The organism is Sphingobium sp. B10D7B, from assembly GCF_025961955.1.
Lineage (GTDB): Bacteria > Pseudomonadota > Alphaproteobacteria > Sphingomonadales > Sphingomonadaceae > Sphingobium.
Map to the genome: position 1 here is coordinate 52,501 of NZ_JAOQOQ010000001.1, position 57,362 is coordinate 109,862.

The following is a 57,362-nucleotide window of genomic DNA, read 5'->3' on the forward strand; positions in this document are numbered from 1 at the left end:
CCATTCACAGATTCAGAAATGCCCTCGCGACGAAAGTCGCGGGGGCATTTTGTTTATCTGCTATCCGGCGGGATCGCCGTGCTGGCCATAGCGGTCACGCGATCGCGACATGATCGGGTCTCGCTGGCACCGCTGGTGCAGTAAGCTCGCTCAAGCTATCGCCAAAGGCAATCTGCATTATCTGGGCGTAGCGTGTCTCGCAGGTCAATCCAGGGCTCTACAGCGATCTCCGGTCGGCGAACATTCCGGTCAGCGGGACAACATCGGTAGGGTTGGTCCGTTGGACTGGCATGCTGTCCTTTTCACGGATGAGTTCATCGACCATGTGGGTATCCGGGACGAATACCGCTGGACGCATCGTCGCCACCGGCGCTTGCAACCGCAGCTCGCTCAATCGGCTTGGCACTCCCGTTGCGATTGTGAACCCAGAGAGCAGTGCTTGCACCCGCGACGGGCCGTGACTGCCACCAGACCGAACTTCCGCCCAGAAGCGCAGCGTGAGAGGGCAGGAGGCTATCTAATAGCCGAGGACCATGTCGGACGGTCGATGGTGCCCTGTTGGGCTTTATAGCGCCATGCGTCGCGACATGGTTTGGACCGCATAGGGCTATGCCACGACCTCAAATGAGCTAGACGCGCGCAGGGGCGGCCGTGGTCGCGACCGAGTGCCTTTTCAAATCTCGATGTCCGATCGCCCTAGACAAAGCGCTCCCGAGCGCCGAGCGACCAGATCGCCCCGCCGTGAAGACAGGCCGGCCCGAAGGCCGTTAGATCATCGAATTCTTGAAAAAACTGGAGCGGGCGAAGGGATTCGAACCCTCGACCCCAACCTTGGCAAGGTTGTGCTCTACCCCTGAGCTACGCCCGCTCTGGCGGACCGGGGCAGTGCCTTCCGGTCGGGTGAGGCGGGCAACTAGCATCGCCTTTGGAAGGCGGCAAGCCCCTTTTGCGCTTTCTCCAAAGATTCCCTGTCACCCTTGCGGAGCATCGGCGTTCCACCCCATATGGTCTGATCGAACGGACAGGCAGCAGGAGATATGACGTGGCCACCCTCGGGTTGAGCGAGCAGGACAAGCAGGCCGTCGAGGCGTTCCGTCGCGACGTTGTCGAGCCTTCGCAAACGAAGCTCGTCATGGTCGACTTCTGGGCGGAATGGTGCGGACCATGCAAGCAGCTGTCGCCGATCATCGAGAAGATCGCGGCCGAATATGCCGACCGGGGCGTGCTGCTCGTCAAGATCAATGTCGATGAGAACCGGTTCATCGCCAGCCAGTTCCGCGTGCAGTCTATCCCCACCGTCTACGCGGTGTTCCAGGGGCAACCGGTGGCGGACCTGACCCAGGCGCGCACCGAGAGCCAGTATCGCCAGATGCTCGACCAGATCCTCGCGCAATTGCCGGTCGAGAGCGAGGCAGGCCAGCGCGCGCAGGATATCGCGCCGTTGCTGGCCATGGCGGAAGACGTGCTTGCGGGCGGCGACGCGGAGCGGGCGATCGCCATCTTCGCCCAGATCAGCGAGATGGCGCCGGACAATGCCGAGGCGCTGGGCGGGCAGATCCGCGCCCTGGTGGCGGCCGGTCATCTCGATGAGGCGGACGGGCTCGTGGCCAGCCTGCCCGAGGCACTGGCGCACGACAAGGCCATCGAGCGCGGGCGCTCGGCCATCGCGCTGGCGCGGTCCGCCACGCCGGGCGTGGACGTGGCACCGCTGCAGGCCCGCATCCAGGCCAATCCGGATGATCATGACGCGCTGTTCGAGCTGTCGGCCGCCCATATGGCCAATGGCGACCGGGATGCCGCCGCCGAGGCGCTGCTGACCAGCATCGCGCGCGACCGCAGCTGGGAGGATGGCAAGGCGCGGACGCAGCTGCTTCAGCTCTTCGAGGTGGTCGGGCTGGAAGATCCCTGGGTTGCCGGCCAGCGCCGTCGCCTCTCGCAAATTCTCTTCGCCTGAGGCTGTGATGCAGCGCAGGCTGGCCATCTTCCCGCTGGGCGGGGCGCTGCTGTTCCCGCGCATGCACCTGCCCCTGCACATCTTCGAACCGCGCTATCGGGCGATGGTCTCGGAGGCGATGGCCAAGGACCAGCGCATCGGGATGATCCAGCCGAGTGGACCGGGCGAGCCGGCGCCGCTCTTCTCCATCGGCTGCATGGGGCGAATCACCGAGATCGAGGCGCTGGATGACGGGCGCTTCAACATCATCCTGGCCGGGGAGGCGCGCTTTCGCGTGCAGCGAGAACTGGATGTCCCCACCGCCTTCCGTCAGGTGGAAGTCGAAATCATCGAAGGCGTTGAGGATGAACCCGGCGTGCTGGCGCCCAGCGAGCGCGCCGCGCTGGAGGATGAGGCCCGGGCGTTCGCCGCGTCGCTTGGCTATGAGGTCGAGTGGGACGCGGTCGAGACACTGGACGACGAGATGCTGGTGAATGCCATCGCGCAGATCGCACCCTTCGATCCGGCGGCCAAACAGGCCCTGCTCGAAGCCGATGCGCTGCGCGACCGCAACGAACTGATAATCCAGCTCATGCAATTCGCGCGGCGGGGCGACGGGCAGGGCAGCCAGCGCCTGCACTGATCGTCAGGCAGGCGCGGGAGCCGAATAGGCTCAGGCGGCCAGTGGAAGGGGCTGTGGCGCGTGAGTGCCCTGATCGATGGGCTCTGCAGCCAGCTCGGCGTGCGCGGCGTCTGTGTCGACCACCACGACATCCGCGATTGGGCGCGAGGGCGCAGGGAACAGCCAGCGGCTGACGGCCACGACAAGCCCGAGGCCGAGATAGATGGCCACCGTCGCAGCGAGATTGAAGAAGACACCACAGGCAAGCGCCGCCCGGACCCAGGTCGGGTTGATGCCGAGATCCTCGCCAATGGCCTGGCAGATTCCCAGCAGCGTGTCGGGGCGTGCGAGCATCGAGGGGTGTGAGGCGGACATCGGTTGGCTCCTTGAAGGCGGGCCGATCCGTTCGACCCGCTGTCCTCCCCAAAGCATGTGTCGTGCCAATTTGTGGCTGGGGCCGCTTTTACGCCGTTTCGCTGAACGTCAGCGGAACGGACATGGCAGAAAGGTGTGAAAATTTTCCCGACGTGTGGGAGATTTCACTAACCTTGCTCACGTCCCGAGGCCATCCTTTGATGGCGGCGCTAGACCGCGATATCCATGGCGGGGCTGGGTGCGAGCAGGGATCGTGCGGCCCGGAGCAATTCCTCCGCGCTGAACGGCTTGGTCACGATCGGTTGGCGCGCGAGCAGGTCCGGCAATTGCGCCGCACCATAGCCGCTGACCATCAGGAACGGGATGGCGCGGGCCTGCAGCAGCGCTGCGATGTCCTCGACTGTCTCGCCCTGCAGATTGCCATCCAGCAGCACGAGGTCGAACTGGCCGGTGCGGGCCTGCTCCAGCGCTTGGTCATGCGTGGTGACTGGCCCGATGACCTGCGCGCCGCTCTCGCCGAGCACCGTTAGGATATCCAGCGCGACCAGAGGCTCGTCCTCCACGACGAGCACGGACTTGCCGTCCAGCGAGCCTTCGGTGGCAACCTGGAGGACGGGCTGGGGCGCCGTCCGTGGGATCGCGGCGGGGGCGGACTTCCTCACGACGGCACAGGGCAGGGTCAGGGTCCAGCGCAGCCCCTCCGCCTCGTACGTGGCGGTGGAAGCCCCCCCCTCGCTGCGCAGGCTGCGCTCGATCAACATGCTGCCGAAACCGGTGCGCGATGGCGGCGAAACGGGCGGCCCGCCACGCTCCACCCATTCCAGATGCAGTTGCTCATCCTCCAGCGTCCAGTTCAGCGCGACATGGCCTTCTGCGGTGGATAGCGCGCCATATTTGAGGGCGTTGGTCACCAGTTCGTGCAGGACCATGGAGAGATGCAGGGACGGCTCGGGCTCCAGGTCCACGTCGGGCCCGGACGCGGAGAGGCGGTCGGGACCGACCACGCCCATATCGAACTGGCCGTGGATCAGCTCGCGCAGGCTCGCGGCCTTCCATGTCGCTTCGCTCAGCAGCGAATGCGCCTTGCTCAGCGCATGGATGCGACCAATGAAGGTCGGCGCGAAATCGGCGGGATCGGCCGAATGGCGCAATGTCTGCGAGGCGATGGCCTGCACGGAGGCCATGGTGTTCTTCACCCGGTGGTTGAGCTCGCCCACCAGAAGCCGCTGGGTCTTTTCGGCCCGGCGCCGCTCGGTCACGTCGAGAATCTGTACTTCCACCGAGAGCAGCCGCCCGCCGGCGCCATGGACCGCGGAACAATAGCATTCCGTGTCGATGTCCGTCCCCTGGCGGCTGTGCAGCACGAGGCTCAGCATGTCGCGCTGTTTCACGCCGGCGCGGAAGTCCGCGAACAGGCTGTGCAGGGGGGCAGTGCCATCGGCATCGCTCCAGGCTGTCGTGGCGAGGTCGCCGCCCAGCATTTCCCGCTCGCTCCAGCCGAACATGCGCTCGGCGCCCTTCGACCAGCCGACGATCCGCTCGCTGTCATCGAACTCCACGATGGCGAGCGGGCTATTGTCGCGGTGCGCCTGCAGCCGGCCCAGTGCGCGGCTCAATTCATCGCCATGGCGCGCCAGTGCCTGCCGATGCCGGTGAAGCTCGACGAACACCTCCACCTTGCTGCGCAGCACGAGCGAATCGATCGGCTTGAGCAGATAGTCGACGGCGCCGGCCTCGTAGCCACGAAAACGCCGCGTCTCATCCGTGGCGACGGCGGTGAGGAAGATGATGGGTATTCGGCGGGTCCGCTCGGTGCCGCGCATCAGCTCGGCCAGTTCGAACCCGTCCATCCCCGGCATCTGCACATCGAGCAGGGCAAGGGCGAACTCGTTCACCAGCAACAGCTCCAGCGCCTCGGCGCCCGAACCGGCGCGGGCCGTTTCCACGCCGTCATGAGCCAGCAGCGCTTCGAGCGCTTCGAGATTTTCCACCACGTCATCGACGATGAGGATGCGGACCGGATCAGGCGACATGGCCGGGCTCCTGTGACGGGACGAGGTTGCGGCGATAGATTTTTTCCTGAGGCACGAAGTCATCAAAGCAGCCTGACGTCCTCGAGAAGCGCAGCGTCTCACGCGAGCCTAGGCCGAGATACCCGCCGCGCACCAGCGAATTGGCGAAGAGATCGATCGCGCGGTCCTGCAGATCGCGGTCGAAATAGATGAGCACGTTGCGGCTGGAAATCAGATGCGCCTCGGCAAACACCTGATCCGTCGCGAGGCTGTGCTCGGCGAACACCGCGCGCGACCGCAGCGACTTGTCGAACACCACGCCGCCATAAGCTGCAGTATAATAATCGGAGAGGGATGTGTGTCCGCCGGACAGCCGGTGGTTCTCGGTGAACTTCGCGATGCGGCTCTGCTCGTAGACGCCGCTCTGCGCGTTGTTGAGCGCGCCGGGGCTGATGTCCGTGCAGTAGAAGATCGTGCGCTCCTCCAGCCCTTCTTCCCGAAACAGGATGGCCATGGAGTAAAATTCCTCGCCATTGGCGCAGCCGGCGATCCAGACCTTGATCGAGGGGTAGGTCCGCAAATGCGGGATCACCTGATCGCGCAGGGCCCGAAAATAATCGGGGTCGCGGAACATCTCGCTCACCTGGATGGTCAGGTAGCGCATCAGCTCGCCAAAGGCGGCGGGGCTGCGCAGCACGATATGCTGCATCTGGGAGAAGCTCTCGCAGCCAAGGTGCGGTTGGGCGCGCAGCAGGCGGCGGTGGAGCGAATTGCGCGAGTAGCCGCGGAAGTCATAATGATAATGCCGCCAGATCGCCTCGATCAGCAGATCGGCTTCCAGCACGTCCAGCGGGGCAAGCTCGGCTTCGGGGGTCATCGCGGCATCCACACGCGCACCAGCGACAGCAGCTTGTCCACGTCGAGCGGCTTGGAGAGATAATCATTGGCGCCCGCTGCCAGACATTCCTGCTGGTCGCGGTCCATGGCCTTGGCGGTCAGGGCGATGATCGGCAGGTTGCGCCATTGGCTCTGCCCGCGGATGTGGCGGGTGGCGGTCAGGCCATCCATCTCCGGCATCATCACGTCCATCAGCACCAGATCGACCATCGGCGCCTCGCCCTTTGCGGACTGGTCCAGCGCGTCGAGCGCTTCCCGGCCGTTGCGGGCGATGCGGATGGTGGTGCCATGCGGCTCGAAAATACTGGTCAGCGCGTAAACATTGCGAATGTCATCCTCGACCACGAGGATGGTCTTGCCGTCCAGCGCGACATCCCGGTTGAGCGAGCGGACGACCATCTCCTTCTGCGCCTCGGGCAGTTCGGAAACGACCTGGTGCAGGAACAAGGTCACCTCATCGAGCAGCCGCTCGGGTGACTTTGCGCCCTTGACGATGATCGACTTGGAGTAGCGGCGCAGGCGCAGCTCTTCCTCGGGGGAGATGTCGCGGCCGGTGTAGACGATCACCGGCGGGAAGCCGATCGTCTCATCCTCGCTCAGCCGTTCGAGCAGATCGAGGCCCGGCGTATCGGGGAGATTGAGGTCCAGCACCATGCAGTCGAAGCTGGTCGTGCCCAACCGGTCGAGGCATTCGGCCGCACTGTGCGCCGCCACAGTCTCGACATCGCGCGAGCCCAAGAGCAGGCCGATGCTCTCAGCCTGACGGGCATCATCCTCCACCACCAGCACCCGGCGCACCCGCTGCGAAATGCGCGTCTCCAGCGCTTCGAGCATGTCGACCAGCTGCTCGCGCCGCACTGGCTTCAGCAGATAGCCCACGGCACCATTGGCCAGCGCCGCCTGCGCATCCTCGCTCACCGAAACGATATGCACCGGGATGTGCCGCGTGCGCACGTCGCGCTTCAACCGGTCGAGCACGGAGAGGCCAGTGTGGTCGGGCAGGTTCATGTCGAGGATGATGGCGTGGGGCAGATATTGCCGGGCCAGCAAGACGCCTTCGTCCGCCGTTCCCGCGACGAGGCACTGGAAACCGAGTTCGTGCGAGAGGTCGGCGAGGATTTCCGCAAAACGCGCATCATCCTCAACCACCAGGATCAGGCGGGAATCGCCGGAAAGCACCTCGCGATCATCCGCCACCGGCGACTGGCGCGGCAAGGCTGGCATCGCCGGCCCACGCGCGGGTTCGGGCAGGGCAGGGCGAGATTGCGAGCGGCCCTGATCGAGCGCGGATGGCTCCAGCTCGAGCGGTAGCGTCAGCGTGAACACGCTGCCTTCGCCGGCGGCGCTCTCGACGCCGACCGAGCCGCCGAGCAGCCCGGCCAGTTCGCGAGAAATCGACAGGCCAAGGCCGGTGCCGCCATATTTGCGGCTGACCGTCCCGTCCGCCTGCCGGAAGGCATCGAAGATGATGCCCAGCTTCTCCGCCGGGATGCCGATGCCGGTATCCCGCACGCTCAGCGCGACCCCGCCGGCCGGCGCGGCCGATGCGCGCAGCGTTATCTCACCGGCGGCGGTGAACTTGATCGCGTTGGAGAGGAAGTTCTTGAGCACTTGCTCGACGCGCTGGGCGTCGGTGCGGATGTCGGCTGGCAGGCCGGGGTCGATTTCCGTCCGCAGCGCCAGCCCCTTCGAGGTCGCGCCTGCGGAAAAGGTCGCGCTCAGCCGCTCGAACATGGTCGAGAGCTTGGCCGGGCGGATGTCCAGCTCCACCTTGCCCGCCTCGATCTTCGAAATGTCGAGAATGTCGTTGATCAGCGCCAGCAGATCATTGCCGGAGGATTCGATCGTGCGGGCGTGCTTGACCTGATCGGCCGAGAGATTGCCCGCCCGGTTCTCCCCGAGCAGCCGCGCCATGATGAGCAGCGAATTGAGCGGCGTGCGCAGCTCGTGAGACATGTTGGCGAGGAATTCGGACTTGTAGCGGCTGGCCTTCTCAAGCTCGGCGGTCTGCTCCTCAAGCGAGGCCTGGGCCTGTTCCAGCTCATCGCGCTGGGCCTCAAGCTCATGGGCCTGATTTTCCAGCGAGGCGTTGCTTTCCTCCAGCTCGGCCTGCTGCGCTTCCAGCCGCGCCTGCGATTCCAGCAGCCGCTGGCTCTGCGCTTCCAGCTCCTCATTATTGGCTTGCAGCTCTTCGCCCTGCGCCTGCAGTTCTTCGGCCTGATGCTGGGTTTCCTCCAACAGCGCCTGAAGCTGCGACCGATAGGCTGCCGAGCGGATCGAGACGCCAAGCTGCGCGGCGATCCGCGTCATGAAGGCTTCGGCATCATGGGCGGCCTTGCCGGTCAATCCCAGTTCGATCACGGCGTTGACTTCGCCATCGGCGCGCGCGGGCGCGACCAGAATCTGCTGCGGGACCGCCCGGCCGAAGGCCGAGCCGTAATAGAGATAATTTTCCGGCACCTCGGTCAGCAGAAAGCTGCGCTTGTCGCGTACGGCCTGACCGAGCAACCCATCATCGGGCGTGATCTCCAGCGGAATGGGGGCGTCCTGCGGAACGCCATAGACGGCACGGCGCTGAAAGGTCGCTTGCTCGCGGACGAACAGGGCAGCCGCTTGCGCGCCCAGATATTCGGCCAGATAGCGCAAGGCCCGCTGCGACACCTCTTCAATCGACAGGTCGCCAGCAACGGCGTTTCCAAGCCCGACCTGCCCGGCCTGCAGCCAATCCTGCCGGGCGATTTCCAGCTTGCTGCGGATGAACATGACGCCAACAGCGGCCAGCAGCCAGTTCACGGAGGCGCCGATGACGCGGTTGACAATAGCGATGTTCGGATCGACCCCATCGCGCGCGAAGAAGAAGCCCATGATCGTCAACAGCGTCGCCAGCGAGGCCGTGACGAGCGGCGCGAGCGGCGCAGACGCGAGGAAGGCAAGAACGGTGGGGAGGAGGTAGATGACCCAGACAGCGGTGCCGAGCGGAAAGATCAGGTCTCCGGCGAACGGGATCGCCAGAAGGAAGGCGATGGCGGCATAGAGAAACACTTCGCGATTATTATGAAGCACTTAATGCCCGCCCTTTCAGATGCCAAAAGGGCAGATAGCTCAGACCCCCGAGGGGAACGCCAATCAGGCATTTTGGTTCCCGCACCGTTTAAATGCGTGAAGAAATTTCTCGGCGGGGCTGTTCGGCGCCCGATAACCGGGGAATCCGGACAGGCAGGATGATGCGCATGGCCGGGCCTGGCTGACCCGGCCATGCGCGTTGTGCGTTTAAAGCCGCCTCATGCGGGCGCGTTTTCCGCCGCTGCGGCGATGGCGTCGTCGAGATCCTTGGCGCTGTGTCGCTCGGCGATGCCGCCGCCGGGGCGTCCTGCAGCATTGACGAGCAGGCCGCGGCTCACACCCTTGCGGGCATGGAGCTGCGTCACCCAGCGGTCGACATTGCGATACTCATGGACCGAGAGGAACTCCTGCGCATCATAGGCACTGCGCATCATCGATCCATACCAGGGTAGGATCGCGAAATCGGCGATGGTGATCTCGTCGCCGATGATGAATTCCTTGTCGGCCAGCTGCTTGTCGAGCACGTCGAGCTGGCGCTTGGTTTCCATGGCGTAGCGGTCGATGGCATATTCGATCTTGATCGGCGCATAGGCATAGAAGTGCCCGAAGCCGCCGCCGACGAACGGCGCGGAGCCCATCTGCCACATCAGCCAGTTGAACGTCTCGGTGCGCTTGCGCACGTCGGTCGGCAGGAAGGCGCCGAACTTCTCGGCCAGATAGACCAGCATCGATCCGCTCTCGAACAGGCGCAGCGGCGGGTTCTGGCTGTAATCCATCATCGCCGGAATCTTGCTGTTCGGGTTGATCTTCACGAAATCGCTGCCGAACTGCTCGCCGGTGTAGATCTTGATCAGCCAGGCATCATATTCCGCGTCATAGCCCGCGGCCAGCAGCTCCTCGAGCATCACCGTGACCTTCTGGCCATTGGGTGTGCCCAGCGAATAGAGCTGGAGCGGATGTTCGCCGATGGGCAGGGTGATGTCCTGCCGCGCGCCCGCCGTCGGCGCATTGATGCTGGCGAACTGCCCGCCATTCTCCGTCTCGTTGCGCCACACCTTGGGCGGAACATATCCGGCGGGCAGATTGTTGGCGGGGTCGCTGTCGGCCATGGTCTTGTCTCCTGTGCGCGGTGTTATGCCGCCAATCTAGCGCCTGCGCGCGCACAGACCAGCGCTGCGTGGGATGAGTTTGTCTCTGCCCGCGCGAAGCGGCGCTTTACCCGATTGGTCGAGCGCCGCTCACGCGAAGGCTCAGAAGGGCACCCAGTTGCGCTTTTCGGTGAACTTCATGTAGCCGGCATTGACGCCGAGCCGATAGCCGACGCCCAGCCGGATGGGGATGAGCACGATATCCCCCCAGCGCATGTAGCTCGCGTTGAAACCGCCGACGAGATAAGCGGCGCCCTCACCGGCCGGGAAGCGCTTATAGAGCTCCTGGCTGTCATAGAGATTGTAGACGAGCACGAAGGTCTTCGCGGCATTGCCGCCGAGGTCGAAGCCGATGGACGGGCCGGTCCAGTAGACGTCGCGCTGGCCCTCGATCTTGTGGAACAACGTCCCCGATCCGTAACGCAGGCCGATACCGATGGCGCCCGAGGCCTCGCGCCCGGCGATGTAGGCGATCGGCTCGCCCTGATCCTTGAGGATGTTCTCGATGATGCCGGCGAGCCCTTCAGCGCCCTTGCCGAAGACGCCCTCGGCCGCGCCGATCAGATCGTCCTTCTTGTAGGTGTTCGCGGCGGCGTTCTCCGGCACGCCGGCGGCCTCGGTCGGTGTGGTTGCGGTCTGGGCCGTGGTGCTCGCTGGGGGCGCGGGCGGCGGGCTGGTGGCCGGATCGTTATAGACCGGATCGGCTGGCGGGTAGGAGGGCGCAGGCTCGGATGGCGGCAGCGTCTGGTTCGCCGGTGCGCCGGGCGCGAGATCTGCATCGATCTGCGTGTTGGGATCGACCGTGTTGATCTGGGCCGCGGCAGGCGCCGCCACCAGTGCCGCGCTGGCCACCAGCCCGATCGCCCAAGTGATGAGAGGCTGGATCGGTGCTCTCGTCCGGTTCATTCAAATGTCTCCCGCAATCGCAGATCGGCCAGCGGTCGTGCCGCAATATCGCTGGCACGATCAGACCCCCGCTCGAGCTTAGCTATCCGTTCGCCCGGATGAAACGACAATGAACGAACGGTGAGTCGAATCGATTTCGCGTCAAACCGAATCGATTTCCCGCTCGGCCGCTGGTCCATTGAGGCTGTTGATCGCCTCGAACACTTGGCGTTCCGCTTCTGCACGAGGCAGGCCGGGCGGAATGAGCGGCGCCAGTCGATAGGTGATGACGCCGGAGCGCTTCAGGAAACTGTTGCGGGGCGATAGCCGGCCCGTATCCAGCGCCACCGGCAGCACGGGCACGCCGAGCATGGTATAGAGCCCGGCAAAGCCAGCCTTGAGCCGGGCACGCTCACCATGCGGCACGCGCGTCCCTTCCGGGTAGAGCAGCACGGGGCGGCCCTCGGCAAAGGCGGCGCGCGCTTCGGCACGGATGCCGCGCAGCGCGCTGGCACCGCCTGCCCGGTCGACGATCATCAGCCCATAAGCCCGCGCCACCGCGCCCCAGACCGGGATGTCCCCCAGCTCGCGCTTGGCGGCGATCACCGGGCGATGGAAGAGGATCACGGCATCCAGCGTCTCGAACATCGATTCATGCTTGGAGACAATGAACACCGGTTCGTCAGGGAACGCGCCCTCCACGACGATCTTCTGGCCCAGCACCCAGCGCGCCAGGAACCGGTGAATGCGCGACCACACCGCCGCGAGCGGCACGACCTTGCGCGCCCCGAACGGCATCACGCTCAGGCAGGCGAGCAGCAGGAAGACGGTCATGCCGTAGAACAGCACCGAGAACAGTGCCGAGCGCAGCGCCGTGACCAGCGTGCCGAGCGGGGACAGGGGCGGCATGGGCTTTCCGTTCCCGCTCAAATGCCGAGCAGACCGGCAATCCGCCGCAGGGCGAACTTGTGATATTCGCGGAACAGCACCGTCAGGCTGGGGTGAGACCGCACCGCGTCCGGCACGATGCGGACCGAAGGGTCGATCTGGCGCGAGAGTTCATACTGCGCGCGACGCATGTGCCAGTCGGTGGTGATGATCCGCACGGAGGTGTAACGGTTGCGGCGCAGCCATTGCGCCGTCTCGATGGCATTGGAGCGCGTGTCGATCGCCTCGCGGCCCAAGGTGATGCAGCAACTCATCAGCGTGGGCGACACCCTGTAGAGCGCGGCAAATTCGCCGCGCCGCACGTCCCGGTCCACGCCCGAGACCAGCAGATGGCGGCTCTGGTCGCGGCGGAGGAGGGCCAGCCCGCGCTCGATGCGTCCTGCCGAACCGGTGAGCACGACGATGGCGTCGGTCTTTTCATCGTCCTGCGGCTGGGGCAGCAGCAGCGCGAACCAGGCAAAGCCGAACGCCCAGACCAGCAGGATGATCGAGAGAAATCGCCGGATCACAAGGAGCGCTCCAGCGCCCGCCGCAAGGTGAGGCGCGCCGACAGCGAGGCGACGCCCACACCCGCCACCGGCAGCAGCGGGAAGATGATCCACGCGATGCCGGGCAGCGAGGCGCTGCTCATGAGATCGGACGCCACCGCCGCCATCGAGCGACCGACAAGGATGATGACGAGCGTCGCCGCCGCATAGCCCACCACGCCGCCGAACAGCGCATCGAGCATCATCCGCCGCTGGAACAGGCGCACCACCTGCGCATCGGTGGCGCCCAGCATGTGCATGATGTCGATGGTACCGCGATGGGTGGCGTGCGCGCCTCGTGCGGCCAGCACGACCACGGCGCCGGTCGCAAAGGCCATCAGCGCGACGACGGCGAAGGCGACGAGGCCGATGGACCATACAAGCTGCGCCAGCGGCGAGAGATAATCGCCGTGCGGCTCGACGCGAGCATGGGGATTGATCTCTTTCACTGCCTTGTCGAGCACAGCGAGCCGCTCGGTCCGGGCGCTCTCCGGGGCCAGCAGCTCGGCATCGATCAGCGCCGGCAGCGGCACATCGGCCAGCTTGAGGTCGTTGCCGAGCCAGGGCGCGAGTTGCGCCGCCAGTTCACTTTCCGGCACGACATGCACGGTGCCGACATCCTCGGCCTGATCGAGCAGGCTGACGATGCGGCGCACCGCTTGCCCGCGCGCCTGCGGATCGGCCTCGGCCACCTGCACGGTCACGCGGCCGGAGACCTCATCCACCAGCGCCCGCGCGCCCTGATTGAGGGCGAGGCCGGCGGCGGTTGCCAGCACGGTCAGGAACATCATGATCGCGATCACCCACGGCATCGGCCCGGTCAGCCGGCCCTGCGGCAGCAGCGGGCCAGGGCGATAAGGGCGGCTCATGCCTTCGAGCGGATTGCGCGCCATGGCTCAGGCTTGTCCCGGCTGGTGGGGCGCGGGGCGATAGGGTGAGGAGAGCGCGCTGACGCCATCCTGCCCCTCGATCGGCGCCATACGCCCACCCTCGAGCCGCATGGTCCGCGCGCCGGAGACCTTCCCCAGCAGGGCGGTATCATGCGTGGCGACGACGATGGTGGTGCCGAGCTTGTTCAGCGCCTCGAACAGGGTGATGAGCCGGGTCGCCATGTCCCGGTCCACGTTTCCGGTTGGCTCATCGGCCACGAGCAGTTCGGGCCGGCCGATGACTGCCCGGGCGATGGCGACGCGCTGCTGCTCCCCGCCCGAGAGGGTGGCGGGCAAGGCATGGGCGCGGTCGGACAGGCCGACCCAGTGCAGCATCTCCTCCACCGGCGGGCGGATCTGATCTTCGTTCACACCGGCGATGCGCAGCGGCAGCGCCACATTATCGAAGGCCGAGAGGTGCGCGACCAGTCGGAAATCCTGAAACACCACGCCAATGCGGCGGCGGAAGCTGGGCAGGCGGGCGCGGGGCAGGGTAACGATATCGGCATCGAACAGGCGGATTGCGCCGCGGCTGGGGCGCTGGGCAAGATACAGCAGCTTGAGCAGCGAGGTCTTGCCCGCGCCGGACGCGCCGGTGAGGAAATAGAAGGCCCCTTCGTCGAGCGAAAAGCTGAGATCGGACAGCGTCTCCGGGCCGGGCCCGTACCGCAGCCCGACATTCTCGAACTGGACTATTCTAGCCATCGCCGCGATTGCATGTCCCCATTAATGGCGCGCGGCCACGCCCGCCGATGATCTGCCGCGCCGTGCATGGCACAGGCCCCCATTGCGGGCAAGGTGGCGGATGGTGCGCCGGCCTCGCGCGCGTCCCACAGGCCCTGCCGTCCGTCGCTGTGGGGATATCCCCGGCCACGTTCAAACGCCCGCTTGCCCTCTGCGGGAAACCGGTGTTTATGGAGCGCGATGATCCTCGTCTGCCCTCAATGCGCCACACGCTATGTTGTGCCTGATAGCGCGATTGGTGCTGCGGGCCGTCAGGTCCGGTGCGCGTCTTGCCGCCACAGCTGGTTTCAGGAGGGCGCGCCGGTGGAGCGCCCCGAGCCGGCGATGGCCGATGCTGCGGCGGACGCCGGCCTTGCGCCCAATGAGGTCCCCGCATTCGCACCCGTCGAGAGTGCAGAAGCGCAGGCGCCTGTGGCGCCGGTCTCGGTCGGCACTGAGGAAACCGCCGCCGCAGCGCCCCCGGCTGAACCGCGTCACGACCCGATCGATCCGCCGCCTGCTGCCGCGCCGTCGCAGGAGTTCGTCCATTATCCCGACGAGCCAGCCGAGGCGCCCACCCGTCCGCGTCGCAATCCCGCCAGGCTCTGGACGGCTGCGGCGCTCGCCTTCTTCGTTGCGGTGAGCCTCGCCGGTGGCGCGCTGGCCTATTTCGGCCCGCCCAACTGGGCCGTTGCGCTCGGCTTTGGCGGAGCGCCTGCCACCTCCGGTCTCAATTTCTACCTGCCTAAGCCGCCTGAGCGCCGCAACTTGCCGACCGGCGAGGAATATTTCGCGTTCAGCGCCCGCATCCTCAACGATAGCGACCAGGAACAGACCGTTCCGCCGGTAGTGGTCGAACTGCGCGACGATCAGGGTCGCCTTGTGTTCAGCTGGATGACCAAGGCGGACAAGTCGACGCTCAAGCCCAATGAGGAAGCGCGCGTGTCCGAGAGCCGGCTGGACATCCCCAAGAACGCGCGCAACCTTGAGCTCAGGTTCGCCGATAACGCAGGCTGACCTGCCAGAAGCGCGCTGCCTGCAGCACCATCGCCGCCGCCATGCCGAGCGCCGCGGCGAACGCCAGCCCCGCCGATCCCCAGCCCTGCGCATGGCCATACCAGCCCATGACGCCCATCACGCCAAAGAAGGCGATGATGCCATTGACGCTGGCGACCACCTGATCCCCCAATGAGCGCAGCGCTGCGACGAAGATCGCCTGGATGCCATCGCACAGGATGAAGGGAGCCAGAATGAGCAGCATGATAAGCGCTTCCCGCGCCACGGCCGGTTGCGCGGTGAGTCCGGCGACAATCGGCCGGCCGAAGAGCAGATAGGCGAGCACCACCGCACCCATGAACAGGATGGAGAGGCCGCACGCGATCATGGTGCGGCTGCGCGCCTCCCATGGCTCGCCCGCGCCCACCGCATTGCCGACCCGCACGCCGGCTGCGGAGCCGAGCCCCAGCGCCAACGCAAAGCCCAGATTATGCAGCGAGAGCATCACCTGAAAGCCGCCGGCCACGATCTCACCCATCTGGGTCGAGAGGATCATGAGATAGGAGAAGCCGAGCACTTCCATGGCGGCGCCAATGCCGGGCATCGCGCCGAAGCGGACGATCGCGCCGATGCCGCTCAAGGCGCTGCGCCAGGCCGCCAGGTCGAGCCGGCGCAATCCGCGCTCGCGCGCGCTTGGCAGCGTCCACGCCATATAGGCCATGGCAAGGCCGCCGCCCAGCGAGGTCAGCGATGTCGCCAGCGCGGCGCCGAACGCGCCCATCGCCGGGAAACCGAGATGCCCGAGCGCCATGGCCCAGGTCAGCACGGCATTGACCGGCAGGGTGGCGAGGTTGACGATCAACACGCGGCGCGGCGCGCTCACCCCTTCCAGAAAATAAGCACAGCCGATCGAGAGCATCTGCCCCGGCAGGCCCAGCATCATCGCGGCGAGCACATGCGCGCCGGGATCGACCAGCGCATCGGCGACGCCGGTCAGCGCCAGCAGGGGGCGGGCGAACAGCGCGATGACGATGGCGCTGGGCACGCCGAGCAACAGGCCGGTCAGCACCGCTTCCCGCCAAAGCGCCCCGGTGCGTGCCAGATCCCCGCCGCCATCCGCGCGGCTGGTGAAGACGATCACGCCGGACATGCCGGCCAGCAGCAGCATCAGGATGACGAACATCACCACCCGGCCGGCTGCCAATGCCCCGAGTTCGCTCGTGCCCGCATAGCCCACCACCGTCACATCGACGAGGTGCATGATCGTCCAGTTGAGATTGGTGAGGACGATCGGCCAGGCCAGCCACGCGATGCGGCGGGCCTCGCTCAGCAGGCCGGTGTGGCGGGGTGGCAGGATGGTGTCAGTGTTGGACATGAAGCTGCTTGATCAGGAGAGGAGGGGAAAGAGGGAGCGGGACCGGAAGTTATGCACTCCGCGCACGCGTCGGGCATACTGATTCGCGCGGCGCAGGCTGCGGAGTATCGAAGTGACGAAACGGATAGTCAGCACAGCCGCGTGGCATCGGATCGGTCCTTCCGGCGCAGCCATGGTCGGGCTTTTAGCGCCCGCGACACAAGGACTGCAAAAATCGTGATAAAAGCGCGTGCATTGGGCACGTCAGCGCCCTGCTGGATCGCCTGCAGGGGCGTGCAAGTCAAGCCAACAGCCCGATCCCACGCTGCGTTTCACGCTATATCACGATGAAGTGCGAAGGATGGTTGCATGCCCCGAATCCCTTTGCTAAAGGCCGCCGCCTACCCGGGGGCCATCGGCTCCCACCTCCCTGATGTGCGGTCGTGGCGGAACTGGTAGACGCGCAACGTTGAGGTCGTTGTGGGCGAAAGCCCGTGGAAGTTCGAGTCTTCTCGACCGCACCATACAGTCCATGAAAAACCAGTAGAATCGGGCAGGCTAGCAGCCTGGCCCCATTTGTCGCGCAGTTCTGCGACTCTGAGTGCGATGATCACGCAAAGGTGCGGTCAGAGACGCGCAAACTCTGCATTTTCCGGGTGCAACAAATCAGGGCCGTCTCTGGCCCTGACTTTCTGACTACAGTGGGGTGTGGGTTCAGGTGAACCCGAGCGCGCGGCGCTGATCAGCCCAGTCGAGTGGAAGATCGGTGCTGGTGAGCGAACGCACGGTGAAGTTGGCCGGCTGCCGACCTTCGAGAACAGCCGTGACGATATTAGGTGCTAGGCAGGAGAGGGCGACCAGCTTTCCGAGCCGCGTGCGACAGCGTCCCTGCTCGGACGCGATGGCAGCGATGGATCGATCCGGACTACCGAGGATGAGCTGGCGTGCCCAATGTGCTTCAGCCAGCAGCGTGACCAGCTTCTCGTCTCGATTGGCTTTGGTGGGGCGGAGCATTTCCGGGCCTGGAATAATGAGACGCAGCTGATGTCCTCGCCGCACCTTCAGCACCGGGAGGATCAGCTCTAATGCTTCTCGTTCGCTCGACTGATCGAGGCCGAGCAGCGCCGCGAAGCGGTTTTGATGGATCAACAGCTCGATGCGGTCTTCGCGCATCATGATCCGATCGATCGCGGCGAGGATCGGTAGCTTGTCGGCGTTGGACCCACTGGTGATCGCGCTCGCTTTAAGCGCTGCGGTCTTTAGCGCGCGATCAAGCACGTCCGCTGAGACCTCGCCAGCCAACGCCATGACCGCGTGACGGTCCATGAGATGCGTCGATAGCTGACCCAGGATCAACTTCTCAAGATCGTGGGCGCCGACCCGCCAGGCCGGTGTCCCGTCGATCAGGTCCGGCCGGGTAACATAATAGCGATAACGCTTGCCCGGCTTGGTCGCGTGGCTGCTGGTCATAGCGCGACCTTCACCATCGAATAGGAGGCCAATGAGCAGGCTCGGCTGGATCGCCCTGATTCGTCGCGAGCTGCCCGAAGCGTTGGCCTTCAGCTTCTCCTGAACGGCTTCCCAGAGCGAGGTCGGGACAATCGCCTCATGCTCACCATCGAACCATGCTCCCTTGTGCGAGAGCTCTCCTATATAAATGCGGTTGGAGAGCATGTGGAACAAGGTGCCACGGCGGAAGATGCAGCCGCCGCGATGAGGACCGCTAGTGCGGCGCTGGACCTTGGTGCGATATCCTTGCGCATTCAACTCTTCTGCAAGTTGGACAACCGAGCTCAGCTCGAGATAGCGTTGCATGATATGCCCGACTAACTCTGCCTCCCCCAGGTGAGGAACGAGCTTGCGATCATCGACCGCATATCCCATCGGTACTGGGCCACCCATCCAAAGCCCTTTGCGCTTCGACGCTGCGATCTTGTCACGAATGCGTTCGCCGGTGACCTCGCGCTCAAACTGCGCGAACGAGAGCAGCATGTTGAGCGTAAGCCGCCCCATGCTGGTCGTGGTGTTGAACGACTGGGTGATCGAGACAAAGCTGGCCTTTGCGGTATCGAGCACATCCACGATCTTGGCAAAGTCGGCAAGGCTGCGGGTCAAACGATCGATCTTGTACACCAGGATGATGTCGGCCTTACCAGCCGCGATGTCGGCCAGCAGCCGCTTGAGGCCGGGGCGCTGCATATTGCCACCCGAGAACCCGCCATCGTCATACCGGTCCGGAACCAGCGTCCAGCCTTCGTGACGCTGACTCAGCGCATAGGCAGCGCATGCTTCATATTGCGCGTCGAGGCTGTTGAACTCCTGATCGAGCCCGTCCTCGGTCGACTTGCGGGTATAGACCGCGCAGCGCAGGCGCTTCTCAGCCACCCCGCTTCAATCCGAAGAAGCGTGGGCCGGACCAGTGTGCACCGGTCACCAATTTGGCGATCTCGCTGAGCGAGCGATAGGGGCGCTCCTGCCAGACGAATGCCTTCTCTTGGACCTCGACCACGATGGTCTGGCCGTTCCACTCACGGATCAAGCGTGTACCCGGCGCCAGCACAGGGGCAGGGGGCTTTGAACGAGTAGCAGCACCGGAAGAGGCCGCTGCTCTCGTCAGCTCCCGTGCAACCAACACTGGCAAACCACCCAGGCGTCGTTCCTGGGCGACCTGTGCCACCAGCCGCCTGAGCAGAGCGACTGGCACGTTAGGCGGGTCCATCTTGGACAGCTGTTGCCATCGTTCGCGCAGTTGAGCGGCGTCGAGCGAGGGCAGGGCAGCAAGCTCCTTGTCGAGCTTGCTCATTGCTCCTCGGGCTCCGAGCGACCGATGATTGTGTAACGAGTGATACCATCGACCGACGTGCGAGCGATTTCATATCGTTTCTTACGCAGGCCGGTCAGCGCAGCCCGGGTGGTGTTGGGCTGCCAGCTCGTCAGCTGGATCATCTCTTCGAGGCTGGCGCCTTGAGTGCGCTGCAGAATCGAAATGACCTGCGCTATCTTAGAGGCGAGCGGAATAAGCTTATCAGTATTAGCCTCGGTCATGTGTGGTCTCCTGGTTGTGAGCAGCGACGTGCTGCTCCCACCACCCAAGGCCCCGGGAATCACATCCTCCAGGGCTAGGCCGCAGGCTTTTCCGGCTCTGCGAATAGCAATGCTCGGTTCGTGGGCGAAGTCGACTGGAAAGTGCACGCCTGGCAAAGCTGGATATCGAGGGGGTTAAGGTCAGACAGTTTCGACACGCGTCTTCTACGTAGGAAAACCGGGAAGCGGCCGTTCATTTATAGCTCCGCGAACACGGCTGGCGATTTCCGTATTGGGGACGGTCTGGAAAGGCAGATGCAGGGCGCCAGTGGCCGCAAGCTGCCCTTCCTTCACGCGCGCTGCTGAACGTCGGCTAATGCGGACAATCCGAACGGTCCGCTTTTGGCCCGGTAGGCCAGCAATTAGCCCTTCGTTCGCCTTGGTATCGGCCGTCATCTACGACGGATCCGAACAGTTGGGCACTAGCAAAGGTGGATGCGCGAAGTTGAAGTCATGCCTTTCAGTAATTCCCGGATTTGAACGCAATCCACAAAACTCTTCCGAGTTTAAAATGCGCCGGTTCGGTCCGAATCAAATAGGATTGGTCTGTGCTTGACAATTGATGCATGGTGCAGACGATTGTGCATGGCGAATTTAATGAGAAGATCAGTGGCAGATGGGTTTTCCAGCTGGGAGTGGGTCGCTCAATCGTCGCGGAGCGGTCGATGAGTGGGGCGGGTCGCAATCTCGTCCTGCTGTGCGACGGCACAAGCAACGAGGTGAAGCAGGACCTTACCAATGTCCTCAAATTATATCGCTTCGCCGAGAAGAATGACGAGCAAATGGTCTTTTACGATCCCGGCGTGGGTACGGTCGGGCTCGCCAACGACTGGGGTCGGCTCCGTCAGGGTTGGAACGTCTTCTTCGGGCTGACGACAGGCTGGGGGCTCGACGACAACATCCTCGATGCCTATGAATTCCTTTGCCGAAATTACCGGGACGGTGACCGCATATTCCTCTTCGGGTTCAGTCGCGGCGCCTACACCGCTCGGGCGGTAGCGGGGCTAGTCCAGATGATTGGACTGTTGCGTGTCGAACAGCTCAATCTCGCGCGTTACGCCCTGACGGCCTACAAACGCGCTTCGAGCGAGAATGACCTCGGTATTCCTCGGCAGTTTCGGCGGGTGGTTGGCGGCCAGAGCGCGACAGTCCATTTCCTCGGCGTTTGGGACACGGTCGCTTCGGTCATCGTGCCCCGCCGCAACCGCTTTTATATGCCCGGTCTCTCCTACCTTCCCTATACGAAGAACAATCCCGGCGTCCGTGCCTTTCGACAGGCAGCGGCCATCGACGAGCGCAGAAGCATGTTCCGGCTCTATGCTTGGGGGAAGAGGCAAGATTATCGGCCGCTGGCCCCCGAGGAGTCGATCGTACTCCAGGACCAGCAGACCGTCTGGTTCTCTGGGAACCATTCCGACGTCGGCGGAGGATATCCCGAGTCAGAAAGTCACGCCGCAAAGTTCGCGCTAACGTGGATGGCGCGCGAGGCGGAAGCGCATGGGCTGCGGATCGATCAAGCCATGTTCGATCACTTGGCGTTGGGGAAAGACATTGCCGATGGAGAAAGGGATTACGTCGCGCCCAACGCGCACGCGCCGATCCACAACTCGATGAAAGGCTTCTGGAAACTGCTGGAGCTCGTCCCCAAGAACAAAAAGTGGCGTCGGTGGCCCGAAAAGACCGACCGACAGGGCTATTATCTTCCCTTGTCAGAGCCTCGAAAAATCGAGGAGGGCGCCTTCCTTCACGAGTCCGTGATCGATCGGTTGAGCACCGGCTATCATCCGGTCAATCTGCCGAGAGAATACAAGGTCGCTCGCACGCGCGATCCTGCAGCCGAGAATGGGACGCCCCATGGCTGACACTGATTTGATTTTTGTCGACGAGAACGTTGAGGGCCCGGGCACGCACGTCCTGCTCGTCGGGGTCGGCACCTACGACTATCTTGTCGATGGATCTTCCGAAAATCTCGACGTCGCCGATGCCATGGAACAGCTCGATGCGCCAGCCAAGTCGGTGAAGGCAATCGCCGACTGGCTGCTCGACGGCAATTTTCACAATGGAGACAGGCCGCTCGCCAGCGTCGCGATGGTCGTGTCGGCACCCGATCCGTTCATCTATGCTCACGAGGCGGCGACAAACGCTGGGGCTCCGCTGCCATCCGGCACCGCAGAAGAAGTTGTCGCTGCCATTCGCTCTTGGCTGGCCCGCGCATCGACGCATCGGGAATCGATGACGATCTTCTATTTTTGTGGACATGGTATCTTTGCGGGCAACAGCGTCCTGCTTTGCCGCGATTATGGCGAGGAGCCGGACGACCGCTTCGCAGGGACCATCAACTTCGACAACCTCTGCTCGGCGATGCAGACGAAGATACCCGAGTATCAGATCTTCCTGGCTGATGCATGCCGCACGCCCGATGACACAATCGACCTTCTGGCGACCTTCAACGGTGCGGGCCTTTCGGCACTGTCTCCATCGAAGCTGATCACTCGGGGCGGCATGCCCGCCAAGCAGAGCGTGCACCTTGCAACCTCTACCCTCGCGCCAAGCTATGGCCGTATTGATGGGGTCAGCGTGTATGCCGACGCGCTACTAAGGGCCTTGGCCGGTGGTGGCGCGCAGATTGAATATGGCATGTGGGTTGGCACCGACGGGCTACAGAACGCGCTGGGAACCTACACGCCGCGCTTGGCGAAAGCCGAGGGCGTAGAGCAAGAGCCGGATCGTATTCGATCGGGCCGGTTTAAGATTCACAAACCCGCGCGGATCGAGGTGCCGGTCTATCTTACCTGCAATCCGGAGGAGGCGTGGCACAGCAAGTTCAAGTTGACCGGATTGAGAGGCATCGATGTTGCGGTTGATTTGGACCACGATCCCGACGAACATCCGGAGCGGAATGAACTCGAGTTCTTGCTCGAGAACGACAAATACAGCTTCTCTGCGGTGTTCGGCGAGACCAGCCCCTATATGAGCGGTGAAGGAACGCTGATCGTGCATCCGCCGGAGGCGCCCTTATGCCTGCCCATCGAACGGAGGCCCAATGGCTGACGGAGCGATCAACCTGAGAATGCTCGGATCGGATCGAAGCGCTGGCACCTATGACGTTGTGGCGCGTATCGAAGCGCTCGATCATGAGGCGGCTGGCAACGACGGTAGCATAGACTTGATCGTTGCCGCGCAAAACGCCGCGGGAACCGACGTGTCCGTTCAACCCGGTCTCTATAATGTGCAGGTATTCTTGCCAAACGGCCGCATTCTGCAACAGGCCTGCGAAGTCGAGACCGGCGCGACCGTTCCCATGACCTTCCTCACGCCTAGTGGCGATGCAGCTGGGTTCAGCCTGCAAGCGGCCTTGGGTAGCGCAAGCCCACTCGATCTTCTCACCAGCGCAATCGGCGCACGAACGACGGCGGCAACACAAGCACCTCGCGTGACCGCTACACGCACGCCACCCAAGGCCCCCCGCAAGCCGCAGGGCGCAACGCCGAAGACGGAGAGGTCTAGGAGCGATGCGGCGCGCATGAAGCGCGGTGGTAATGCGGTAGGATCGAGCCGGGCAAAGGCAAATCCGACCGTCCGCCCCCGCGCCGTATCTCAACCGCCAAGGGCGTTTGCCAACAGCGGACCACCCGCCGCCATCGGTGTGCCGGAGATGTGTCTGACCGGCCCCGGCGCATTTGAAGGCCAATCGAGCTGGACGCGGCTCGCGGCCGGCCCACGATCGTGGAACGGCCAAAAAGAAGCTTGGACGCAACCCCATCCCATGAACAGTCGCGACCAAGCGTCAATCTGGCGGCTTGCGCCGGACATCGCGGGCGAGGTTCCAGGGAATGGGCGCGTCTGGGCTTTGGTCCGGACCCGGTCGTCTACCGAAGCAGTGTCGCTTCCGGCACCGTGGCGATGCGCACAGTCGCTGCGACTTTCCCCGATCGATTTGCTCGTCGACGCCACGCTCGGTGGCCGCGCCGCGTCATCGGTGGCTGTCAACGACGCCGGCCTCGACGGGCTGCTCTCCTATCTGGACAGCGGCCGGCTGACATCCCTCAGGCCACTGGTCAGCCAGCTGGAACGCTCGGGTCTTATCGAGCGCACAATCGACGAGAAGGCATCAAACCCGTTGGGTGCCTGCGCCGCCGCCTATGTGGGGCTGGCCATCTTCGACCCGTATGAGCAAGAACGCTGGGATTCCTGGTTGCCCAACATCATGAACCGCTTTCCGTGGCTACCGGATGGCGGGATCGTCCACGCTCGCCGCATCATGCTGCGCCCGAAGAATAGCGACGAGAGCGTTGAGGCATTATCTGCGCTTAAACGCTCATACAATGCCGGTGTGCCCTATTACAGCGCCGGGGTACAATTGATGCGCGATATGCTAGGGCTATTCGCGGAGGAGCATCCAGAGGCGGCCGAAATGTTGGCTGCGGTCGCTCCTATCGCGGCCCGCTGCGACCCAAAACAGATGTTCACTGTGTTGCGCTTCCCAGAGGCGAAATCCTGATGTTGCGGTTGACCGTCTTTCCGGCCGACGATGGCGACTGCTTGCTTCTGAGCTATGGTGAAGCAGCACCGTTCCGGCATATCATCATCGATGGCGGCCGCGCATCATCTTATCCGCATTTGCGAGCCCGGCTGACCGAGATCCGCGACGCAGGCGAGGAGATCGAGCTGCTCGTGCTTACGCATGTCGACGCCGATCATATCGAAGGCGTGCTCAAGATCGCCAAAGATCCGGATCTGCCGCTCGCTCCCAAGCACGTTTGGTTCAACGGCTTTGACCAGTTAGGACGCATACAGGCTTTCAGCCCCGGCGAAGGAGATGAATATTCCGAACTGCTGGGTAAGTTGGGGTGGCCTTTAAACGAGGCGTTCAATGGCAACGCCGCCTCGATCGAGGCAAAGCCTCAGCCATTCGAAATGGCCGGTCTCACCATTACACTTCTCTCCCCAGACGCTGAGAAACTGGCCAAGATGCGCAAAGCCTGGACCGCCTGGCGGACCGCCGACGCCGCCAAGGCAGCGGCGAAAGCTTTGCGGGCGGCCTCCGGAGTCCAGAGGATGGGCCGTAAGGCTATGCCCACGGTGCTCGACATCGAGACGCTGTCTGCGCCGACCCCGACCGATCCCGAACCACCCAATGGGTCGAGCATCGCGTTTCTGGCCGAGTGGAATGGCAAATCCGTTCTTTTGGCGGGAGACGCTCATCCCGACCTCCTGGCAAAATCGCTCTGCGCGCTCTTGGCTCCCGGCAAACGATTGACCGTCGACCTCTTCAAGGTTTCGCATCATGGAAGTCATGGCAACACGTCGCGCGAAGTCGTCGAGGCGCTAGACTGCCGTCGCTTTCTGATCTCCACCAACGGGAAGCGTCACGGACATCCCGATCCAGAGGCTATCGCACGATTGCTGCGCTTCGCGCCCGACGGCATGAAGACGCTCTATTTCAACTATCGGACACCACGCACCGATCCCTGGGACGATGCACCGTTAAGTGCGAAATATGGCTATGCGACTGAATTTGCCGGCCCAGACGGGATTTTGCTGATCGATATCTGATAGCCAACGGCTCAGACCGCACCCACTGCCTTCAGTCAAACGATCTAAATAATGGGAGCATGAACTCGGCCCTATTTCGTGGTGTGACGCCGGGAAGATCTCGGGTGGCTGAATTGCATCGGTTAACGCGGAAGCGCGCCTCGTCCACGGCGGCCACCGCCACTGGCCACAAGGAAGCCGATTGCGCGGCGCACCACAGCATCGATCTCGTCTGGTAACGTGCCACGCCACTGCTCTTCCAAATAATAGCGAACCAAGGCCGTGGTCATCTTGGAAGCTGCACTCACAACCTTACCATCGGTCGTCGTGACAGCGGCGAACCAGTTCATCTCGCCATAATAGGCGTAATAGCTGTCCAGCCAGATTTCCCCGTCCACGGGCTGGCTCTCAATGATCCAGCTGCGAGCTGACTCTAAGCCGTTTCCTTGATCCCGGACGGACTCATCGTCCGTGAAGAAGACGGTCTGCCGTGCAGCCACTGGAGCCCCGGCGATACCAAATTGGACCTCAGGCATCTCGGGCCTGAACTTTGTGTCCGGCTTTTGCAGCGAATGATCGAGCCACTTCTCTACCATGGGAAAACACGCGACAATCCGAAACGGGTCCACTAGGCACACATGCTCGGCGCCCTCGGGCGCGACCATGGCGTGTAGAGAGGCGTTGGTCGCGCCCCCACTGATCACGTGAAGATTGGCACAGGCAACACGAAAAGCCTGCGCGATCGACGCTGCGTTGGCCAATTGCTGGTAAAGCGTGGTTACCATCGCCCGAGCTGCCGCGTTCATAATGGGGGCATCCGTACCAATGACAAAATCCGCCCCTCCAGCTGCCGCCAAGCTGGCCGCCATCTGGTTTGACGAACAGGCATTCAGCACGATTAGCTTGGGTTTCTTGGGACACCCGCTGAGCAAGCCTGCCAAACGGGGGCCATCGACTTCGACGACATCAAGTTCGGCATGCCCGAGTACTAGGGCCCCTTCCTCGCCATGCGCCGAGAAATGGAGGATGTCGGGCTGCTCGCGCCGTACAGTCTCGGCGAGACGTTCGACCGGCAATGCGCTGAAGACACGAAACACGATGGGCTCGCTATCCGCGTTCCGCTCCAGGCTTTCCTGAAGCTCTTGCACTTCCTGCTCAATCTGGAGCGGGTCCGCCTGCTCCGGATTGTTCGAGACGTACATGATCTTCATCGCCAGAATCCCACTGCTAGTCATTTATACTCACCGGAGACGAACCTCACTTAACATTCCTAAGGCGGGAACGGACCTTGCGTGAGGCGATTATCTCGCGAATGGCGTCGACCGCTTGGGTCAAGGCGATTTGGAGTGGAACGTCGCCGCTCGGCAGACGATAGGTCATAGGTTGCACGCCCTTGAACAACTGCGGTGTGCCATTGCCCCCATCGGGAATCATCAGCAGCGTGCGGTACCGCGTTAGTTCCGACATGAGATAGCCCAGCTCAAACCGAATGGTGTCCCACTCCTCGTCTGTCATATGGGCGCGTCTCTCACCAAGATCGTCCGGGTGCGCGAGCACGATGCCAAAGTCGGCCTCGCGGGCCTTCTCGTGCAGGGTATCGAGCACGTGACCGCCCGGCGGCACCAGATCTACCTCACTCCACAGTTCAACATCATAGTCGCGCGACAGGGCGAGCTTAAGCTCGTCGGCGATCTCTCGACGGCTTTCGGCCGCGATCATGAAGATTTTCGGCCGCTCGTTGGTCACCGTGATCAATTGGTTGCGTTGCTCGACCTTATGGGTCAGCTCGACCGCAAGCAGACGCCAAAGATCGGGGGCTTCCTTGCCAGCTGCCTTGAGAGTGGCTGCATCGCATCGAAGAGCGACGACTTCCTCCCGCGCTGTCAAGGTTGCAGTGCGTTGTATCTTCGGATTGATCGCGGTGAATTCGCCGACCAGATCGCCCGCCCCACGTCCGTAGGGGAGGATCTCGCCTTTGACCGTCATCGAAACCTCACCCGCCAGGATGAAGTAACAATGGGTGTCGTTTCCGCCCTGCCGGATCAATTCTTCACCTGGTGCGAAGCTGATCAGTTCTCCAGCGCGAGCCAAGGCTGTCGCGACATCGCGATCACGGATGACCTTCTGTCCCAGAAGCGCATCAATCAAGTCGTCTTCGTTGCGGAAGTTTTCGATCCTATCCGTCATTGCTTCGTCCTCGCGTGCGCTAACGGGCAGCCATCGATGCGCCCGCAGCAGCTTATGCCGCGGCCCCGGAGTGCTTGGAAGAAGCTGCGCTCCCCAGCACGCCGTGCCAGCTCTAGCTTCAAAATCCGCTGCAGCACTGCTCGTCTGTCGCATTTCCGAAACGGCACCGGCTCTCCGTCGCCGTCCACGCATCCCCTGGGACACTCCTGACCCATCGTTATGCGTCCGCCGGCGCGCACCTTCTCAGCGATCCAGCCCTCATCATTCTCCATGCAAGCGGCGTACTCAGCGTCAAGGCCGTGCGCAGCGGCGAGGGCCTCCACCTCCGCCTGACGGTCGGCAGCATCCGGACCATGGGACAACCAACGGCCAGCGGGCCAACGCCGACGCCGAGCGGCGTGATGCTGGTTGACAAGATACTCGCCGAGAGCCTGCCAGAACGCTTCAACCTCGGCGGGGCGATCGACGTGATAGCTGGCCCGCCCCAAGCAGAACCGAGAGTTTGGATTGATATGCAGTTCGGGGCAACGCTGTGGGAGCTTCTCTCCAGGAGTGCGCTCGGACACAAAGAGAAACCACTTATCTGCTCCAACGCGAACTATGATGGCGGGAGTGGCGCTGCCGCTCGGCAGCGGGGGCGCTACTATCCAATCAACACCGTCCGGCCCGACGGCCAGAAGGGCCGCCCAACTCGGTGCCGCATTCCGCAGTTGGGCTTCGATGCTCACTCCTCAAAATACGCACGCGCTGGCGTTGCGACGGCCGCGGCAGCGGTGCCAGCGAGGATTCCGGCACCTCCGCGCGCCGCCGGGGCGCCGGCGACGGTTGCAGCGACCCGCTTTCCTTCAATACCGGTTGCCACATCGTCATAGACCAGATCATCAGCAGTGCGCCCTGGACCGAACAAAGAGCGCACAGCCGGATTAGCGTTGGCATAGGCGTTCGGCCCGATGCGCGTCTGATGCCCATCACAGTCGCGCTGGCAGGCCTCAGACTCGCGAATGGCAAGGCTCGAAGCGACCCGCACTGCCCGATCGCCACGAATGCCGATCCGTGACACCGGCGTCCAACCTGTCTCGAAGCCGATCGCAAGGCCCAGGTTTCGCGCTTCGGGCATGATCTCTCCACAAAGGTCGAAAGAGGAACGTAGGGCGCCCGCGCACAACGCCGCTTGGCTGACGGTTGCGCAGACGTCGACTTCTCGCGCGTCGCCCTCGGCGAGGATCGCCAGGATGCAGTCTCCGATAAACCGCACTTTCCTCCCTTCGAAGTCGGATTGGACGACGGCGTTCATTTCCGAGCGCAGGACATGCAGCAGTCGAACCGCTTCACCGAGCCGATTTGTCGCCATGCAACGGTCGACATAGGCCGTATATTTGTCGAGGTCAGCGAAGATGGCTGCAAGAGGCATGCGGATCGAACGGCTTGGCGAAAGCGCACCGTAATCGATTGAGCGCAGGGGCGGCGTGTGCTGGTGGAAGGTGAAGTCAGTCGGCGAGAGCGAAGTCCAGCGACGTTCCGTAGAGTCTCCGACCCACTCGTCGAAGCGGACAGATGCTGCCACGATACGGCCGCTGTCCACCGCGGCAGCACGGAGCGACATCAGGTCCAGCGGCGTCGCCGCGACCGAGCGTTCCTCGGGAAGCGTCGGAGTGCGGCGCAGTCCAAACAGACCGCGGATACGATCCGACAGATAAATACCTTCGGTATCGCCCATCGCGAGCTTTGCCGCGTGGTTCGCGGCACCTCCGATGAACATAGGCTCGCGTTCATCCCGCCGACCGCTATTGATGGCCACGCAAGGGCCAATATCGATACCGACGCGGAACCGCAGTTGGGGCGCCAGATCACCCAGGAACTGGCGGCCACCAAGGCGAGCCAGTTCGACCATCTGTTCGGCAAGGTCCAAGGCAGCGGCGACGCGCTCTCCAACGGACGCCTCTCCCCGCGGTTCGATCACCACAGCGTGGAGGCGGGCGCCGTGATAGTCGACACGGTGGGCTCCGGCGCCTTCGACCATGCGATCGGCGGCGCCGTACAAGGTGTGGAGCACTGCCAGGCCCCGCGCATGGCTTGCCGGTGTCTCACGCCCCTGATCCAGACGGAAGTCGTCGTAGTTGAGCAACCGGACATAGACCTGCACCGTATCGACGAGGATGGCGGCGCTGTCAGGAAGATCGAACAACGGGGGATTTTCCGGGCCGGTACGCCCCTGGGCCTTCTCCAAGTCACGCATGCGAACGAACCGGGGGAGATATTCGTCGGCGTAACGCTCTACCTTCACCTCGGGCGCGCTCTCCCGGAACTTGCGGATGCGATCGTTCGCGCGAGACTTGGACCAACTCATAGTTTCACCTTTCCGGGGTCATTGCCCCTGTACCGCCCCCTTTCAGAGTTAAGATATACATTAACTCTGTGTTCAGTTTCAAGCCTACATACAAAATAGGCGATGGCTATCATGAAACCATTGGACCGCTTGGGAATTAAGCTCTATCTTAACCCGGAAGGGTCGGGGCGATGCCGCGTCGAGACGTTCAAATCGAGGCTGGCTTGGCAACGACGCGAATCACAGGGCGTCGCTGGAGCTTGGCCATGCGCGATGCGGAGTGGAACGTTTTTGCTGCCATTGGATGCCCCACGGCTAGGGCCCGGCTGATCGTCATGCTCGAGCATTTCTGCGATCATGGGGAACGGGACCTTCCCGCTGGCGCCTTCCACTGGCTGCCGCGCAGCGCTCAAATCCCAGGAGCTGCTCGCCAAGGCGCCTTTGAGGCGCGGGGCGTTGTCGTGCGGGGGCATGCGAGCGACCGCATCTTTTTCGTGACTTCAATTTCCATCGATCCCGGAGGCTTGCCCCCCGCGCCTCGAGGCCGTGTCGTTCAGACAGATGCCCGGCAGGGGCAGCTACCGCTTTCATCCGTCAAGCCACCAAGGAGCACATGATGGCCAGAACGACCAATCGCGAAGAGCTCGACTGCGAAGACAGGCTATTCGAAGAAGCGTTTCTGTTGATGGCACAGACGCAAATGCAGCGTCTGTTGAACGAGAAGCAGCTACGATATCGAGATCTTGCCCTCCGGCTTGGCGTGAGCGTCGCTCGCATCAGCCAAATGTTCGGAGACGAGGCTAGCAATCTCACGATCCGCACCGTGGCACGCATCTATCACCATCTTGGCGAAGAGCCCGTGATCATGTCCCGGCGCGAGTTCGAACGCGCCGTTGCAGGCCACGACGCCGGCCTGCCGAGCAGCGAGACGGAATGGACGATGATAGCAACTGACGTCACTCCCTTTGCCGTCGCGCGCGCGAACGTCGTCGAGGTTGGACATGCAGAGGTCGAGCCACGTTCGTCTCGATCAAACGAGTGGTTTGACGCTGAGTCACATTTGTCGAAGGTAGGTTGAGCTCGATGTCCGCCAAAGCTCCAGTAGATGCCAAGCTTTACAATGCGCTTACAGGCCGGGCTACGCTTCGGGGGATCTGGATGACCGAATCGCGTTTCGATATGAGCCCGCAGGCACTCGATTCTGACGACGGGCCGCTCAATCATACGCTGCGGCCGTATGAGGTTGAAGTGACAGTCGAAGAAGGTGGTGTGATTAAGGGCTTCGTTCGTTTCGAGGCCGTATCTCGCCGTCGAAGAAAGCGGGTCGTTCATGTCGGGGCGCGCTATTTTGTGAGCTATCACGTGGAAGGAGGATGTGACCAACATATGGCGGAGCTGTTTATGGATCGAGTGGGTAAGCTCGCGGCCTATCCCTACTTTCGGGCACTTGTTGCCTCTTTAGTTGGTCAGGCAGGCGCGCAAGTTCCCACCCTTCCAATACTCACGTTCCAGCCTCGCAACATTCGGTATGCAAGCGATATGTCGCCAGAATAGTCGCCGCGGTCGCCGCGGTCGCCGCTCTATATCTGTTCGATCGATGCCTCCGTGCGTGCGCCCGGACTCCGCTGTCCCGGCTAGGACCTCGGACGGGAGCGCTCTTCAGCAACCGAGGCGGCTATTCATTCGGCTGAGTTCCGCACACATCATAACAATCGGCATCGCTGTCCTTAGGGGCTGGCTACTGAAATTTATCGATAATTGAGTGCCGGCTGACGCAATCGCTTTTTTTCTTCCGGTTTTTGCTCGCAGCCCGGACTAGAGTCATGATTGTGGCAATGGAGCAGAAACGAGCAATGTCAGCCAGAGCTGAAACACGGGTCCGGTCTGCACGTGAGGTGATACTCAAGCCCTTGACGCGTAATGCGGAATATCGCCGTTTGCCCGAGACCATTCGGCAGATCGAGGCTGCGATTGACCTGTCGTCGCACGATCTCGTAGCCCGGGCGCAAATCAATGTCGCGAACGACCAGGCTTTTTTGTCGCCGGAAGCCTTGGTCTTTTTCGTGCGCAGGGCTTTGGCCGAGCATGATGGGACGACCGTCGCCGACCTTATGGAGGTTCTTATTGACCGTTCGCTAGCCCCTGTGGCTGCCGGTTTGAAGGGCTTTGATGAAGAGGAACGACGGGACATTATCCAGACTGTTCTGTGTCGGCTGACCGAACTCTTGCTGGCGGATGACGATCGCAGCGACTTTGCCCAGGTGCGCTTCTGGATGGTGTTGAAACGGATCCGTTTGTCCGCCTGTGTGGAGCAGCGGAGTTTCGTTGCTCGGTTCGACCAGCTGGACGAAGAAAACGACGCCGCAATGGCTTGTGCTCCCGATGGCCAGCTCTCTCCCGAGGAGTTTGCCCAGCTCGCTGAGGGTTTGCGCGCTCTCGACCCACATCTGCGCCGCGTATTCGTGATGCGACACTATCAAGGATGGAAGATCGGCCCGGAGCCGCCTGACGAAGAGGATCCCAATGATCCGAGTCTGGCGGGATATTTCGGCAAGTCATCCCGCACGATTAGAAATTGGCTGAGCAAGGCCGAAGCCGCTCTTGCCTCGTTCCGAAGGAATTGAACATGATCCGCAATTCAACCGAAAAGCTGGAGGACATCCTGACCCGGTTCGTGGACGAGGTCGCAGCACCGACGCGCGAGGCGACCCTCGCCTTCGCCGATCGCTTTCCCACGTTCAAGCCCGAGATCTTGCGATTTTCGGTGATCTGGGCAGAACAAGAGGTCCTGCCGGAAGCCGAAACACTTTCTCCGGCCATGGTCGCAGATTTGTCCTCGAAGCTCGGCGTGCAGGTGCGCGAGCAGCTCGCCCACGCCGGCGCCCCAGTTATGCCGCGCGTCCGGGGCTTGTCGCTGAACAGCATGTGTGTGGCGGTGGGCCGGAGTCTTCATGAATTGGCGGACGCATGCGGTCTTGATCTGATGCTTGCTCGTAAGCTTGATGATCGTCGCATCGAACCGAGCTCGATACCAATGCCACTCACGAGGCGGATCGCGGCTTTCATCGGCGTGCCAGAAGAGCGGGTCTTCCAGGCCTGGTCACGGCCGCTGCGACAGCCCAAACTGGCATTCAGCTCGCCTCGTCGCGGTGCGGCGGTAAGCTATTCCCGCGAGAAGTTTGCGGATGCTGTCGCGAACTCCACCTTGTCGTCCGAGGCTCAGGCAGCATTGATTTCCTTGCAGGGCTAAGACCGGCCTGCGGCTGCGCGGCTTCTGGCATCGAAGTCGCGCAGCCGGTCAAACACCTTGTCTTCCGATGGCATGCGAATTGACGGCTTGCGTTGACCGGAGAAGGTGCCTGGATTGTGGCCTTCACCGCCATCGGTTTTGTGCAGGAAAATCTGGCAGATTTCCATGCCAGGCGAGATGGTTAGCGGCACCTCGCCGACATTTGCGAGCTCCAATGTAAGGCAACCTGAGAAATTGGGATGGAGGCCGGCCGCGGTTTCGATCACTAGGCCGTGCCGGCCCAATGACGACTTGCCGGTCACGTAGCCCGACAGTGTCGAGGGCAAGGTGAGCCATTCTAGAGTGACGCCCAACACGAAGCGGCCAGGGTGAAGGACAAACTCGCTACCGAAGCGGACGAAATGTTCCTTGGAACGAAGCGCACCCTGATCAGCCGAAGTCTTCTTGGCATCACTATCACGCCAGAGTTGAAAGTGATTGTGCTGACTTTGCTTGAACGACCGGAACCATCGTCCTAGCCGCAAGTCGATGGACGTCCCTCCACGCTCCTCAAGGCGTTCCAGCTGTGGGCACGGCACGATCGATAATCGGTTCGGGTGACCACTTCCCAATTTCAAGCGGTTGACGATTTCAGAGGCGCTAAGCATCGCTGTCCAACCTCTCCAGAAATTCGGCGACTTCGATCGATTTAAGCATCAGGTCGCTGAGCACCTCGTATTCGCTCCACTGCGCTTTGTCTGCCAGACCCTTCTTGTCGCGCAGATAGGACCAGCCTGCAGATACGACTTCGGCGAGCGTTGCGCGCTCCGCATAGGGTTCGAGCTGGTCGAATGCGCCGCGTATGGCAGCGATACGTGCCGCGTCAGGTCGCGGGATCTGCCGGTGTTCAAGCTCGGCGAATAGAGCGTCTCGCATCATGGGAACGAGTGTATCGACGACCTCGCCGACAATGGTCTCCATGTCGCGTTGACTGGCGTCGATCGTCGCAGTCTGCCAGCGCTCAAGCAGCAGCCGATCGAACGCTATGCCTTTTTCAGTTGCCGCATTACCTAGGATGGTCATGCGCTTATGGTCAGGCGGATAGTCCAGGAAACTTTTGCTGTCGCCCGGCGCCAGAAAGTAATCGTAGGCGAACATATAGGACGACCCGAAAACGAAGAGACCGAACAGGTCGCAGAATATCTCTTCGAGTTGCATCTGGGCGCTGTCGCCGCAGCGATCAACAATGAGGCTGCGACCGAGGACGTCAAGCTGAGCTTCTTGGAGCAGGCGTTTTTCGATCAAAGGGTGGCGCTTTAGCGCTGCGTCAACCTCGATAGAAACCTGCGCGACGAAGGCGTTCACGCAGTCATATTCGCGCCATGCGGTGTGGCCAATCTCGTGACCGGCCAACGGGGCTATAAGAACATTACCGGATTCCGGCGCGGGACTTCCGATCAGGACAAAGGTTGGTAGAAACTCAAGGCTCATCGGATAGGTGAAAGGAATGAAGTCCCATTCGGACGAGATCAGGACCTGAACCTCGTTGCCGATCGCCATCTTAACGAGCTTCGCCAGCGCAAAATGCAGTTCGAACGGGTTGCGTACGTTGGTTGAGCGCAAGATGAAGCCGAGAATGTCTGTATGGGCCGATAGCTGCTTGGTGACGTGCAGACACATCTCGTCGATAACGGCATCTTGCACGCCCGGCGGTATGTCGAGACGTGCCTGTTCCTTTATGAATACCGACTCGATCGCATCGAGCGCATCGTCGCCGTCATCGTGCGGGAAGCTCGATGCTCTCAGCTCGGCAACCTGCTTGAGAAAAGCGGCGACGCGGCGCTTAGCGGATGCCAGCCGAAGAAGGGATGCTTCGTTGTGCTCGGCCAAATCTTGCCTCCGCAGCCGGTCGCCCGACGAATTCCTGATGCAGTTGGACACAGAAGTTGACGAGTTCGCCGGCTTGCTCGTCACGCCCGCTCGTCTTTGCGACCCGCTTCAACTCGGTCACAGCCCATTCCACAAGGTTGCGAATGTCGTCTGTGCTCCGCTCGGCCGACGGCGCGCGACTGCGTTGCACCCGATCGAAAGGCTCGAAATAGCCTGGCCGCATCGAAGAAACCATCACGCCCGGCGGCGGATCGAACGAAGTTTGTTGCAACGCGTCAGCCAAAGCTTCGAGAGGACCGGCGGTAAAGGTGCCGCCAATACGCGCTCGTTCAAGTTCGAGTGCCGAGTCCAGCGCGAGATCGCCGATCCGGAATTTGCTGACTCGAGGATTCAGAGCGACCATAGCCTCATCTCCTCATTCATTGTTACCCCTTCCATACCTCTATCGAAGAAATTCATATGACTCAAGTTGAGTCACACAGAAAGTATCGAGTCGAACCAAGTTTCCACAAGCTCGGCTCTAACAAGGATTGCGCAAAGGCGAGATTCACTTAGTCCGCTATCACGCGCGAGATCGACGACGCCCCGCTTGATGGCGTCGACCTTGATATGAGCGGTGACTTTTTCCTTCTCGACGAGTGCGGCGACATCGTAGCGTTCGCGCAAGGACTCAAGCCGGCGAACACGCAGCTCGCGGATCAGAAGTATGAGGAGGAGAGTGGCGACATCCAACCCGAAGCGGGCGGCATAGGCTTCAAAGGCGCGGCGCTCAGCCGGCAGGACATAGCCGTTGATTTGTAAGCGCGCCATGAGTGCAAACCCCTAGCAGCCAACATGATCCGTTCGATCACGCAAGCAGCTAGCGGTATGACTAACCCGGCCAACGAGGCCGGGCAATAGAGGATCAGATGCGACTAATGAGGAGGCGCAACAAGCGGCGCCATCCGCTGACAGCTGGCGCCGGGGACGCCGCCGACGAAGGATCCGAGACTATGCTGTAGTGGTCGGCCTTTGCTTTCGCATCACGTGCGCGCTCGGCCGAAACCTGCTCGGGAGTCCATGGTGGCGCTTCGATAACCTTTCCACGGCGAATGACGTAGTGCGACCGGCAAGGCAGGTTCCAGTTGCCAACTGATGGATGTAGCGTGACGGTTTCGCCGTCGTAGATTATCGACCAATCGGTCGGACCAAGCGGCGTCGTAACTTCCGCACCGCAGCCGCAGGCGCAGCTATGTACAGCCATGCCATAATCCATCGCGACGTAGAGCTGCCCCGGCACCAAGGTTTCCGGGATAACCCGGACGAACTGGTGATCCAATGCGGAATGCTTGATCACGGCCGTTCGCCATTGAGCAACAGGTTGCCGTCGGTGGTGTAAGTGCTGTGCAGTTCTTGCTCAAGATCGCGATAGAAGCCGCGAAGCTTCTTCCATTTGATCACGGCCATCAATGCGTTAAACGCATTCAGGTCTGCCACCTGGATGTTGGACGCGTAGACATCGTCGCCCCCGCCACCGACAAAATCGATACGACCGTGATGACTGCGGTTTTCAGGCGTACTCGCGGTCACGCGCAAAATACCGCCCAGCGAACTCTGGTCGAGTTCTAGCCCCATGCCGACATCGACAAATGAAGCGCCGATCGCTTCAAGCCGGTCGATGATGGTCCGTTTCGAGGGACCGTCATCGATGCAGATGAAAGCGAAGCTGATGCAGGACAATGCATCGACTGTGTCAGGATTCAGCTTCACTGGATGCGGCACGATATGACGGTGCATGTGCCCGTAGATGCGCTGAAAATAATCAACTTTGAGCGGGGCCTTGCGAAGTTCTTCGATCGATGAAGCGCCGGGAGCACGGAAGGCGTTGTGCTGGAGAAAAGTATCCCCATCGAACAGATGAATCTCGGCAGCCGGCGTTTTCGCCACGAAGTCGAGAACGTAGGAGCCAGTGCCGCCCAAGCCGATGATCGCGATCCTTTCGGGTGCGAGCTTATCCATCAGTGCGCCGATGCCGGCACGAGATGACGCTGTTTCGGTATAGTGAAAAGGGCTGTCATCTTCGGGCTCGGGCACCGCATAGGGACGGGCATTCGCTCCCGGTGCCAGCGTCGCAGCCGAACCAGAAATCACGGCCACGTAGGTCGTCATCTTGTGATGATAATCCTGATATCCTTCGACAGGTTTGTTTGAAAAACTGTGACTTGCGCTAACTCCGTGACCGAGGTCGCAACGCTGATCCCGGTGACGCAGCGCGTAGATTTGGGCGCCGTCGGGAGTGCAGGGAAAATCCCCGTCCCACCAGACGACATGCGTATCGGGCCGGCAGGTCACATCGCCTGCCATGACAAGCGTCGAAATGAGGGTCCCGCTGCGAAGCTCACGAGCAGCGTCGACATAAGGCACGCCGGTCAGAACGAGCAGATTGCCTTTAATCTGAACGGCGTATCCCTCGTCACGCAGTCGCTTCAAGTCAGGACTAAGACTGAACGGTTCGCGTGACATTGAAGATGGTTCCTTTCTTCACAGTAACGATGCCGCCGGGACCCAATTCACCTGCATGAGGGATCGACGCGGCGCGCCGGTAGGTCATTGAGTAGACGAAAGGTTGGCCGGGCTGCGGCTCGTTCTGCGGAAAGGCGATGCGCACGATTTGCTCGAAGGTTACTTTTTCGCCGCGTACCGAGCGTTCGCGGGCATTTACGATGATCTCGGTCGTCTGCTTGCCGCCATCTTTGCCGTGGCCGGGATCTGGCGTTCCGGGGCGCAGGCTATCAACGATAGGGTCAGGATGTCGGCCAATTTGCTGGTTCATGTCTTAGGGTCCTTCTGATTGGAACTCTCGGCTCCCAATCATCAGTCCTGTAGAAGAGGAAGAACCGGAAAAAGCGGATGCCTGGCAACACTTCGCATCGTCTGTCGGCCAGGTAATATTTGCGCCTCCACAATATGGGCCGATGAACAGACGGCAGCTACCGGGAAGCCAAAATCCGCCAGCGAATGTCCGAGATTAAGGCGAAGTCGGTCGCATCTGTACGCACTGGCTGAGTTCAAGGGGATTAAAAGAGCTATGCTCTGCCATGGGTAACGGCAGCAGAAGCTGACATGCTATGTCGAGCTGCGCCGCTCGGACATCCGCAGCTGCATTTGCTCTGACAGACCCCATTGTTGTAGGTAATTGAGCACCCGAGGCGTATCGTGTTTCTGATCGGTGATCTTGCGTCGCCGCGGAGCGCTTCAGGCCATGCTCGTCACAATCTTTGCCCCAAGCAACGTTCATCTGCTGGAAATAGCCGGTGTACGAGACGCGCTGTTTGAAGCGAATTGCAAAATGGGGTCCGGTAATCGCTATCGCGTCAAGCTGGTGACAGAATGGGGCATGCCGGAGCAAAGCGCCTCCGGCATCGTTTATCTGCCTGACGCCAGCATCTACGACGAGACAGAGCCGTGCGACACTTTGATTGTAGCAGGGCCATATGGCGTCCCGTCGCCCCAAAGCGAAGCAGTCAATGATTGGTTGCGGGAGCAGTCACGGCAGTCCCGGCGTCACGGATCGACGTGCACCGGGGCCTTCCTGCTGGCTCATGCCGGATTGCTGGCGGGTCGTCGTGCGACAACCCACTGGGAGTATGCTGCACGCCTTGCCGCCGACTTTCCGGACATTCTGGTGGAACCCGACCTCATCTTCGTGCGCGACGGACCAGTGTTCAGCTCCGCAGGGGTAAGCGCAGCGATAGACCTCGCATTTTCGTTGATCGAGGAGGATCACGGGCGGGCACTGGCGCTTTGGGTGGCACGGCGGCTGGTCGTCTTCTTGAAGCGACCCGGCGGTCAGTCGCAATTCAGCGCACTGTTGACCGCACAAACTGTTTCCAACAGCCCGATCGACAAGATAAGACTTCACATCCTCGAACATCCCCGCGCGAAGCTGACCCTTGAAACCCTTGCAAAGATTGCTGGCGTAAGCTCGCGCCATCTCTCCAGGCTGTTCCGCGCCGAACTCGGCATGAACCCAATCGCATATGTCGAATTGACCCGGATCGATATTGCGCGACGACTGCTGGAAGAAAGTTCCGCTCCGATAAAAGCGATTGCCTACACTGCCGGGTTCGGCTCGACGACTACGCTCAGACGGGCATTCCTGCGCAGGATGGGCGTCACGCCCCTGGAGTATCGCATGCGCTTTCACAGCAGCGGAGGCGGAGAGCCGATCAACGTCGAAAGAGCCGCTATTCTGTCCTGAATGGTCGCATCAGCGAAGTTGAAAACAGCGCTGCGGGACGACATCGTGGTGCCAAGAGGCGATGGCAACTCGTTCCCGCAGGCTCACGATAAGTGAAAAGACATAAAGCGCGGCAGTCTCGCCACCCCAGCGTGGAGATTTCAGCAAATGATACAAAACGCTGTTGAGCAATGGCAAAATGTTCCGCTCCGCAAGGACTCTCTTTTCGATACCTACTTCCACACTTTGTCGCATGATCTCAGGACACCGCTCACCCACATCACGGGATTTGCTGAGCTTCTCAAGCTCGATGGAAACCTTGGGGCAACCCAGCAAGAATATGCCTCTGCAATCGTGTCGGCATGCAGCGAGCTGCAAAATACGGTCCTGGCGCATCTTCGCCTCATAGAAAGTAGCCTTCAGGCTGCATGTCAGATGCCTCCGCTTGCTGACGACGCGTCTTCGCCCGCACCTCAGAGCGACACGTAAATCCAAAAATATCTTTACCGGATATCGCAGCTTGGTGACCCGCTCGACCAGGCCACGAGACGTTTGCCGTATCCCGACGAAACTGGCGTCGATTTGTCTCGAAACGCCGCGCCGCTGAAATTGAAACGTCGGCACCACGGCATCATCCTCTAGCACGGAGGCATGGGATGAGATCTGATCTTTACGCGCTCATCGCGATGAAACTCGAAAGCCTGTTTGCGAGATGACTCCCGATGCGGCCGACGGCACGATCGTGGAGCCCGGTAGAACTGGTTCCCCGTTGCTGCGATGGCCTCGCCTCCTCGGTGGGCGCAGAGGCCAGTGTGTAACAGAGCTCTTTTCCAAACTTGCGCTCGATCATGTCAGCGATGGCCTGCTCGTCGCGGACATGCGCCTCCGGGGGCAGCCCATAGTCCTGGTAAACCCAGTATTCGAAAAAATTACTGGCTATTCTGTTGACGAAGTCATCGGCAAGAACTGCCGCTATCTCCAGGGAAGCGATCGGTTGCAGCCGGAACTTACGGAAATACGGGCTGCGCTTGCGGAGGCGCGCGCCTGCTCGGTGACACTGCGCAACTACAAGCGGGACGGAACGATGTTTCGCAATGCTTTGCGTCTGGAGCCGTTTCGGGACTACCTAGGGCGCCTCACGCATTTCGTGGGCCTGATCCGGGATGTCACGCACGCACCGGGTGTCGATCGGCTTACCGGACTGCTGGATCGTTATGGGTTGCTCGACCGGCTGGCACAGATCGAAATGTCGGCGAACTCCGCCTTGCTGGTCATCAAGCTCGACGTCCTGCGGTTCCGTGACGTCAACAACGGTTTCGGTTACGATGTCGGTGATGCGCTGCTTCGTTCGGCGACAGCGCGTCTGGCTGTTGTGCCAGCCCTGGCTATCGCTCGCGTCGGCAGCAATAACTTCATCCTGGCCTTCGCGCTCGATGATGCCAGCCGTGCGGGCAAGATCGTCAATGAGGTCCTCGACTTGCTGAGACCCCGATTTGTCCTGCCTGGCGCATCGCTTACAGTGCAGTTTGCCGCTGGCTTCGCTGTCGGGCTCGCCGGAACCGATCCTCTTCTACTGGTCCGGCATGCAGGTGCGGCGATGCAACGATCCAAAGCGACGCCCGACCACGGCCCCCATCCGTTTGAGGAAGCAGATGACCGAGACGCGCGTAATCGCATTCGGCTCGCGAACGAACTGCAATCCGCCGTTTCCAATGACGAGCTGCTGTTTCATTATCAGCCCCAGGTCGATCTGCAATCCGGTGACCTGATCGGCGCTGAAGCTCTGCTCCGTTGGGACCACGGCGCATTCGGCCTCCAGCTACCCGGCCGGTTCATCGCCGTTGCTGAAGAGACCGGCGCCATGATGGAGATCGGAGCGTGGGGCCTGCGTACGCTCGCGACGTATGCAGCGCGGGTCAATCAAAATCGTCGGATACCGCTCCGGTTCGCTTTCAACATGTCGGTGATGGAGTTCACGCGAAGGGACGTCGTCGCCTTTGTCGAACAGGTGCTCAACGAAACCGGGTGCAAGGCCGAATGGCTGACGCTGGAGCTTACCGAAGAGCTGATGGCCCCTGAGTCGGACGATATACGCCGATCCTTCGAACATATGCGGCGCCTGGGGGTCGGCATTTCGATCGACGATTTCGGCACGGGCTATTCCAACCTACGCTATCTCGAACGGTTTCCACTCAGCGAGATAAAGATTGATCGTAGTTTCGTGCGGGAAGTGGCGCACAACCATGTCAAGCACGTCATCGTTGAAAGCATCGTGAAGCTCGGAGTGGCGCTCGACGCGCGCGTCGTCGCGGAAGGCATTGAGACTGAGGCCGATCGAGTGATGATGCGGACACTGGGCTGTTCGGTGGGACAAGGCTACCTCTTCGCGCCGCCGCTCGACGAACAGCGCTTCGAAATCCTACTCAATCAAGGAATTGTAATGCGCGAGGACCGTCTGTCTAAGAGTTAAAGCGAATGTGCGCCCCCAATGCCATCGTGCACCTCGCAGGCGAACAAGACGCAGCCCATTTGTGAACAAATATGACGATGGCTTCTTTGCCACCTGACCGTTTCACATTTGGTGAGTAATGCTCACCTGAATGAGCGGCAGCTATTGGGTAACCGAAACCTTGCTTCCAACGCATGTCCCGTTTGGCGTGAAGCACGCGCCAAACATCTACATAGGTCTCGAATTCAAGATAAAAAACGATCCACGGGAATCCTTTCAGCCCTATGGTCCTCAACCCCGGTAAGTTCAGCTCATGAGACCACCTCGGGGATCCTGCCGCTGGCATTTCCCCGATGAATGTATAGGCCTGTTCAAGAGCATCAATGAAGCCGAAGACCACTTCCGCGCCAGCTTCGTGCGTGTAATGCTCGACCGCAAGGTCCACATCCTCCCGCGCTTTGGCGCGCGGTATGACAAGTTTGGCAGTCACGCCCCCGCGCGTTGCGTCACACGGTTACGAAGGCCTTGGAAATATCCGGCGTCGACTGGCGCGGTGGCTGCAGAACTGGCGCCGTCCAAAAGCATTTCGCGAAGGCGCTGAATGTCCTGATCCTTGCGGATCAACTCCCGCACATACTCGCTGCTCGTGCCGTAACCACGCACGTTTACCTGCTGGTCCACAAACGCTTTGAGCGCGTCCGGAAGCGAGATGTTCATCGTTGACATGGCCTATGATATAGCGGGTTTGGCAAAATTTGGCAAGATGTCGCGAGGCTCAAATCGCCGCACATAGTGACGTTCCGATATCTTCCGGCCGGCCAATTTTGGCCATCGGAGAACTATCATGGGACATTCAGACCTTGATCCCGCCATACATGACCGGCGCCCTTGGAATGCAGGGCAGAATGTTGGGCCAAAGCGCCCATTGAAGCCGCGCGATATCTGGGCCATCCGTTTCTATCTCGACGAAAATAAGCGTCTACGCGACCGGGCGCTCTTCGACCTGGCAATCGATAGCAAGCTGCGTGGCTGTGATCTGGTCAAGATCAGGATCGGCGACCTGATGAGTGCAGGATCATTTCGTGATCGCGCGACTGTCATCCAGCAAAAGACTGGTCGTCCGGTACAATTCGAGATCATGTCCGAGGCACGCAAGAGCCTGAAGGCATGGCTTGATCGGCGCGGCGGGACGATCCGCGACTTCGTATTCCCAAGCAGGATCGATTACCTCGGTCATTTGAGCACACGGCAATATGCGCGCCTCGTCGACGAATGGGTGTCAACGATTGGCCTCGACAAACGAGAGTATGGCACGCACTCGATGCGGCGGACGAAGGCGGCACTGATCTACAAAGCCACAGGCAACCTTCGGGCAGTGCAAATCCTACTCGGCCACACCAACATCGAGAATACCGTCAGATATCTCGGCGTAGATATCGATGATGCTCTGACGCTGTCCGAACGGACCGAAATCTGAAAATTCCGGCTTCCTGACCTCCTTGGGAAGCCGGTTCATTCATATGAATGACAGGAGATGTCAGCGAATGCCCGCAGCCGCGCGAACGACGGCTAGTTGGCGATTTGCGACGCTTCGAAGTGGATGCCAGAAGCAACGAGCGCCATTAGCATTTATTTTACCACGTCTGCGTCCGCCCGAACTCCACGCCCGTATCTATCACGCGGGCACATTTCTGTCGCCTGCATGACGACAGATGTGGGAGACGACTGATGTTAAAAAAGGCAAGCGGGCTCGTCGCGATTGCGGCCCTGTCATGTAGCCTGCCGGCTCACGCCGCGCAGTATATGTTCAACTTCGCGACAAGCACTCCCCTGTTCGGTGGCTCGGTGAACGGCAGCGGGGTTTTCACAACGTCTGACACCCCAATGATGGTGGGTGGTCAGACCGCCTACGTCATTGCCAGCATTACCGGCCAGGTGAACGGCTTCGACATCGTCGCTCCAACTGGCAGTTACGGCAATTACTTCACCACTGGCCCAAGTTTTCTTGATGGCACGGGCGTCACATTTAAGACCACGGGCAGCAGCAATCATAACACGGTTACATTCTTCAACCAGAGCAGCAACGGCATCTACCGGGTGAACACCTTCTCGCCTGGCAGCTCGTCCTTCGTGACAGCTAGTTCCAGCGCAGTGGCAGCCGTCCCTGAACCGGTCAGCTGGGCGCTGTTCATCATCGGCTTTGCCCTTGTGGGCACAGCACTACGTACGCGCCGCCCACACCTCGCGCCGCTCGCGGCCTGATTATTACTGCGGTTGGCCGGCCACTCCCTTCCTGGTGCGTCCGGCCAGCTGCGATCTGAATTCCCTATGCATTACGTGACACGTCGCTATGCTCTCGCGCTCTGGGAGAGCCGCCGAACGATATGACCGAGGCTGCCGATCGTGACCGCGAAAAGCTGGTGGCAGCACTGGCCCAGGTCGCGCGAGCCGATCCAGCCGCGCTGCGGCAGGTCTATGATATGACCAGCGCGAAGCTATTCGGCGTCTGCCTGCGTATCTGTCAGGATCGGGACGTGGCGGCGGATATCGTGCAGGAAACCTATCTCAAAATATGGCAGCGCGCCGGACGTTTCGATCCGGCCAAGGCAAGTCCGATCACATGGCTGTGCGCCATTGCGCGCAACGGAGCGATCGACTGGTGTCGTGCCAATCGTCAGACGATCATCGTCATCGATGATGCTGGCTCGATTGCCGACACGCGCGCCAGCGCCCCGCAACAGATCGAAGAGGCGCAGAGCCAGGCGCGCATCGTCCATTGCCTGGAGGAACTCGGCGGTAACCCTGCCGACGCTATCCGCGCGGCCTTCTTTGGCGGCCTCACCTATGTGCAGCTCTCTCATCGTATGAATGTCCCGCTCGGCACAATGAAGAGCTGGATCCGTCGCGGTCTCGCGCAGCTCAAGGAGTGCATCGGCGATGGCTGACGCAGCACTCACTCGGGAAGAGCGCGACATGCTCGCAGCAGAACTGGCACTCGGCATCCTGGACGGGGCGGATCACGCCATCGCGCTTCGACTGCAAGTGTCCGATCCAGCGTTCCGGTCCGAGGTGCTCGCTTGGGAGGCCCGCTTCGAGCCGCTTCTCGATGGCTATGACGACACCGACGCGCCAAATCTCTGGCACGCGATCGAGCAGCGGCTACAGACCAGCGGCGCGCCAAGTTTGAGCCAGCCCGACGCAATCCGGCGCAAATTGGCCGCTTGGCGACTAGGCACATTGGCAATGGGCGCCATCGCCGCTTGCCTTGCGATCTTCCCGCTGTTCCGTCCTGCGCCACCCCCCGTACGGACGCAAACTCAGGTTGCCCGCGCTGGCCAGCCCGCCATCGCACAGCTGGGCACGGGGGAGGACGCGCACCAATTCGCCGTCAATTACGACATGAGCAGCGGCGAGCTCAGCATTCGAGCGCTTAAGATGCCGTCAAGCCCGCTTTCGCCCGAACTCTGGATTATCCCGGCGGACAATGTACCACGGTCGCTCGGCCTTGTCTCAGCGACGGGTTCAAAGCGCATCATAGTCGCACCGCAGTTGCGTCCCCTGTTGAAAGACGGCGCCACACTCGCCATCACGCTCGAAAAGAGCGAGGGCGCCCCGCACAAGGCGCCAAGCTCTGCGCCTGTGGCCGCCGGCTCGATCAACATAATCTGAGCCCGACTGCATCCGTGGCCGCTACCCTCTCGTAACTGTTTCGTCTCCATCACCGGGGGCGAGAGTTTGAGAGAGGACATGTCTTCATGCCTAAATCTAGCACAGCCCTGCGGATCGCAAGCATCCTTGCCTTGACGTCGATCGGTACGCTTGCCGTCGCAGCAGCCAATCCGATGGTCGGCGGCGCAGCCATGTATCCGACCAAGACCATCGTCGAAAATGCCGTCAACTCGAAGGATCACACGACACTCGTCGCTGCCGTGAAGGCCGCAGGCCTCGTCGACACGCTTAACGGCAAAGGGCCCTTTACGGTCTTTGCGCCAACCAATTCGGCGTTCGCCATGCTGCCTGCCGGCACTGTCGACAATCTACTGAAGCCCGAGAACAAAGCCATGCTGGTCAAGGTGCTGACCTATCATGTCGTGCCCGGCAAGCATAACGCTAAGGAAATTGCTTCCATGGCGAAGATGCACGGCGGCAAAGCGATGTTCAAAACTGTCGAAGGCCAGGACATCACCCTCTCGCAGGATCCTAAGGGTGCCTGGTGGGTGACCGATACGAAAAGCGGCAAGGCCCGCATCACCATTGCAGACGTCAACCAGTCCAATGGCGTCATCCACGTCGTCGATAAGGTTCTAATGCCGTGAGGCCGCTCCGCACGGATTTGCCTTTCTTACTACGTGTCTTTCGGCCCATCACCGTGGGTGAAGAACTTCGTCAGCTGTTCCGTGATCGTGATGCGCATCTAGTATCCGAGCCGGATTTCAGGGCGCGCAAAAAGCAACTGCTGGATTGGTCAAAATGCCAACTCACACGTGCCTTACCGCGTAAAATGCGGCGCGACTGGCGCTACACCGGTTCCGAAAGCATCTAATTGGGCTAACATACCCAGGTCTCAGTGCGGGCTCGGCAAATGGACCGAGCCCGCATCGATATGGTCCAGACTCCAGCACATGAACGAATGTCGGTTTTCAGACAGAATAGAAGTCGCGCTGAATGACCGCTTTGTCGGCGGCCGCTGCCCCATCGTCGCTTTTCCGGACCACGGCAGCTAAAAGCGTTTTTCACTGATAAGCCGACTGTTCGGACACGACGACATTGCGGACGTCCCGGCTTATCGACGGTCGCGTGTCACCATTAGAGCGTCGTCTATCTCCCAAGCGTCGCTTTGGCGGATCATCCGCGCCACGGTGTGAGCGTCTCTGCTCCAATACCGAACTACGAACGCGCAGTTGATAGTAGTTGGACTTCCCGGAAGATCGTTAGGCAAGGCGTCACTGCACAATACGTCGGCTATTCGCTTTATGCGTTCCGAATGGATCAGTACGACGCTGCTCGGGTCGTCTTGGGCCGCTTGGCTGGAGGCGGCTTGGACGACCGCGCTGTCGCGGTTACGAATTGCGGCCAATATTTGTTTATCGGTCGGACAGAGCGTCGGCGCAGCGCAACGGCTCACATTGGCCAAGATCAATAAAGCAATCAACTGCGTGTCCTTCTAACCGCGTAAGACACTACTAGCGTGAATGGCAGCTAACCACCAATTTGCAGCCATCCACACCGATCACCGGCGCCCCCGAAACCGGTCGGCCGGTTAAGATGAACGACCGGCGGCTTTCAGGGACCGCATGAAGATGAGCGAACGGCCGCTAGGTCGGCGCGTTCCGCCGGATGGGGTGAAGAGGATCGAGTGGCTACTATTGTTCGGATCAGACGCTAGCTTCGCTCGCTCTGAACGACGGAGTTTGGTTGGCATCGGACCCAAGTATTGTCGGTCGCGGACCCCGACAGGTGGATGAAAGCAGGACGGGTTTCGACGAGCAGCTTTGGCCCAGCGAATGTCGTTTTTGAGGGCGTAGACGGCAATCTTCCTAATGGCTGAGCCCCCCGCACTTATCTTAGGGATTGGAGCCGGCCCTTCGCCCGCACCCAAACTTTGCCGTAGCAAAAGCAAAACTTGCCTTGACGAAATCATATTCTATCGATTAGGTTGAAATACCTCGAGCGGGATGGCTGGTCAGGCCCCTGCCGCATCATCACGAGTGTCTGACCCGCGGCTTTTGATAGGGATGCAGCTTGCTCCGCGTGACCAACCGCTAAAGCGCACGATGCTCAGGCGACCGCGCCAGGCGTCGTGTTCCCCTCTCTAACGATGAGGTGATCCGATGCGCATGACCCACCAGCTCTGTTGACCTAGTCCGCACGCAGTCGCGTGCCGGTTATCGCGAGCCAGCGCCCGAAACGGCTTATGCCCTCCGGACGCACTCGGGGACCGGCGCGTGATGATGTCGCGCCTACCATCCGGTGGCCGCGCCTTTCGCTCTGCGAGGATCATCATGATCAGGCTCACCAGTTCCGATTTGGCGGACCTGGCGCGCTACCCCCTGTCTCTTCAGCAATCGGCGCTGGCCATCTGGTCTCAGCTGCCGGGGGGAAGCCTGCGCTCTGTCCGCCCCGAAGACCGTGACGGCGAAAACCGACGGTCGACCAAATACAGTCACGTTCAGGGACAACCATAATAATGACACTTAATCAGTATATTATCGGGCTCTATACAGGCGAGCGCTTCTCGCCTACCGGCGCGCGCCGGACGATGCTGCGTGCAACAGCTGCAGCCCTGTCGCTCGCAGTGCCGATCAGCGCCCATGCGGCCGAAGAGCCAATGCAGACCGAGCCGACCGCAGCGGAGGAGGACGCAGGCTCGCCGATCATCGTCACAGCCTCCCGCCGCCGCGACGAAGCCGTGCAGGACGTGCCGATCGCCATCAGTGTGATCGACGCGGCGACGCTTGATCGTCGCGGCGACTTCACCCTCGGCCAGATCCAGCAACAAGTGCCGGCGCTGCAGGTATTCAGTTTCAACCCGCGCAATACCAACATCAACATTCGCGGCCTCGGCAGCAATGTCGCATTGACCAATGATGGGCTGGAGAACGGCGTCGGCTTCTATATCGACAATGTCTACTATGGCCGCGTCGGCCTTTCGCAGTTCGATCTGGTCGATCTCGAGCAGATCGAGGTGCTGCGCGGCCCGCAGGGCACGTTGTTCGGCAAGAACACGACCTCGGGCGTCATCAACATCAGCACCCGCAAGCCAAGTTTCGAGCCGGACGCTTCCGGCGAGGTGAGCATCGGCAATTATGGCTATCGGCAAGTTCGCGGCTCGGTATCCGGCCCGATCGTCACCGATCGTCTCGCTGTGCGCCTGAGCGGCGCCTACACCAAGCGCGATGGCCTCCTCTTCAACACCACCACCGGAGAGAAAGCGCAGGACTATGAGAATGCGAGTTTACGCGGCCAACTCCTCTTCAAGCCGACAGACGATCTCTCGATCAGGCTGATCGGCGACTATGCCAGCCAGAAGCAGAATTACGCCCTTAACGTCTTTGCGAACTATGTCGGCACCTACGACAATGGCGCGACGATCCCGAACAATTTCGCGGCGCGCCTGGCGCGGTTCAACCGGTCACTGCCGGCCATCGATCCGTTCGCGCGACGGGGCGAGTCCGACAGTCATTACCAGTCCAACATGGATGGCTATGGGGTGTCCGGTCAGGTCGACTGGGATCTGGGCGGCGCCGCGCTCACTTCCATCACAGCCTATCGCTGGTGGGACTGGAACCCGGCCAATGATGGCGATTCCACCTCGCTGCCCGTGGTCACCAAGGCGCAGCAGGCCAACCGCCAACGCCAGTTCAGTCAGGAAATCCGCCTTGCGTCCAAGGATGATGGCCCAATCGATTATGTGATCGGCGGCTATTATTTCTGGCAGATCATTCGCGGTTATGGCGCGAGCCGCTACGGCTCGGCGGCGGCGGCCTGGAACTTGCCGGCAGTCGATCCCGTGGTCGGCAACGCAGCGCTTGACGGGTTCGAGGCGAACTCCACCTCCACGCCGCAGACGAGGAGCCTCGCCCTGTTCGGGCAGGCGGACTGGTCGATCAGCGATGCGCTGACCCTGACCGCCGGCCTGCGCTACACCCATGAGAAGAAGGAGGGCGCGTTCCGCCAATATTGGGTGGCGGGCAATGATCTCTCCGGCCTCACGCCGGCACAGCAGGCGACAGCGAACGCCATCCGCGCCCAGTTCAACCCGGTGCAGACCTTCGCGACCGCTTTCTCGGATGACAGCCTTTCCGGCCTCGTTACCCTTCGCTGGCAACCAACGCGTGACGCGATCATTTATGGCACCTATTCGCGCGGCAACAAGTCAGGCGGGCTCAATCTGACTGCCTTGCCGGCGGGTATCGCGCCAGAGGTCGCGCCGGAGCGAGTCGATGCCTATGAGGTCGGCTTCAAGTCGCAGCTGTTCGATCGCGCGTTGACCTTCAACGGGGCGCTCTACTGGATCGACACCGCCAATTATCAGACGGCGATCACCGAGCAGGTGGCGAACACAGTCACCTACCGGCAGTATATCGCGAACATTCCCAAGGTGCGCTCTCGCGGCTTCGAGCTGGACGCGGTTTACGCTCCCTTGCGGCACTTCAGCCTCAATGCGTCGCTGGCTTATGCCGACACCAGCTATCGCGATTACAGGAACGCGCCGCAGGCCGTCGAGCGCCTGAACATTTCTGCCGTACAAGACCTCACCGGCCAGCAGCTCCCGGGCGTGCCGAAGTTCACCTACACTTTGGGCGCAGATGTCTCGACACCGGTTCCCGCATTGGGCAGCGCGACCGAGATGTACGGCCATGCCGACTGGTCGCATCGATCGAGCTTCAACACCTCCGCCTCTAACTCGCGGCTCGCCATCGTGGACGGCTATGGACTGCTGAACGGGCGGATTGGCTTACGGTTCGACGACGGCCGCTACGACCTCTCGATTTGGGGCAAGAACCTGCTCGACGAGAATTATTTCCAGACGCTGTCGGCCGGGAACACCGGACTGGTGACGGGGCTGATCGGCGACCCGCGCACCTACGGCATCACACTCCGCGCAAAATTGTGAGGCACGCCATGACCGCACTCACTGCAATCCCCTCGTCCTCATTGTCGCCGCTGCAGAGCAAGGGCGACGAGCGTTCCGGCGCCCTGCGGCTCATCCGCTTCTCGGCGGTTGCCGTGCCGATCGCCGCCGCGACCATGCCCATCGGCGTCTACCTCCCCGCCATTTTTGCACGGGACTTCGGCCTGTCGCTCGGCATGATCGGCTTCATCTTTCTGATCGGCCGCCTGTGGGATGCCATTTCCGATCCGCTGATCGGCTCCCTGAGCGACCGTACCCGCAGCCGCTTCGGACGCCGCAAGCCATGGATGGCCGCGGGGGCCGTGCTGTTCACCCTGTCCTCCATCTTCCTGTTTTTTCCGGTCGCGACGGTAACGCCGCACTACCTCGGCGGCGTCCTGTTCGTTTTTTACCTAGGCTGGACGGCGATCCAGATCCCCTTCCTGGCCTGGTCCGGCGAGATCTCCGGGCATTATCACGAGCGGACCCGCATCGCGACCTACCAGACGGTCGTGGGTTCGGCGGCGCTATTCGTTACGCTGCTGCTTCCCGCGCTCGCCGATCAACTGCGGCCGGGCGACGGGCACCTGCAAATGTCACTGATGGGTGCGCTGGTGCTTGCCACGGTCATCCCCGGCGTCTTTCTGTCGCTTACGGCATTTCCGGAAGTTCCGGCTCCGGCCGGGCCAGCGGAGACGCTGTCGATCAAGCAGACGTTGCGCGCGGTGTTCGCCAATACCCTGCTTCTGCGCGTGCTCGCCTCGGACTTCGCCGTGACGCTTGCCCAGAGCATTCGCGCAGCGCTCATCGTCTTCTACGTCAGCTTCTATATGGGCCGGCCGGACTGGGCAGCGGCGCTGTTCCTCTTCCAGTTCGTCTTCGGCATCTTCGCGGGCCCCATCTGGCTGCGCATCGGCCTCAAGCTCGGCAAGCACCGAACGGCGGTCTTGGGCGAGCTGGTGCAGGTCGCGGTCAATCTCAGCCTGCTGCTGGTCACGCCGGACACCTTCGGTCTGCTGCTGGCGCTGACCTTGGTGCAGGGGCTCGCGCAAGGCTCCGGCAACCTCATGCTGCGCGCCATCGTCGCCGATATCGCCGACAAGCACCGCCTCGAAACCGGTGAGGAGCGCACCGGGCTTTATTATTCCGTGTTCAGCCTCGCGGGCAAAGGCGCCTCGGCCATCGCTATCGGTGTGGCCCTGCCGCTCGTCGCCTGGCTGGGCTTCGATCCCCGGGGCAGCAACAGCCCGCAAGCGCTGCTTGGCCTTGCCTATGTCTTCGCGCTTGGTCCTGCGCTGGGCCACGCCTTCTCGGCGCTGCTCCTCGCCCGCTTCCCGCTCGACGAAGCCGCCCATTCCGAAATCCGCCGCCAACTGGACGACCAGCCCCTCGCTCTCGCCCCGGCCGAGTGACCCGCACTGAATAAAATCCCTGAAAGGAGATGCACGTCATGACCGTCCTCGAAAAGACCCTCATTGCTTCCGATACCGACCTGTTCGAAATCAAGCCGCTTCAGCCCAGTTTGGGCGCGCAGATCAGCGGGATCGATCTCTCCCAGCCGTTGACCCGGCCGTTACACGCCGCGCTTCACGCCGCCTTGTTGCGGTACAAGGTGCTGTTCTTCCGCGATCAGCATCTGACGCATGACCAGCATATCGCCCTGGGCGCAGCGTTTGGTGATCTGGAGACCCACCCGGTCTTCGCGCACCCGGATCATCCGGAAATTCTGCCGCTGCGCTCAAAGGAGTTCGCCGGCAAGTATCGCAGCACCACGGACAGCAACTGGCACGCGGACACGACCTTCCGCGCTGAACCGTCTGCGGCATCCATCCTCATCCAGCGCGTCTCGCCGGGTCTGGGCGGCGATACCGTCTTTGCCAACGCAGTCGCAGCCTATGAAACGCTCGACGACGACACCAAAGCCCGGATCGACGGGCTGAGCGCCATCCACGACACGCGCGTCTTCCTGCAGTTCATCGAGACGCCCGAAAAGCGGGCCGCCTTGCAGGTGCAATATCCGCCGGTCGAGCATCCGGTGGTGCGCATCCATCCCGGAACTGGCGAGAAAGTCCTCCACGTCAATTCCGTTTTCACCCGCGAGATTGTCGGACTTGCACAAGGCGAGAGTGAAGCGCTGCTTGCTCGCCTCTTCGACCAGGTGAAGCGGCCGGAATTCCAGGTGCGTTGGAGCTGGCAGCCCGGCTCGATCGCTTTCTGGGATAATCGCGCGACCCAGCACTACGCGGTGCCCGACTATCGCGGCAATCGTGAGATGGAGCGCGTGACCATCGTCGGGGAGCGTCCACGCGGCCCCCAATCGCCCAACTGAAATCCCCCCCCGCACCCCCAAAGGCAAGAAGGAGCCTCATCATGTCCATCACGACCTATGCCAATGCAGCAGACCCCAATAGCCCCCTCGACATCAAGCCGGTAACAGGCACGATCGGCGCCGAAATCCGGGGCGTCGTGCTCTCCGGCGATCTCGACGCCGCGACCGTACAGGCGATCCAGGATGCGCTGGTTCGCCACAAGGTCATCTTCTTCCGTGGCCAGCATCATCTCGATGACGCCGAGCATGAGAATTTTACGGCGCTCTTCGGCGATCCGGTCGCGCATCCCACCGTGCCGGTCGCAGAAGGCTCGCGCTACCTGCTGGAGCTGGATAGCCGCGAGGGATACGCCGCCTCGAGCTGGCATACTGACGTCACCTTTGTCGATGCCTATCCAAAGGGCTCGATCCTGCGTGGCATCACGATCCCGGAGGCCGGCGGCGACACGCTCTGGGCCAATGGCGAGACCGCCTATGAGGCGCTGCCGGAATCCCTGCGCCAGCTCGTCAACAATCTCTGGGCCGTGCACACCAATCTCTACGATTATGCTGCGATCCTGGGCAATGCACCCAAGGACAACACCACCGCGCAGGAGCAGATCAAGCGGCATCGCAATGTGTTCGCCTCCACGGTGTACGAGACCGAGCATCCGGTGGTTCGCGTTCACCCCGTTTCGGGCCAGCGCAGCCTGCTGCTCGGACATTTCGTCAAGAGCTTCGTCGGCCTTAATCAGGCGGATTCCCAGCGGCTGTTCAGCATTCTCCAAGACCATATCACCCGGCCGGAGAATCTGGTGCGGTGGCGCTGGCAGCCCGGCGATGTCGCCTTCTGGGACAATCAGGCAACGCAGCACCGCGCCGTCGCCGACTTCGGCCTGCAGCGCCGCACCCTGCGCCGCGCCACCATTCATGGCGAAGCGCCAGTGAGCATCGATGGCCGCACCAGTCGCATTGTCCGGCAGGAAAAGGCGGTGGAATACGAAGCGGCCTGAGCAGCACCGTTACCCGCGCTACCGCTCAGGGAGAAACTGTGGCGCGGGTGACGTTGGATAATCGATTGTACATGTCCTCGATCAGCAGTGCCAATCGGCCGCTTTGACGAAGAGGAATTGCGGGGCATTTCGCATCTCAAGCTCTGGTTGAGATGGATGATTACCGTCAACGAATGTCCTGTCATTAGATGAATGAAAGGCAGGTTTCGGGAACCGGTTCGAAAGATTGCACGTCGGGTTTGAGGGCGCATGTCGCCGTACTTCTTTGAACCTAGGCAGCACAACAAGCGTCAGATAACGTCGTTTTTGAGCGTGCGCGATGCTCTCCAGTAATGAAAGCCAGCCCAAATGGCGAAGGACGCACAGATGATCATCCCATAGCGGATGCCGACGGTTCCGGCCGCCGCGCAATCGATAGCGGCCTGCCCTACTGCGCCGTGGCATTCTGCCGCATAATTGCCAGCATAAGCCCGGGCGGCAAAGGTGTCGCTGAGAAATCCCACGAATAGGGGGCCAATCCCCATTCCGACCAGATTCTGGAAGAATATGATGATCGCCGATGCCGTCCCGCGCATGCGCGGCTCGACCATGTTCTGGATCGCGCCGAAGGTGGGGGCGTAATAAGTGAAGGCGAGCGTCGCGCCGATCACCACCAGCGGCATGGCGGTCTGCCAGTTCGGCATCGAAAGCCCGATCATATAGAGCGGCGCTGCGCATAGAAGGCAGAGCGCGGGCAACCAGGCGTACCAGCGCTCATCCCGCTTGCCCGCCCAGTCCGCTCCCATGCCGCCCAACAAAGTGCCAGTGCCATTTGAAACGGCGGTGACGATGCCGAACAGCAGGCCGGCCTGCGTCATGCTCATCTCATAGGCCCGCCCGAAATACATCGGCAGGAAGAGCAGAATGCCGAAGTTCACAAAGCTGTTGAGACCGCAGGCCATGCCGAGATGCAGGAATGTGCGCTTTGCCCGCAAAATGCCCAGCATCGCCACAAAGCTGGGCATTTCCCGCGCCATGCTGGCAGGGTCGTCAAAACGCCCACGAATTGGCTCTTTGACGGTCAGGATGAGGAGCGCGAGCAGCAGGCCGGGAGCTCCGACGATCAGGAAGGTGTGCCGCCACCCCACGGTCTCGCCAAGCCAGCCGCCGCCAAATCCGCCGATGAGCGAACCGAACGAAGCCCCGAGCGCCACCACGGCAAGCGCAGTCGCCCGCTTGTTACGGGGGAATTTGTCCGAGACCATGGACACCGTGCAGGGACTGGCGGCCGCCTCTCCGATGCCAACGCCCAGCCGCAACAGGAGCAGGTGCCAGTAGCTGGCCGCGTAAGCGCTTGCCATCGTCATGAGCGACCAGATGGTCGTCGCGACGGCGAGTAACGTTACCCGCCTGCCCTGATCGGCCAAGCGGGCCACCGGGATACCCGCAGTCGTGTAAAGCAAAGCAAAGGCCAGACCCGTCAACAGGCCGAACTGTGCATCGCTGATGCCGAGGTCGGCCTTAATGGCCGGGCCGAGCGCGGCGACGATCACCCGGTCGATGAAACAGGACAGCGCGACCAGCAGAAGGATGAACATCATCCAGTATGGATAGGGCGAATGCTCTGCTGCCTGCGTTTCTTTATCGTCCATCTTGTCTCTCCCCTCCCGGTCCGTTTCTTTTCTCTGTCAGTCCTTTGTGCCCGGCATCCCCGGTCCGCGCTCTACCAATGCGGTGCCGGCTCCGAGTGCGGTATCCGTCCACATCCGCACGTCCAGGTCCGCGATCCTCCACCCATCCTCGGCAAACCTAAACAGGGCATGCCATGTGCCCATCCGCCAGGAGGCACCGCGCGGCCAATATTGCCGGTGGAACTCATGCCGAAAGATCATGCAATACGCTGCCACGTGGATGTCATCCCCTTCCTTGCTGAGCTGGGGGGCGTTGAACTGGTGTTGATGGCCATAGCTTTGCGTAGCGCGTTGACTGATGCTGCCACCGATGAAAGCCTCAATCCCCTCTCGGCCCATAAACACGCCGGGGCTCCCATCCCGCAGCGGATGGCGAAGTACGCCATCGCGCGTGAAACAATCCAGATAGGCAGGCAGATCGCCTGAGTCGATCGCCCAAGAATAGCGCGCCATGCGGTCGGAAATCATAAGCCGATCACGAATGGAGATGCCGTCGAACTGGCCGCTCATGCCGCAGTCACCCCGTGGTTGGACTGCTGATATATTTTCATTTCCGCCAGCATTCGCCCTCCTGAACAGTTTCACGATCGCTTTGTTTTAGCGATCTTAAGTGCCGAATCCCTTTCAAGCAGAACTGAAGCTTCATGTAAAGTTTGCATTATATGTTGCATTTATCGGCAGCATCACTGTATCAGCATGCATCGAGCCGGAGTGAATCCGGTCCGTTCCTCATTGGGGAACGCCCACAATCAACAGGGAGAGGAGAGGACATGATCTTTCGTGAAATTCTGAAGAGAAGCGCGCTGAGCGGCGCATCGCTGCTCGCTTTGAGTGCGCTTGCGACCGCAGCCCATGCGCAGGACAACGATGCGCAGGACATCGTCGTGACCGCGCAGTTTCGATCGACCAATCTGCAGGACACCCCGCTCGCGATCACCGCGATGACAGGGGAACAGCTCAGCGAGCGCAGCTTCGGCAACATCGCCGATGTTGGCAAGGCCGCGCCCAGCGTCACCCTGCGCCTTGGCAGCTCAGGCTACGGCAAGTCCACGCAGGCCTATATTCGCGGCATCGGCCAGTCCGATTTCAACTTTGCACTGGAGCCCGCCGTCGGCTTCTATGTCGATGACGTGTATCATGCGTCACTGTTCGGCACGTCCTTCGACCTGCTGGACCTTGAGCGGGTCGAGATTTTGCGCGGCCCGCAAGGGACTCTGTTCGGCAAGAACTCCATCGGCGGCGCTGTTCGCCTCATTTCCCAGAAGCCGCAGGACTCGTTCGGCGCCTCGGTCGAAGGCACCTATGGCAGCTATGATCGCATCGACCTGCGGGGCATGTTGAACGTGCCGCTTGTCGCGGACAAGCTGGCCTTGCGCGTCTCCTTCGCGTCAAAGGAACGGAACGGCTATGTGGACAGGGTGGATTTTGCCTGCGTCTATCCGGCCCTGGCAGGCAATCTCACACCGACGGTTTCCAATCACGGCAATAGTTGCAAGCTCGGGACCTTGGGCGGCGAGAGCGTGCGCGCAGGACGCGCTGCGCTGCGCTGGACGCCTTCGCCCAACATCGAGGTCAATGTCGCTGCAGAGATCATCCGCGATAATTCGGAGGGCGCAGCTGACTCACTCATTTATGTGAACACGGCAGCGGCGGCGCTGGTCAACCATAACAATAATCGCCTGATCCCGGCGTTCGGCATCCCCTTCGATCAGCGGTTCATTGTCGACCCCTATGTCACCTTCGCGAGCTACGACAGCAAGTTCCTCGGGCGGGCCGTGCCGGCCGTGAACACCGTTCACTCGGAAAGTTACTCGGGCGATATCGGCTGGAAACTTGCCGAGGGCGTGCAGTTCAAATCGATTACCGCCTACCAGACGTTCAGCGGCCGCTTCACCCAGAACGCCAATAATGCGCCGCTCCCGGTCGCACTGACCGATAATCTGGCGGGGTTCGATCAGTTTACCCAGGAATTCCGCCTGGTGGGCACCTCCTTCAATGACATGCTGGATTGGGCGACGGGCGTCTTCTATTTTGAGGGCGACAGTTCCTTGGGCGGCGGCGCCTATCTTGCGGCCTCCAACATCGCCTTTGACCAGAATGACAGCACCCACGCCACCAACCGCTCAGCTTTCGCGCATGGCACGCTGCATCTGACCGAGCAGTTCTCCGTGACGGCCGGCCTGCGGTACACCAAGGAATCCAAGACCTATCGCTTTGACCGGGTCAATGTGCCGTCGGGCACGTCCTTCTTTGCGGGCGGCCCTTTCACCTCTCCCAAGTCGGAGATGGAACGCGTCGACTACAAGCTCGGGATGGATTACCAGCTGACCAGCGATATCATGGTCTATGGCCAGTTTTCGACCGGTTTCAAGGGCGGCGGCATCAATCCTCGCCCCTTCACGCCCGCCACCGCAGTGCCGTTCGGG

53 protein-coding genes and 2 tRNA genes (1 of these 55 running past the window's edge) are annotated in these 57,362 nt (G+C 61.6%); 25 read left to right on the forward strand and 30 right to left on the reverse strand.

Annotated features, from left to right (window positions below; genetic code table 11):
• Window positions 1-793: 793 nt before the first annotated feature.
• Window positions 794-868: transfer RNA gene (locus M2331_RS00250), tRNA-Gly, on the reverse strand.
• A gap of 174 nt (window positions 869-1,042) precedes the next feature.
• Between M2331_RS00250 and M2331_RS00255 the strand changes: the two genes are divergently transcribed.
• Window positions 1,043-1,954, forward strand: coding sequence for a tetratricopeptide repeat protein (locus M2331_RS00255; protein WP_181558439.1), 912 nt, complete (start codon window positions 1,043-1,045; stop codon window positions 1,952-1,954).
• A gap of 7 nt (window positions 1,955-1,961) precedes the next feature.
• Window positions 1,962-2,576, forward strand: coding sequence for an LON peptidase substrate-binding domain-containing protein (locus M2331_RS00260; protein WP_181558440.1), 615 nt, complete (start codon window positions 1,962-1,964; stop codon window positions 2,574-2,576).
• Window positions 2,577-2,606: 30 nt separating this feature from the next.
• On the opposite strand, the gene M2331_RS00265 is transcribed toward M2331_RS00260, so the two are convergent.
• From M2331_RS00265 to ftsE, 10 genes are all read right to left on the reverse strand, one after another.
• The gene (locus M2331_RS00265) at window positions 2,607-2,930 is read right to left on the reverse strand and encodes a PspC domain-containing protein (RefSeq protein ID WP_181558441.1); all 324 of its coding nucleotides are present in this window, start codon (window positions 2,928-2,930) and stop codon (window positions 2,607-2,609) included.
• 209 nt (window positions 2,931-3,139) lie between these two features.
• On the reverse strand, window positions 3,140-4,963 hold the full coding sequence (locus M2331_RS00270) for a response regulator (RefSeq protein WP_181558442.1): 1,824 nt from the start codon (window positions 4,961-4,963) through the stop codon (window positions 3,140-3,142).
• Window positions 4,953-5,819: a CheR family methyltransferase gene (locus tag M2331_RS00275; RefSeq protein ID WP_181558443.1), complete on the reverse strand. Its 867-nt coding sequence runs from the start codon at window positions 5,817-5,819 to the stop codon at window positions 4,953-4,955. Before M2331_RS00275 ends, M2331_RS00270 begins: the two co-directional genes overlap by 11 nt.
• Window positions 5,816-8,902, reverse strand: coding sequence for a response regulator (locus tag M2331_RS00280; RefSeq protein ID WP_264592231.1), 3,087 nt, complete (start codon window positions 8,900-8,902; stop codon window positions 5,816-5,818). The genes M2331_RS00275 and M2331_RS00280 overlap by 4 nt, the downstream gene beginning before the upstream one ends.
• A gap of 218 nt (window positions 8,903-9,120) precedes the next feature.
• On the reverse strand, window positions 9,121-10,011 hold the full coding sequence (gene yghU / locus M2331_RS00285) for a glutathione-dependent disulfide-bond oxidoreductase (protein ID WP_181558444.1): 891 nt from the start codon (window positions 10,009-10,011) through the stop codon (window positions 9,121-9,123).
• Window positions 10,012-10,152: 141 nt separating this feature from the next.
• On the reverse strand, window positions 10,153-10,956 hold the full coding sequence (locus M2331_RS00290) for a DUF1134 domain-containing protein (protein WP_181558445.1): 804 nt from the start codon (window positions 10,954-10,956) through the stop codon (window positions 10,153-10,155).
• A 141-nt stretch (window positions 10,957-11,097) separates the two neighbouring features.
• Entirely contained in the window at window positions 11,098-11,844 is a 747-nt protein-coding gene (locus M2331_RS00295; protein ID WP_181558447.1) for a lysophospholipid acyltransferase family protein, read from the reverse strand.
• 17 nt (window positions 11,845-11,861) lie between these two features.
• Complete coding sequence (locus M2331_RS00300; RefSeq protein WP_181558448.1) at window positions 11,862-12,392, reverse strand: YdcF family protein; 531 nt, start codon at window positions 12,390-12,392, stop codon at window positions 11,862-11,864.
• Window positions 12,389-13,303 carry a cell division protein FtsX gene (locus M2331_RS00305; RefSeq protein ID WP_181558449.1) on the reverse strand — a complete coding sequence of 305 codons (915 nt, stop codon included), beginning with the start codon at window positions 13,301-13,303 and terminating at the stop codon, window positions 12,389-12,391. The genes M2331_RS00300 and M2331_RS00305 overlap by 4 nt, the downstream gene beginning before the upstream one ends.
• Window positions 13,304-13,306: 3 nt before the next feature.
• Window positions 13,307-14,044, reverse strand: coding sequence for a cell division ATP-binding protein FtsE (gene ftsE, locus M2331_RS00310; protein ID WP_264577233.1), 738 nt, complete (start codon window positions 14,042-14,044; stop codon window positions 13,307-13,309).
• A 219-nt stretch (window positions 14,045-14,263) separates the two neighbouring features.
• On the opposite strand from ftsE, the gene M2331_RS00315 reads away from it, so the two are divergent.
• Window positions 14,264-15,079 (forward strand): zinc-ribbon domain-containing protein, encoded by an 816-nt coding sequence (locus M2331_RS00315; protein ID WP_181558450.1) that lies wholly within the window; start codon window positions 14,264-14,266, stop codon window positions 15,077-15,079.
• Here the strand turns inward: M2331_RS00315 and M2331_RS00320 are convergent.
• The gene (locus M2331_RS00320) at window positions 15,054-16,433 is read right to left on the reverse strand and encodes an MATE family efflux transporter (RefSeq protein ID WP_181558451.1); all 1,380 of its coding nucleotides are present in this window, start codon (window positions 16,431-16,433) and stop codon (window positions 15,054-15,056) included. The genes M2331_RS00315 and M2331_RS00320 overlap by 26 nt on opposite strands.
• Before the next feature lie 416 nt (window positions 16,434-16,849).
• Between M2331_RS00320 and M2331_RS00325 the strand changes: the two genes are divergently transcribed.
• A tRNA-Leu gene (locus tag M2331_RS00325) sits at window positions 16,850-16,936 on the forward strand.
• Between the two features lie 190 nt (window positions 16,937-17,126).
• On the opposite strand, the gene M2331_RS00330 is transcribed toward M2331_RS00325, so the two are convergent.
• The 3 genes from M2331_RS00330 to M2331_RS00340 are packed head-to-tail and all read right to left on the reverse strand — an operon-like array spanning window position 17,127 to window position 19,457.
• Window positions 17,127-18,797 carry a recombinase family protein gene (locus tag M2331_RS00330; RefSeq protein ID WP_181558452.1) on the reverse strand — a complete coding sequence of 557 codons (1,671 nt, stop codon included), beginning with the start codon at window positions 18,795-18,797 and terminating at the stop codon, window positions 17,127-17,129.
• Window positions 18,790-19,215, reverse strand: a complete 426-nt coding sequence (locus tag M2331_RS00335; protein ID WP_181558453.1) for a DUF2924 domain-containing protein — start codon at window positions 19,213-19,215, stop codon at window positions 18,790-18,792. The genes M2331_RS00330 and M2331_RS00335 overlap by 8 nt, the downstream gene beginning before the upstream one ends.
• Entirely contained in the window at window positions 19,212-19,457 is a 246-nt protein-coding gene (locus M2331_RS00340; RefSeq protein ID WP_181558454.1) for a DUF3489 domain-containing protein, read from the reverse strand. Before M2331_RS00340 ends, M2331_RS00335 begins: the two co-directional genes overlap by 4 nt.
• Before the next feature lie 605 nt (window positions 19,458-20,062).
• On the opposite strand from M2331_RS00340, the gene M2331_RS00345 reads away from it, so the two are divergent.
• Genes M2331_RS00345 through M2331_RS00360 form a run of 4 tightly spaced genes read left to right on the forward strand, consistent with a single transcriptional unit; the run spans window position 20,063 to window position 25,052 of the window.
• Complete coding sequence (locus M2331_RS00345; RefSeq protein WP_264592232.1) at window positions 20,063-21,358, forward strand: DUF2235 domain-containing protein; 1,296 nt, start codon at window positions 20,063-20,065, stop codon at window positions 21,356-21,358.
• Entirely contained in the window at window positions 21,351-22,547 is a 1,197-nt protein-coding gene (locus M2331_RS00350) for a caspase family protein (protein WP_181558455.1), read from the forward strand. The genes M2331_RS00345 and M2331_RS00350 overlap by 8 nt, the downstream gene beginning before the upstream one ends.
• Complete coding sequence (locus M2331_RS00355; RefSeq protein WP_181558456.1) at window positions 22,540-23,997, forward strand: hypothetical protein; 1,458 nt, start codon at window positions 22,540-22,542, stop codon at window positions 23,995-23,997. The genes M2331_RS00350 and M2331_RS00355 overlap by 8 nt, the downstream gene beginning before the upstream one ends.
• Entirely contained in the window at window positions 23,997-25,052 is a 1,056-nt protein-coding gene (locus tag M2331_RS00360; RefSeq protein ID WP_181558457.1) for a ComEC/Rec2 family competence protein, read from the forward strand. Before M2331_RS00355 ends, M2331_RS00360 begins: the two co-directional genes overlap by 1 nt.
• A gap of 122 nt (window positions 25,053-25,174) precedes the next feature.
• Here the strand turns inward: M2331_RS00360 and M2331_RS00365 are convergent, their stop codons facing one another.
• Genes M2331_RS00365 through M2331_RS00375 form a run of 4 tightly spaced genes read right to left on the reverse strand, consistent with a single transcriptional unit; the run spans window position 25,175 to window position 29,565 of the window.
• Window positions 25,175-26,242, reverse strand: coding sequence for a CHAT domain-containing protein (locus tag M2331_RS00365; RefSeq protein ID WP_181558458.1), 1,068 nt, complete (start codon window positions 26,240-26,242; stop codon window positions 25,175-25,177).
• A 46-nt stretch (window positions 26,243-26,288) separates the two neighbouring features.
• Complete coding sequence (locus tag M2331_RS00370) at window positions 26,289-27,218, reverse strand: TIR domain-containing protein (protein ID WP_181558459.1); 930 nt, start codon at window positions 27,216-27,218, stop codon at window positions 26,289-26,291.
• A complete protein-coding gene (locus M2331_RS16605; protein WP_413716059.1) occupies window positions 27,215-27,946 on the reverse strand; it encodes an E2 domain-containing protein in 732 nt (243 codons plus the stop codon). Before M2331_RS16605 ends, M2331_RS00370 begins: the two co-directional genes overlap by 4 nt.
• Entirely contained in the window at window positions 27,943-29,565 is a 1,623-nt protein-coding gene (locus M2331_RS00375; RefSeq protein ID WP_181558460.1) for a hypothetical protein, read from the reverse strand. Before M2331_RS00375 ends, M2331_RS16605 begins: the two co-directional genes overlap by 4 nt.
• 592 nt (window positions 29,566-30,157) lie before the next feature.
• Between M2331_RS00375 and M2331_RS00380 the strand changes: the two genes are divergently transcribed.
• From M2331_RS00380 to M2331_RS00395, 4 genes are all read left to right on the forward strand, one after another.
• Window positions 30,158-30,622: a helix-turn-helix domain-containing protein gene (locus M2331_RS00380; RefSeq protein ID WP_181558461.1), complete on the forward strand. Its 465-nt coding sequence runs from the start codon at window positions 30,158-30,160 to the stop codon at window positions 30,620-30,622.
• Between the two features lie 80 nt (window positions 30,623-30,702).
• On the forward strand, window positions 30,703-31,098 hold the full coding sequence (locus M2331_RS00385) for a hypothetical protein (RefSeq protein ID WP_184117225.1): 396 nt from the start codon (window positions 30,703-30,705) through the stop codon (window positions 31,096-31,098).
• A gap of 269 nt (window positions 31,099-31,367) precedes the next feature.
• Window positions 31,368-32,168, forward strand: coding sequence for an RNA polymerase sigma factor (locus M2331_RS00390; protein WP_181558463.1), 801 nt, complete (start codon window positions 31,368-31,370; stop codon window positions 32,166-32,168).
• Between the two features lie 2 nt (window positions 32,169-32,170).
• Window positions 32,171-32,794 (forward strand): hypothetical protein, encoded by a 624-nt coding sequence (locus M2331_RS00395; RefSeq protein WP_181558464.1) that lies wholly within the window; start codon window positions 32,171-32,173, stop codon window positions 32,792-32,794.
• On the opposite strand, the gene dcd is transcribed toward M2331_RS00395, so the two are convergent.
• The 7 genes from dcd to M2331_RS00430 form a co-directional block, all read right to left on the reverse strand.
• Window positions 32,791-33,441, reverse strand: coding sequence for a dCTP deaminase (dcd, locus tag M2331_RS00400; RefSeq protein ID WP_181558465.1), 651 nt, complete (start codon window positions 33,439-33,441; stop codon window positions 32,791-32,793). The genes M2331_RS00395 and dcd overlap by 4 nt on opposite strands.
• Window positions 33,434-34,663, reverse strand: a complete 1,230-nt coding sequence (locus tag M2331_RS00405; RefSeq protein WP_181558466.1) for a hypothetical protein — start codon at window positions 34,661-34,663, stop codon at window positions 33,434-33,436. The genes dcd and M2331_RS00405 overlap by 8 nt, the downstream gene beginning before the upstream one ends.
• Entirely contained in the window at window positions 34,617-35,066 is a 450-nt protein-coding gene (locus M2331_RS00410) for a hypothetical protein (protein WP_181558467.1), read from the reverse strand. The genes M2331_RS00405 and M2331_RS00410 overlap by 47 nt, the downstream gene beginning before the upstream one ends.
• Window positions 35,067-35,137: 71 nt before the next feature.
• Window positions 35,138-35,473, reverse strand: a complete 336-nt coding sequence (locus M2331_RS00415; RefSeq protein WP_181558468.1) for a hypothetical protein — start codon at window positions 35,471-35,473, stop codon at window positions 35,138-35,140.
• Between the two features lie 94 nt (window positions 35,474-35,567).
• The gene (locus M2331_RS00420; protein WP_181558469.1) at window positions 35,568-35,999 is read right to left on the reverse strand and encodes a DUF6527 family protein; all 432 of its coding nucleotides are present in this window, start codon (window positions 35,997-35,999) and stop codon (window positions 35,568-35,570) included.
• Window positions 35,996-37,165 (reverse strand): ThiF family adenylyltransferase, encoded by a 1,170-nt coding sequence (locus M2331_RS00425; RefSeq protein WP_181558470.1) that lies wholly within the window; start codon window positions 37,163-37,165, stop codon window positions 35,996-35,998. The genes M2331_RS00420 and M2331_RS00425 overlap by 4 nt, the downstream gene beginning before the upstream one ends.
• Complete coding sequence (locus M2331_RS00430; RefSeq protein WP_181558471.1) at window positions 37,140-37,475, reverse strand: multiubiquitin domain-containing protein; 336 nt, start codon at window positions 37,473-37,475, stop codon at window positions 37,140-37,142. The genes M2331_RS00425 and M2331_RS00430 overlap by 26 nt, the downstream gene beginning before the upstream one ends.
• A 429-nt stretch (window positions 37,476-37,904) precedes the next feature.
• Here M2331_RS00430 and M2331_RS00435 point away from each other — a divergent pair, with 429 nt between their 5' ends.
• The 3 genes from M2331_RS00435 to M2331_RS00445 all read left to right on the forward strand — a co-directional run bounded on the left by M2331_RS00435 (window position 37,905) and on the right by M2331_RS00445 (window position 41,352).
• Window positions 37,905-38,903 (forward strand): GlxA family transcriptional regulator, encoded by a 999-nt coding sequence (locus M2331_RS00435; protein WP_181558472.1) that lies wholly within the window; start codon window positions 37,905-37,907, stop codon window positions 38,901-38,903.
• A 147-nt stretch (window positions 38,904-39,050) separates the two neighbouring features.
• Entirely contained in the window at window positions 39,051-39,371 is a 321-nt protein-coding gene (locus M2331_RS16610) for a histidine kinase dimerization/phospho-acceptor domain-containing protein (RefSeq protein WP_181558473.1), read from the forward strand.
• Between the two features lie 223 nt (window positions 39,372-39,594).
• Window positions 39,595-41,352, forward strand: a complete 1,758-nt coding sequence (locus M2331_RS00445; RefSeq protein ID WP_181558474.1) for a GGDEF domain-containing phosphodiesterase — start codon at window positions 39,595-39,597, stop codon at window positions 41,350-41,352.
• On the opposite strand, the gene M2331_RS00450 is transcribed toward M2331_RS00445, so the two are convergent.
• A complete protein-coding gene (locus M2331_RS00450; RefSeq protein ID WP_181558475.1) occupies window positions 41,342-41,821 on the reverse strand; it encodes a type II toxin-antitoxin system RelE/ParE family toxin in 480 nt (159 codons plus the stop codon). The genes M2331_RS00445 and M2331_RS00450 overlap by 11 nt on opposite strands.
• Window positions 41,818-42,057, reverse strand: coding sequence for a type II toxin-antitoxin system ParD family antitoxin (locus M2331_RS00455; RefSeq protein ID WP_181558476.1), 240 nt, complete (start codon window positions 42,055-42,057; stop codon window positions 41,818-41,820). Before M2331_RS00455 ends, M2331_RS00450 begins: the two co-directional genes overlap by 4 nt.
• A gap of 118 nt (window positions 42,058-42,175) precedes the next feature.
• Between M2331_RS00455 and M2331_RS00460 the strand changes: the two genes are divergently transcribed.
• The 9 genes from M2331_RS00460 to M2331_RS00500 all read left to right on the forward strand — a co-directional run bounded on the left by M2331_RS00460 (window position 42,176) and on the right by M2331_RS00500 (window position 53,266).
• Complete coding sequence (locus M2331_RS00460; RefSeq protein ID WP_181558477.1) at window positions 42,176-42,808, forward strand: tyrosine-type recombinase/integrase; 633 nt, start codon at window positions 42,176-42,178, stop codon at window positions 42,806-42,808.
• Between the two features lie 251 nt (window positions 42,809-43,059).
• Window positions 43,060-43,593, forward strand: a complete 534-nt coding sequence (locus tag M2331_RS00465; RefSeq protein WP_181558478.1) for a PEPxxWA-CTERM sorting domain-containing protein — start codon at window positions 43,060-43,062, stop codon at window positions 43,591-43,593.
• A gap of 122 nt (window positions 43,594-43,715) precedes the next feature.
• Window positions 43,716-44,276, forward strand: coding sequence for a sigma-70 family RNA polymerase sigma factor (locus M2331_RS00470; protein WP_181558479.1), 561 nt, complete (start codon window positions 43,716-43,718; stop codon window positions 44,274-44,276).
• A gap of 28 nt (window positions 44,277-44,304) precedes the next feature.
• On the forward strand, window positions 44,305-45,000 hold the full coding sequence (locus tag M2331_RS00475; protein WP_181558480.1) for an anti-sigma factor domain-containing protein: 696 nt from the start codon (window positions 44,305-44,307) through the stop codon (window positions 44,998-45,000).
• Between the two features lie 86 nt (window positions 45,001-45,086).
• Window positions 45,087-45,647, forward strand: a complete 561-nt coding sequence (locus M2331_RS00480; RefSeq protein WP_181558481.1) for a fasciclin domain-containing protein — start codon at window positions 45,087-45,089, stop codon at window positions 45,645-45,647.
• Between the two features lie 1,871 nt (window positions 45,648-47,518).
• Window positions 47,519-49,948: a TonB-dependent receptor gene (locus M2331_RS00485; protein ID WP_264592234.1), complete on the forward strand. Its 2,430-nt coding sequence runs from the start codon at window positions 47,519-47,521 to the stop codon at window positions 49,946-49,948.
• Between the two features lie 8 nt (window positions 49,949-49,956).
• A complete protein-coding gene (locus tag M2331_RS00490) occupies window positions 49,957-51,357 on the forward strand; it encodes an MFS transporter (protein ID WP_181558482.1) in 1,401 nt (466 codons plus the stop codon).
• Between the two features lie 38 nt (window positions 51,358-51,395).
• Window positions 51,396-52,274 (forward strand): TauD/TfdA dioxygenase family protein, encoded by an 879-nt coding sequence (locus M2331_RS00495; protein ID WP_181558483.1) that lies wholly within the window; start codon window positions 51,396-51,398, stop codon window positions 52,272-52,274.
• Between the two features lie 41 nt (window positions 52,275-52,315).
• Complete coding sequence (locus M2331_RS00500) at window positions 52,316-53,266, forward strand: TauD/TfdA dioxygenase family protein (RefSeq protein ID WP_181558484.1); 951 nt, start codon at window positions 52,316-52,318, stop codon at window positions 53,264-53,266.
• 290 nt (window positions 53,267-53,556) lie between these two features.
• On the opposite strand, the gene M2331_RS00505 is transcribed toward M2331_RS00500, so the two are convergent.
• Window positions 53,557-54,897: a spinster family MFS transporter gene (locus tag M2331_RS00505; protein ID WP_181558485.1), complete on the reverse strand. Its 1,341-nt coding sequence runs from the start codon at window positions 54,895-54,897 to the stop codon at window positions 53,557-53,559.
• A 36-nt stretch (window positions 54,898-54,933) separates the two neighbouring features.
• Window positions 54,934-55,446 (reverse strand): nuclear transport factor 2 family protein, encoded by a 513-nt coding sequence (locus tag M2331_RS00510; RefSeq protein WP_181558486.1) that lies wholly within the window; start codon window positions 55,444-55,446, stop codon window positions 54,934-54,936.
• 260 nt (window positions 55,447-55,706) lie between these two features.
• Between M2331_RS00510 and M2331_RS00515 the strand changes: the two genes are divergently transcribed.
• Window positions 55,707-57,362, forward strand: the 5' portion of a protein-coding gene (locus M2331_RS00515; protein ID WP_181558487.1) for a TonB-dependent receptor. 657 nt of this gene lie beyond the right edge of the window; 1,656 of the gene's 2,313 nt are visible here — the first part of the coding sequence; it begins with the start codon at window positions 55,707-55,709; its stop codon lies off the right edge, out of view.

Bases quoted from the DNA above. Each gene is read 5' to 3' on its own strand.
- M2331_RS00335 (WP_181558453.1), bottom strand. From the start codon at position 19,215: ATGAGCAAGCTCGACAAGGAGCTTGCTGCCCTGCCCTCGCTCGACGCC.
- M2331_RS00455 (WP_181558476.1), bottom strand. From the start codon at position 42,057: ATGTCAACGATGAACATCTCGCTTCCGGACGCGCTCAAAGCGTTTGTG.
- M2331_RS00305 (WP_181558449.1), bottom strand. From the start codon at position 13,303: ATGGCGCGCAATCCGCTCGAAGGCATGAGCCGCCCTTATCGCCCTGGC.
- dcd (WP_181558465.1), bottom strand. From the start codon at position 33,441: ATGCTTAGCGCCTCTGAAATCGTCAACCGCTTGAAATTGGGAAGTGGT.
- M2331_RS00375 (WP_181558460.1), bottom strand. From the start codon at position 29,565: ATGAGTTGGTCCAAGTCTCGCGCGAACGATCGCATCCGCAAGTTCCGG.
- M2331_RS00410 (WP_181558467.1), bottom strand. From the start codon at position 35,066: ATGGTCGCTCTGAATCCTCGAGTCAGCAAATTCCGGATCGGCGATCTC.
- M2331_RS00460 (WP_181558477.1), top strand. From the start codon at position 42,176: ATGGGACATTCAGACCTTGATCCCGCCATACATGACCGGCGCCCTTGG.
- M2331_RS00435 (WP_181558472.1), top strand. From the start codon at position 37,905: ATGCTCGTCACAATCTTTGCCCCAAGCAACGTTCATCTGCTGGAAATA.
- M2331_RS00355 (WP_181558456.1), top strand. From the start codon at position 22,540: ATGGCTGACGGAGCGATCAACCTGAGAATGCTCGGATCGGATCGAAGC.
- M2331_RS00275 (WP_181558443.1), bottom strand. From the start codon at position 5,819: ATGACCCCCGAAGCCGAGCTTGCCCCGCTGGACGTGCTGGAAGCCGAT.
- M2331_RS00380 (WP_181558461.1), top strand. From the start codon at position 30,158: ATGATGGCCAGAACGACCAATCGCGAAGAGCTCGACTGCGAAGACAGG.
- M2331_RS00445 (WP_181558474.1), top strand. From the start codon at position 39,595: ATGACTCCCGATGCGGCCGACGGCACGATCGTGGAGCCCGGTAGAACT.
- M2331_RS00475 (WP_181558480.1), top strand. From the start codon at position 44,305: ATGCTCGCAGCAGAACTGGCACTCGGCATCCTGGACGGGGCGGATCAC.
- M2331_RS00345 (WP_264592232.1), top strand. From the start codon at position 20,063: ATGGTGCAGACGATTGTGCATGGCGAATTTAATGAGAAGATCAGTGGC.
- M2331_RS00290 (WP_181558445.1), bottom strand. From the start codon at position 10,956: ATGAACCGGACGAGAGCACCGATCCAGCCTCTCATCACTTGGGCGATC.
- M2331_RS16610 (WP_181558473.1), top strand. From the start codon at position 39,051: ATGATACAAAACGCTGTTGAGCAATGGCAAAATGTTCCGCTCCGCAAG.
- M2331_RS00390 (WP_181558463.1), top strand. From the start codon at position 31,368: ATGATTGTGGCAATGGAGCAGAAACGAGCAATGTCAGCCAGAGCTGAA.
- M2331_RS00340 (WP_181558454.1), bottom strand. From the start codon at position 19,457: ATGACCGAGGCTAATACTGATAAGCTTATTCCGCTCGCCTCTAAGATA.
- M2331_RS00350 (WP_181558455.1), top strand. From the start codon at position 21,351: ATGGCTGACACTGATTTGATTTTTGTCGACGAGAACGTTGAGGGCCCG.
- M2331_RS00260 (WP_181558440.1), top strand. From the start codon at position 1,962: ATGCAGCGCAGGCTGGCCATCTTCCCGCTGGGCGGGGCGCTGCTGTTC.
- M2331_RS00415 (WP_181558468.1), bottom strand. From the start codon at position 35,473: ATGGCGCGCTTACAAATCAACGGCTATGTCCTGCCGGCTGAGCGCCGC.
- M2331_RS00470 (WP_181558479.1), top strand. From the start codon at position 43,716: ATGACCGAGGCTGCCGATCGTGACCGCGAAAAGCTGGTGGCAGCACTG.
- M2331_RS00370 (WP_181558459.1), bottom strand. From the start codon at position 27,218: ATGACGGATAGGATCGAAAACTTCCGCAACGAAGACGACTTGATTGAT.
- M2331_RS00510 (WP_181558486.1), bottom strand. From the start codon at position 55,446: ATGAGCGGCCAGTTCGACGGCATCTCCATTCGTGATCGGCTTATGATT.
- yghU (WP_181558444.1), bottom strand. From the start codon at position 10,011: ATGGCCGACAGCGACCCCGCCAACAATCTGCCCGCCGGATATGTTCCG.
- M2331_RS00495 (WP_181558483.1), top strand. From the start codon at position 51,396: ATGACCGTCCTCGAAAAGACCCTCATTGCTTCCGATACCGACCTGTTC.
- M2331_RS00465 (WP_181558478.1), top strand. From the start codon at position 43,060: ATGTTAAAAAAGGCAAGCGGGCTCGTCGCGATTGCGGCCCTGTCATGT.
- M2331_RS00480 (WP_181558481.1), top strand. From the start codon at position 45,087: ATGCCTAAATCTAGCACAGCCCTGCGGATCGCAAGCATCCTTGCCTTG.
- M2331_RS00490 (WP_181558482.1), top strand. From the start codon at position 49,957: ATGACCGCACTCACTGCAATCCCCTCGTCCTCATTGTCGCCGCTGCAG.
- M2331_RS00365 (WP_181558458.1), bottom strand. From the start codon at position 26,242: ATGAAGATCATGTACGTCTCGAACAATCCGGAGCAGGCGGACCCGCTC.
- M2331_RS00485 (WP_264592234.1), top strand. From the start codon at position 47,519: ATGACACTTAATCAGTATATTATCGGGCTCTATACAGGCGAGCGCTTC.
- M2331_RS00295 (WP_181558447.1), bottom strand. From the start codon at position 11,844: ATGCCGCCCCTGTCCCCGCTCGGCACGCTGGTCACGGCGCTGCGCTCG.
- M2331_RS00395 (WP_181558464.1), top strand. From the start codon at position 32,171: ATGATCCGCAATTCAACCGAAAAGCTGGAGGACATCCTGACCCGGTTC.
- M2331_RS00320 (WP_181558451.1), bottom strand. From the start codon at position 16,433: ATGTCCAACACTGACACCATCCTGCCACCCCGCCACACCGGCCTGCTG.
- M2331_RS00270 (WP_181558442.1), bottom strand. From the start codon at position 4,963: ATGTCGCCTGATCCGGTCCGCATCCTCATCGTCGATGACGTGGTGGAA.
- M2331_RS00500 (WP_181558484.1), top strand. From the start codon at position 52,316: ATGTCCATCACGACCTATGCCAATGCAGCAGACCCCAATAGCCCCCTC.
- M2331_RS00505 (WP_181558485.1), bottom strand. From the start codon at position 54,897: ATGGACGATAAAGAAACGCAGGCAGCAGAGCATTCGCCCTATCCATAC.
- M2331_RS00360 (WP_181558457.1), top strand. From the start codon at position 23,997: ATGTTGCGGTTGACCGTCTTTCCGGCCGACGATGGCGACTGCTTGCTT.
- M2331_RS00425 (WP_181558470.1), bottom strand. From the start codon at position 37,165: ATGTCACGCGAACCGTTCAGTCTTAGTCCTGACTTGAAGCGACTGCGT.
- M2331_RS00265 (WP_181558441.1), bottom strand. From the start codon at position 2,930: ATGTCCGCCTCACACCCCTCGATGCTCGCACGCCCCGACACGCTGCTG.
- M2331_RS00430 (WP_181558471.1), bottom strand. From the start codon at position 37,475: ATGAACCAGCAAATTGGCCGACATCCTGACCCTATCGTTGATAGCCTG.
- M2331_RS00385 (WP_184117225.1), top strand. From the start codon at position 30,703: ATGACCGAATCGCGTTTCGATATGAGCCCGCAGGCACTCGATTCTGAC.
- M2331_RS00315 (WP_181558450.1), top strand. From the start codon at position 14,264: ATGATCCTCGTCTGCCCTCAATGCGCCACACGCTATGTTGTGCCTGAT.
- ftsE (WP_264577233.1), bottom strand. From the start codon at position 14,044: ATGGCTAGAATAGTCCAGTTCGAGAATGTCGGGCTGCGGTACGGGCCC.